Genomic DNA, 41,819 nt, shown 5'->3' with positions numbered 1-41,819 from the left:
GCAGGCGCCGGGCGACAGGCCCGGCGCCGGTGCAACTCAGACGCCTTCGAGCATCGCGTCCGCCGGTGCGTCGAAGCGCTGCTTGGCGGTCAATTGGAAATACAAATAACCGGCAGCCATAAACCCGAGGAACACACAACCGATCAGTGTGTTGAACCAGGCCATCGCCACCAGGCACACCACCGCCAGAAACAGCGCAATCCCTGGCACGATCGGGTAGCCCGGCGCGCGGAAGGTGCGCTCAAGGTTCGGCTCGGTTTTACGCAGTTTGAACAGGCTCAGCATACTGATGATGTACATCACGATGGCACCGAATACCGACATGGTGATCATTGCTGCCGTCAGGGTCATGCCTTGCAGGTTGACCAGGCCGTCGCTATAGATCGCCGCGATGCCGATCACGCCGCCGGCCAGGATCGCCCGGTGCGGAGTCTGGAAGCGCGAGAGCTTGGCCAGGCCGCGAGGCAGGTAACCGGCCCGGGCCAGCGCAAAGAACTGCCGCGAGTAGCCAAGAATGATCCCGTGGAAGCTCGCCACCAGACCGAACAGGCCGATCCACACCAGCATGTGCATCCAGGACGAATTGTTGCCGACCACGGCTTTCATCGCCTGAGGCAACGGATCGTTGATGTTCGACAGTTGGCGCCAGTCGCCGACGCCGCCCGCCATCACCATCACGCCGATGGCCAGGAACACCAGGGTAAGAATGCCGCTGACGTACGCCCTGGGAATCGTGCGTTTCGGGTCCTTGGCTTCTTCCGCCGCCATCGCCGCGCCTTCAATCGCAAGGAAAAACCAGATCGCAAAAGGGATCGCCGCAAAGATGCCAGGGATCGAGCCCATGGTGAACTCGTTGGCGCCCGACCAGCCGTTAAGCGCGAAATTACTGAAGCTGAAGCCCGGCGCAACGACGCCCATGAACACCAACAGTTCGGCGACCGCCAGCACGGTGACTACCAGTTCAAACGTCGCGGCGATGCTGACGCCGAGGATATTCAAGCCCATGAACACGAAATAGGCGCCAACGGCGGCGATCTTGGGGTCAAGTTCCGGGTATTGCACGTTGAGGTAGGCGCCGATGGCCATGGCAATCGCCGGGGGCGCAAAGACGAACTCAATCAGGGTGGCGATGCCGGCGATCAGGCCGCCTTTTTCACCAAAGGCCCGCCGGCTATAGGCAAACGGCCCGCCCGCGTGGGGAATCGCGGTAGTCAATTCGGTGAAGCTGAAGATGAAACAGGTGTACATCGTCGCCACCATCAACGCGGTGACGAGGAAACCCAGGGTCCCTGCGGTGCCCCAGCCGTAACTCCAGCCGAAATACTCGCCGGAAATCACCAGGCCGACGGCAATGCCCCATAAATGCAGGGTGCCGAGTGTGGGTTTGAGCTGTGTAGTAGAAGTCATAAGTCCTCGCTGTCTTTTTTATTTTTTGATTTGTTGGACTTTCGGGTACGACGTTTTCGTGTAGAGCGGGCACGCAAAGCCCGTGCCAGAGCGGCAGGGCGATGTTTGGTGTGTCATTTAGGGCGCCATCGCGAGCAAGCTCGCTCCCACAGGGGGAACGCATGTCAAACTGTGGGAGCGAGCCTGCTCGCGAAAGCGGTGGAAAGGGCGACACAGGAATACCTGCATCGCCCCCGGTTTTTAGAAGAAGCCCAGTGGATTGATGTCGTAGCTCACCAGCAGGTTTTTGGTCTGCTGATAGTGATCGAGCATCATTTTGTGGGTTTCACGACCGACGCCGGATTTTTTGTAACCGCCGAACGCGGCGTGCGCCGGGTACAGGTGGTAGCAGTTGGTCCACACACGACCGGCCTTGATGGCGCGGCCCATGCGATAGGCGCGGTTGATGTCGCGGGTCCAGAGGCCGGCACCCAGGCCGAACTCGGTATCGTTGGCAATGGCCAGGGCTTCGGCTTCGTCCTTGAAGGTGGTGATGCTCACCACCGGGCCAAAGATTTCTTCCTGGAACACACGCATTTTGTTGGTGCCCTTGAGCAGGGTCGGCTGGATGTAATACCCGGTCGCCAGGTTGCCCTCGAGTTTTTCCACCTTGCCGCCGGTCAGCAGCTCGGCGCCTTCGCCCTTGGCGATTTCCAGGTACGAAAGGATTTTGTCGAATTGCTGCTCGGACGCCTGGGCGCCGACCATGGTGTCGGTGTCCAGCGGGTCGCCACGTTTGATCGACAGCACTTTTTTCATCACGACTTTCATGAAGTCGTCGTAGATCGACTCTTGCACCAATGCGCGAGAAGGGCAGGTGCAGACTTCGCCTTGGTTGAAGAACGCCAGCACCAGGCCTTCGGCGGCTTTTTCGATGAAGGTTTCTTCGGCTTGCATGATGTCGGCGAAGAAGATGTTCGGCGACTTGCCACCCAGCTCCACGGTGGACGGAATGATGTTTTCGGCGGCGCATTTCATGATGTGAGAGCCGACCGGGGTCGAACCGGTGAAGGCGATCTTGGCAATGCGTTTGCTGGTGGCCAGTGCTTCGCCGGCTTCTTTGCCGAAGCCTTGCACGACGTTCAGCACGCCCGGCGGCAACAGGTCGCCGATCAGCTCCATCAGCACGGTGATGCCCAGCGGAGTTTGTTCGGCCGGCTTGAGCACCACGCAGTTACCGGCCGCCAGGGCCGGGGCGAGCTTCCAGGCGGCCATCAGGATCGGGAAGTTCCACGGGATGATCTGCCCGACCACGCCCAGTGGTTCATGGATGTGATAGGCCACGGTATTGCCATCGATCTCGGCGGCGCTGCCTTCCTGGGCGCGGATGCAGCCGGCGAAGTAACGGAAATGATCCGCGGCCAGCGGGATGTCGGCGTTGAGGGTTTCACGGACGGCTTTGCCGTTGTCCCAGGATTCGGTGATTGCCAGGACTTCCAGGTTCTGTTCGATGCGGTCGGCGATTTTCAGCAGCACCAGCGAGCGCGCCTGGGCGGACGTGGCGCCCCAGGCATCGGCAGCGGCGTGGGCAGCGTCCAGGGCTTTGTCGATGTCTTCGGCCGTGGAGCGCGGGAATTCGGCAATCGGTTGGCCATTTACTGGCGAGGTATTGGTGAAGTACTGACCTTTGACAGGCGCGACGAACTCGCCGCCGATGTAGTTACCGTATTTACTCTTGAACGAAACGATAGCGCCTTCAGTACCGGGGTGAGCGTAACGCATGATGTTTTCTCCTTGGCTTTTGTACTTATTAGAGAGGCGCATGTGCGCTTGCTATAAGCGTAGAGCAAAGGTCGGGCCACTGCCTTGCAGGTCAGGTAAATCAAGGCCTTACGTTATTTTTGTCGGACAGGCGGACCGCACCTGTGACGCTTTCGGTACAGCCCCCGTGACACTTTGTACCGCTTGCGGCACATCCTGTGACCGTGCGGTCTTGCCAGCATTGCAATGCGGGCTAGGCTGGAGGATGCTCGGTGCCCATATGACTAAGTCATAGCGATCTCTGCACCTTTGATGGCTGCTGCATAACCCCTGTAGGAGCTGCCGAGTGAAACGAGGCTGCGATCTTTTGATTTTGCTTTTAAGGAACAAGATCAAAAGATCGCAGCCTCGTTTCACTCGGCAGCTCCTACAAGGGGCGTGTAAACCGCTCGGGGAGAACAATAAGAAATGCACGACAACCATTTGAGTCGCCATGCCCAGCAGGTCCTGACCGTCACTCAGGGGAAGTCCCACCTGCACGGTCCCGGCAGCGATCCGTCGATTGCCCGTTCCTGGCTGCGCTGTCTTGAGGATTATCACCTCGACCCGGCCCTGACCATGGCGCCGACGGTGCTGGAGCATGGCCGCGTCCTGGAAAGCCGCGAGCGCTTGCAGCAGGTGCTACACATTGCTGGCAGCGAAATGACCAGCCTTCATCAGCAACTCTCCGGCGCCGGCCACGCGGTCCTGCTGACCGACGCCCGCGGGGTGATCCTCAATTGCGTCACCGCGCCTGCCGAGCGCAAGATTTTCGAACGCGCCGGCCTCTGGCTCGGTGCGGACTGGAGCGAAGCCTGCGAAGGCACCAACGGCATCGGCACCTGTCTGGTGGAGCGTCAGTCGCTGACCATCCACCAGGACGAGCATTTTCGTGGCCGTCACACCGGGCTGACCTGCTCGGCGAGTCCGGTGTTCGACCCACACGGCGAACTGCTGGCGGTGCTCGACGTGTCCTCGGCGCGTCATGAGGTCTCTCGTCAAAGCCAATTCCACACCATGGCCCTGGTCAATCTTTCGGCGAAGATGATCGAGAGCTGCTACTTCCTGCGTTATTTCGACAATCAATGGTTGCTGCGTTTTCACCTTCAGGCCGAATCCGTCGGGCTGTTCAGCGAAGGGTTGCTGGCGTTTGACGGGGAAGGGCGGATAAGCGCGGTCAACCAGAGTGCGCTGAACCTGCTGGGGCATATCCGCGGTGGGCTGCTGGGCAAACCGGTGGAAGCGTTTTTCGACTGCTCGCTGGATGAATTGCTCGGCCGCGCCAGCGTCAATGCCAGCGCCAGCTGGCCGTTGCGCACGCGCGACGGGCGGAGTCTGTTTGCGGTGTTGCGCGGGCAGCCACGCAGCATTCCGGTGCCGGTGGTGCAAAGTCCGGTGATCGCCGAACCTTCGCGCTTGTCGGGCATTTGTCTGGGCGACACGGGGTTGCAGGAAGACTTCCGCAAATCCTTGCGCGTGTTCGAGCGGGACGTACCGCTACTGATCAACGGCGAAACCGGATCCGGCAAAGAAGCATTTGCCAAAGCCGTCCACCAGGCGAGCCAGCGAGCAGAAAAAGCCTTCGTCGCCCTCAACTGCGCCGCCATCCCCGAAAGCCTGATCGAGAGCGAACTGTTTGGCTATCGCGGTGGCAGCTTTACCGGCGCTCGCAAGGAAGGCATGCGCGGCAAGTTGCAGCAGGCTGATGGCGGGACTCTGTTCCTCGATGAAATCGGTGACATGCCCCTGGCCTTGCAGACCCGGCTATTAAGGGTGCTGGAAGATCGTCAGGTGGTGCCTATCGGCGGCGAGCCGGAGTCGGTCAACGTACGGATCATCAGCGCTACTCACCGCAATCTGCTGGAACGGGTCCAGGACGGCAGCTTCCGCGAGGATTTGTATTACCGGCTCAATGGGCTGGAAGTTGCACTGCCGGCGTTGCGTGATCGCAGTGATAAATCCCAGTTGCTCGATTTTTTGCTGGCCGAAGAGGCGGGCGGGGAAACCGTATTGATCGACGGTCCGGCACGCCAGGCGTTGCTGGCCTTCGCCTGGCCGGGGAACGTGCGGCAGTTGCGCAATGTGCTGCGCACATTAGCGGCGTTGTGCGACGGCGGGCGGATCGGGCTGGAGGATTTGCCGGTGATGATTCGTCAGGCTCGGCCGGTTTCGGTTGTTGCCGTTGAAGAGCCTTCGGACCATCCGCTGGATGACGCTGAGCGGCTGGCGTTGCTGAATGCGCTGGAGCAGACGCGCTGGCATATGACTCATACAGCGGAACAGTTGGGTGTCAGCCGTAATACGCTTTACAGGAAACTGCGTAAGCATGGGATTGAGCGGTAGGCCGTTAGATCCAGCCCTCACCCTAACCCTCTCCCGGAGGGAGAGGGGACTGACCGATGTGTTCTTGGAGGTACATCGACCTGAAATAACGAGTCGAGCTCAGGTTATGAAAACCATGGAGATCTGCTCCCTTTCCCCCTCTCCCCCTTGGGGCGGTCCGACGTTTCGGGAGGGCTGGGGTGAGGGGTGGATCCAGAGTCAGCCCCACATCCCTAATATCACCCCCCTCAATCCACCCCATCACCTAAAGAGTGCGATTTTCCCCTCCCTAAGCTAACCTGCGGCCATGTTTTACGAGGTCGACTAATGCACATTCACATTCTTGGTATCTGCGGCACTTTCATGGGGTCGATGGCGGTTCTGGCCAAAGAGCTGGGCCATCACGTGACGGGCTCCGATGCCAACGTCTATCCGCCGATGAGCACTCAGCTGGAGGCTCAGGGCATTGAGTTGACCCAAGGCTATGACCCGGCGCAACTCGATCCGGCACCGGATCTGGTGGTGATCGGCAATGCCATGTCTCGCGGCAACCCGGCTGTCGAATACGTGCTGAACAAAGGCCTGCCTTACGTCTCCGGCCCGCAATGGCTGGCGGATCACGTGCTGCAAGGTCGCTGGGTGCTGGCCGTCGCCGGTACTCATGGCAAAACCACCACCAGCAGCATGCTCGCCTGGGTGCTGGAACACGCGGGCATGAGCCCGGGTTTCCTGATCGGCGGCGTGCCGCAAAACTTCTCGGTGTCCGCTCGTCTGGGTGACACCCCATTCTTCGTGATCGAAGCCGACGAGTACGACAGCGCGTTCTTCGACAAGCGCTCCAAGTTCGTTCACTACCGCCCGCGCACGGCGATCCTGAACAATCTGGAATACGATCACGCCGACATCTTCCCCGATCTACCCGCTATTGAGCGCCAGTTCCACCATTTGGTGCGGACCATCCCGAGCGAAGGCCTGGTGATCCATCCGACCACCGAGCCTGCATTGCAGCGTGTGATCGAGATGGGCTGCTGGACCCCGGTGCAAACCACCGGTGCCGGCGGTCAGTGGCAGGTCAAACTGCTCAGCGAAGACGGTTCGAAGTTTGAAGTGATGTTCGAAGGTGTTGCCCAAGGTGTGGTCGAGTGGGACATGACTGGCCAACACAACGTCGCCAACGCGCTGGCCACGTTGGCTGCGGCGCGCCACGTCGGTGTTGTGCCGTCCATGGGCATCGCTGCGCTGAGCGCATTCAAAAGCGTCAAGCGTCGGATGGAGAAAGTCGCGGAGGTCCGTGGCATTACCATCTATGACGACTTCGCTCACCATCCGACGGCGATTGCGACGACCCTCGACGGCCTGCGCAAGCGCATCGGCGATGCACCGTTGATTGCGATCATCGAGCCGCGCTCCAACTCAATGAAGCTCGGTGCTCACCGCGACGGCTTGCCGGAAAGCGTGGTCGATGCCGATCAGGTGATCTGGTACGCGCCGGCCAACCTCGGTTGGGATCTGGGGGCTACTGCTGCGTTGTGCACGGTGCCGTCGATCGTCAGCGATTCGCTGGAAGGCATTATCGAGCGCGTGAAGAGCCAGGCCCAGCCCGGCACTCACGTGGTGATCATGAGCAACGGCGGCTTCGGCGGCCTGCACGGCAAACTTGCCGAGGCGCTGCAATGAACAACGGCCCGGAATGCATCACGCTGGCGATGACCGGCGCTTCCGGCGCCCAGTACGGTTTGCGCCTGCTTGACTGCCTGATTCGTGAAGACCGTGAGGTGCACTTCATGATCTCCAAGGCTGCGCAACTGGTGATGGCCACCGAGACTGACGTTACGTTGCCGCCCAAACCCCAGATGATGCAGGCCTTCCTCACTGAATACACCGGCGCTGCCGTCGGGCAGATTAGGGTGTATGGCAAGGAAGACTGGATGTCGCCGGTGGCCTCGGGCTCCGGTGCGCCGGCGGCGATGGTGGTGGTGCCGTGTTCCACGGGGACCTTGTCGGCCATCGCGACGGGCGCCTGCAACAACCTGATCGAACGTGCCGCGGATGTAACGTTGAAGGAGCGTCGTCAGCTGATTTTGGTGCCACGTGAGTCGCCGTATTCAAGCATCCATCTGGAGAACATGCTCAAGTTGTCGAACATGGGCGTGACGATTTTGCCGGCGTCGCCTGGCTTTTATCATCAGCCGCAAACCATCGACGACCTGATCGATTTTGTCGTGGCGCGAATTCTCAATCTGCTGAACATTCCTCAGGACATGCTGCCGCGTTGGGGCGAACACCATCTGACCAGCGATGAATAAGCTGCTGGCGATTGTGTTGGCGCTGCAATTGGCTGGCTGCGCCACGGCGCGAACACTTGATGCCGCCAAGCCTGGTGCACCGGTGGTGTATTCGGGGACGCGTCTGGATTTGTATGCGATGAATGGCGGCTGCTGCGCCATGGACCGCTTCGGCGCCGAAGCCCCGAGCTACCCCGGCGTTGACTTACCGGCCAGTGCACTGCTCGACACGCTGCTGTTGCCGCTGTCGGTGCTTACGGTGATAGGGGTAAGTTTTCAGGCGACGGGCGGATTGTAGGAGAGCGCCTCGCGCTCTAATCGCGAGCAAGCTCGCTCCCACATTGGAACTGTGTAATTCACAAATCCAATGTGGGAGCGAGCTTGCTCGCGATGGCGTCAGTCCAGACGACGAAGATTACTTGCCGAGTTTGCGCAACTCATCCGACTCAACAATCCGCACTCCATCCTGCTCTTCCAGCGCCAGTCGCCACATGGCGCGGGCCAGTTGGCAGGCTTCGATGCCGCGGTATTTGCCGGGGATCAAACGGGACAAAGGCCCGGCGACTTGCTCGGCCATACGCGGTTCCATACGCTCGCCCAGCAGCAGTGAAGGTCGGCAAATGGTCAGTTGCGGCCAGTCCTGTGCACGCAATGCATATTCCATCTCGCCTTTGACCCGGTTGTAGAGAATAGAGGACCTGCGATCAGCCCCCAGGGCACTGATCACGATCAGGTGCCGTGCGCCCATCTCCCGTGCACGTTTGGCGAACGCCACCACCATGTCCAGGTCTACCGCGCGAAACGCCTGTTCCGAGCCGGCTTTCTTGATTGTGGTGCCCAGGCAGCAGTAGGCGATGTCGACGCGACCATTCAATTGCGGCAGAAACACCGCAGGGTCGCCGACCGGGTTTTCCAGATGGGGATGTTCGGCCAATGGCCGGCGTGAGGGCGCCAATACTCGTGAGATCGTGGGCTCATTGAGCAGGCGATCAAGTAAGTGTTCACCGGTCAACCCGGTAGCTCCGGCAAGCAGTACGTGCTGAGGCGTCAAGTACATAGTGTTTCCCCCTTGATACTATTCAGCTTAGTTGCTCTTTGGGTCCTTGCTGCTGGTGGAAACACTTTGTAGTGCCTTCCGTGCCTGCTGCTTGCGTAACAGCTGCCAGTGAGAGAGAACGGTTTTCGGCGCCCAGATCTGCGGTTCAGAGGCTTCGAAGCTGTCTGCCAGTTCACGTTCGGCGACGGTGGCCTTGGCCAGTTTGAAGGCTTGCTCCAGATCGTCGGTCTGGTTCAGTGCCTGGGCGAACAGCGCGTCGCCGAAGTAGGTGAAGTTGGCTTCTTCCGAGCAGCCGAAGGACACGCGGTCAGCGCGCGAGGCGGTCATGATCAGGGTGCGTTCATCCTTGAGCGCCGGAATGAAGCCGCCGGAGTAACAGGACGAAATCACGATGATCTTGTCGCGGTTTTTCAGCGCAGAGAGCACCGCGGCAAGTTCGTCGGCCGGCAGATCGGACAGTTCCATGCGCGGCTGGTCGAGTACCAGTTCGTGTTCGCTGGTGCCGTGGCTGGTCAGGTAGATGAAGATTAAGTCTTCCGGGCCACTGCGTTCGGCCAGGGTGGTGGCGGCGCGGCGCAGGTTTTCCCGGGTGGCCATCGGCCGGTCGACGAGGTGGTCGCGATGGTTCACCAGGCGGATCTGGCCAAACGCACCAAAGCGGCTGTTGAGCATGTTGCTGACGTAATCGGATTCGCGCAGAAACACGCTTTGTTTACCGTCACCGCCCAGGGTCAAGGTGTACAGCTCGACTGCCGGGGTCGAAGCCGGCACGTTGGACAGTGCATCGTCGAGCAAACGGCCCTGGGCCAGCAAACCGAGTTCCAGACTGTCGGGCAGCAGCTTGCCATTGGCATCGCGAACACGCTGGCCATTAATCCACGTACCGTTTTGCACCGTGCCGTCAGTCAGCACCAGGGTGCCGTGCCCCGAGTAACTGTCACCGTCGAATTGACCAATGTAGAAGCTGCCGTCGGGCAGGTTCAATCGACCTTGGCCGGTGAAGCGCCAGTCACTGAACTGGCCGATGTAATGGCTGCCGTCGGCGCCGATCAACTCGCCCTTGCCGTTCAGCGATCCTTCCTTGAATTGGCCGAGCCAGACATCACCGTCGGCGTTCTCGTAACGGCCCTTGCCGTGCAGTTGGTTGTTCTTGAAGCCGCCGACATAGATATCGCCATCGGCGCTGTTGAACGTCCCGTTGCCTTCGAGCTGACCGTCGACGAAATGCCCGGTGAACTGATTGCCGCTGGCGTCGCCCCGCTGGCCTTCGCCGTTGGGTTTGCCGTGGGCGAACTGGCCCTGATACGCGCTGCCGTCTTCGAGTTCGAGACGACCGAGCCCTGAATATTGATCGGCCTTGAATTCACCGCGGTAGGTCATACCGTTTTCTTTGAGGGTGCCTTCGCCGTCCCGTCGACCGGCTTTGAATCCGCCGGTGAAGCTGCTGCCGCTGGTGGTCAGTGTGCCCTTGCCGTCGAACAGCCCTAGACTGAATCCCCCGCGATAGACTTCGCCGTTGCTGCCGTGCCATTCGCCCTGGCCATGCCATTGGCCCTTGTCGAAATCGCCGGCGTACCAGCTGCCGTTCGGGTAATCGATACGGCCCTGGCCTTGCAGCAATCCGTTGACCAGTTCACCGCGATAGCGTCCGCCGTCCGGCAGGCGGGCATCGGGGGGCAACAGCGATTCGCCGTCGCCGCAAGCGGTGAGCAATAGGGTCAGAGCGAGGAGTGCAAGTGGGCGCATAGCGGGATCCGGGCAATTAGGCGACCGAGTATGCCGCAGCTGTTTGACCTTATATAGCCAGGAAACAGGAGAGGGCGCGAAACAGCATGAGCTGCTTCGCATCCGGGATGGGTTACACGAAGCAGAGGGACAGTGGCTCGGCGATGTAGGCCGGTTTGTCCGAGCCTTCGATCTCAAGCGTGGCGGTGGCCTTGAGCAGCCATTGGCCGGGTTTCTTCTCGGTGACTTCGTTCATGTCGACCTTGAGTCGTACCCTGGAATTGACCTTCACTGGCTGGATGAAACGCACGGTATCCAGGCCGTAGTTGACCACCATCTTCGCCCCTTCAGGGAGGATCAGGATGTCTTCCATCAGTTTGGGGATCAGCGACAGTGACAGGAAACCGTGTGCAATGGTGCTGCCAAATGGCGTTTGCGCGGCTTTGACCGGGTCGACGTGGATGAACTGATAGTCCCCAGTGGCTTCGGCGAACAGGTTGATACGCTCCTGGTCGATGGTGAGCCATTCGGAACGTCCGAGTTCCTTGCCGACATAATCTTTGAGCTCTGCAACTGGAACATAGGGCATTGAGACTCTCCTTGGGTTCATCGGTTTTATAGTTTTTGAGGTGGGGGGATTTGACCTCCCGGATTACCACTTTAGATCAACATGGCAAATGGCTCCGGTCAACTGAACATGATTTTGGCGAATGCCGGTCTATAGCGTTGGCGTGCTTATAATGCTCGGCCCGCTTGTGCGGGATGATATTGGCGGGAGATGACGGATGTTGTTACGTGGCCTGACCTGGCTGGTGCTGTTCCAATTGCTGGGCACAGCCATCAACCACTTGTTTTTACCGGTGCTGCCGGGGCCGATTGTCGGCCTGCTGTTGCTGCTGGTGTTCCTGATCAGCCGTGGCCAGGTCGGCGAACCGCTGAGCCTCGCGGCCAGCAGTCTGTTGCGTTACCTGCCGTTGCTGTTGGTGCCGCCCGCCGTAGGTGTGATGGTTTACGCTAAAGACATTGCCGCAGATTTCTGGGCCATCGTCGGTGCGCTGGTGTTGTCGCTGTTGCTGTCCATGGCCTTCGCTGGCGTGCTGATGCAGCGCATGGTCAAGCGTCACGCTCATCGTGAGGACGGCCAATGATCTTCGACTGGCACGGCGCCTGGACGTCGGTGATTCATCATCCGTTGTTCGGTATCGGTATTACGCTGGGGGCCTATCAGTTGGTGCTGGCGGCGTTCGAGAAAACCCGCTGGATCTTTCTGCAACCGGTACTGGTCTCGATGCTGCTGGTGATCGGCGTATTGCTGGGGTGCGGCCTGACCTATGCCGAGTACCGCAAGAGCACGGAGATCCTCAGTATCCTGCTGGGGCCTGCAACCGTTGCGCTGGCTGTGCCGCTGTACCTCAATCTGCGACGCATTCGGCAGTTGTTCTGGCCGATATTTACTACGCTGGTGATAGGTGGCGTCGTCGCCACTGGCATGGGCGTTTTGCTAGGCTGGTCGTTTGGTGCCGAACACATGATCCTGATGACCATGGCGCCGAAGTCGGTGACCTCGCCGATTGCCATGCTGGTGGCGGAGCAGATCGGTGGTGTTGCGGCGCTGGCGGCAGTGTTCGTGTTGATCACCGGGGTGATCGGGGCGATCTTCGGACCGAGTCTTTTGACCCGGCTGGGTGTGCACAGCCCTGAGGCGCGCGGCATGGCACTGGGCATGACCGCCCACGCGGTAGGCACTGCGGTGGCAATGCAGGAAAATGAAGAATGCGGCGCCTTCGCGGCGCTGGCGATGAGTCTGATGGGCGTGGCCACGGCAGTTTTCCTGCCGTTGGCGGTGTCGATGGTGGTGTAAGGAAATGTCTATGAGCTTGCCGCTTTTTCCGCTGAACACGGTGTTGTTTCCTGGCTGCATCCTCGATTTGCAGATCTTCGAGGCGCGCTACCTGGACATGATCAGTCGCTGCATGAAACAGGGCGGCGGCTTCGGCGTTGTGTGCATCCTCGACGGCGAAGAAGTCGGCATCGCCCCGGCGGGCTATGCGCTGGTCGGATGCGAGGCGCTGATCACTGATTTCAAACAGCAGGACAATGGCTTGCTGGGCATTCGGGTACAGGGCGGCCGGCGTTTCAACGTGTTGCGCACCGAGGTTCAGCGCGATCAGCTGACCATCGCCGAGGTCGAGTGGCTGGAAGACGAACCTGAGCAACCGCTGCAGGACGAGGACGCCGACCTGGTTGCGCTGCTCAAAGCGTTGGCCGAACACCCGATGGTCGAAGCGTTGAACATGGGTACCGAAGCCACTGGGCAGCAGTCGTTGGCCAATCAGTTAGCGTACCTGTTGCCATTTGCCGAAGTGGACAAGATCGACCTGCTGCAACTCGATGATCCACAGCAGCGACTGGATGCGATTCAGGCGCTGCTGGATGAGTTGCAGGGTGAGTTGTTTGCCTGATCAGTAGGCATACCGCAACATCGCATGGGGTAAATGCCGCAGCGCGAAGAACCCGAACAGCGCCACCAGTGCCGGTAACACCAGCCACCAGACCTTCGGTGGCAAGGCGTTGAGCGGCGCCGGGCGCTGACTCAGCCACAAGCTCGCCGCACACACGCACGCTGCCAGCATCGCGCCGGCCAGCACATCCGTCGGCCAGTGGGCGCCCAGGTACACCCGGGACAGGGCAATCGCCAGCGCTGGCAAGCAACCTAACAGCAGCCACGTCAGACGCATCCTCGGTGGTTGTCCGCGTCCAGCCAGCACGGCCAGCGTCAGAAACAGCGCAAACGAACCCGAGGCGTGGCCGCTGGGCATGCTGTAGCTGGTCAGAGGATCGCTCAACACTTCCGGGCGTACGCGGGCGAAAAAGTGTTTGGTCGCGGTGTTGCCCAGCGCGGTGAACAGCAGGGTGCTGCCGGCGAAAATCGCCTGGCGCCATTGCCGGGTGAGCAACAGCAAGCCCGTCAGCAGGGCGCTGAACAACAGCATGTTGCGAAACTCGCCGATCAGCGTGAACGTCACCGCCACTTCATCGAGCAGCGGGCTTCGGTGTTCCTGCACCAGGGTCATCACACCCTGATCGAGGGCGGTCAGGTGCGGATAGCCGATAAACAGTCCCGCCAGAATCAGAAAGCTCATTGCGGTAATCAGCATCGTCGCATTGCGATGACGGCGCAGACTGCTGGTGGCGCTCAAGCCCACCATGACGACGATGCTACCGGCGACGATGCCGGCCTCAGGCCAGAAGCCCTCCGGCAAAGGCAAACGAATCGCCGCGCCTGTGGCCCAGCCGGGCAGCAGATACGCGATGCTCCAACCGGCAGCGGCCAGCAGGCTGATGGCGGCGAAGCGCGGGAAGGGCATGTCGAACATCCCGGCGACCATTGGCAACATCGGCCGCAGCGGGCCGATGAAGCGCCCGACCAACAGGCTGGCGATGCCGTAACGCTGGAAATACGCCTCGGCCCCGGCGATCCATTCCGGATGATGGCGCAACCCTGGCAAGCGCCGGATGTTTTGATGGAAATGTCGTCCGATGAAGTAAGAGACGATATCGCCCAGAACGCCGGCGACGAATCCCAGTAATAGCGTTTCGCTCAATGACAGCGCGCCACTGCCGGCCAGTACCGCCACGGCAAACAGCAACACCGTGCCGGGCACGATAAGTCCGGCAATCGCCAGGCATTCCACAAAGGCCACTATGAACACCGCCGCGGCCAGCCATTGCGGGTTGACCGTCAACCAACCGGTCACGCTATCGAGCCATGGGCCCATAAAAACAACTCCCTCTGATATTCATTAGTCCCATGGGACGAACGCAATCGGTAAAACACAACAGAACCCTTGTGGGAGCGACCTGTGGCGAGGGGGCTTGCCCCCGTTGGGCTGCGAAGCGGCCCCAAAATTTCTGATGTGCCAAAGATTTTGTGAGTGCTACGCACTCAAACGGGGGCAAGCCCCCTCGCCACAGGTCGCTCCCACAGGGGGGGATTTTCATTGTTCAAGGCAGCAAAAAATAATCGCGACCTTCGATCTGCCCCCGTCGCAGCGGGTTTCTCGTGCAATACGGCGCGTAAGCCGCATCGACGAAACGGTACATCAAATGCTCATCGCGGCCGTGGGGAATGCCCAATCGCGTGGTTTGTATGATGTGAACAGGCGCCGGGCCGACATCTTCCACCAGCAGCACTTCGTGGTCGAAGCGCTTGGCGTCCCAGACCTGCACCTTCAGGCCCAGCGCCTTGCAGAGTAAAGTCTGTCCGGCGCAAAGCTTTTGCGAGGGGCGAGGGCGACCTTGGGCGTCGGGATTGTTCAACAGCATCTGCGCCAGGCTCGCCGGCCCGCTCAAGTCATCGACCCACGGATAGGCGGACTTGATCAGCACAGCATTGCCTGGGCCCTGGGCGCTGAAGTTCAGGGAATCGCCGCCCCGGGCGTAGTACATGTAGATGTGGCCGCCATCCAGAAACAAAGCCTTACGTTTTTCTGTGTAGCCGAGGGAGGCGTGGCTGCCTTTTTCTTCGAAGTAATAGGCTTCAGTCTCGATAATCCGGGCGCTGAGCCACAGCTCGCCGACCCGGTGACGAATGACTTTACCGAGTAAATCCCGGGCCAGTGTTTGGGCATCTCTGTCGAAAAATGCATCCGCGAGCCCCTTGGACAGGCCCGTCGCGGACGTGCGAACAGTCAGGTTAGTCATGATGAACGGCGTTTATCAGGGCTGATTGAGTCGCGATGATAACAATTTGCGGCTTAATCACGGCTGAACGTCGGCAAATTGCCCTCCATTTCGACCATCCGCCCGTCACCGCTGTTAGTCCCGGGACGCGACAGCTATAATCTGCCGCTTTACTCTTTACCAAGACCTTAGCAAAGACCACTCCAGACCATGACTGAGTCCGTTCTTGACTACATGACCCGATTGGGTCGCGCTGCCCGCGAAGCTTCTCGCGTCATCGGCCGTGCCAGCACCGCGCAGAAAAACCGCGCCTTGCAGGCTGCTGCCAATGCGTTGGACGCTGCTCGCGCCGAGCTGACGGCTGCCAATGAACTGGATTTGGCCGCTGGCCGTGCCAATGGTCTTGAGCCGGCATTGCTTGAGCGTCTGGCGCTGACCCCGGAACGCATCGACGGCATGATCGTCGGTTTGCGTCAGGTGGCGGCTCTGCCGGACCCGGTCGGCGCGATCCGCGACATGAGCTTTCGCCCGTCGGGTATTCAGGTCGGCAAGATGCGCGTGCCGTTGGGCGTGATCGGGATCATCTACGAATCCCGGCCGAACGTGACCATCGATGCCGCCAGCCTGTGCCTGAAGTCCGGCAACGCGACCATCCTGCGTGGCGGCTCCGAGGCGATTCATTCCAATCGTGCCATTGCCGCCTGCATCCAGCGCGGTCTGGCCGAAGCCGATTTGCCTGCCGCCGTGGTGCAAGTGGTCGAAACCACTGATCGTGCCGCCGTTGGCGCGCTGATCACCATGCCGGAGTATGTCGACGTTATCGTGCCTCGTGGCGGCCGTGGCCTGATCGAGCGCGTTAGCCGTGACGCCCGCGTGCCGGTCATCAAGCATCTGGACGGTATCTGTCACGTTTACGTCAGTGCCCACGCCGATCTGCCGAAAGCCCAGCGCATCGCATTCAATGCCAAGACTTACCGCTATGGCATCTGCGGGGCGATGGAAACGCTGTTGGTGGATCAAACCGTTGCCAAGGACTTCCTGCCATCGATGGCTGCACAGTTCCGCGAAAAAGGCGTCGAGCTGCGCGGTTGCGAACGCACCCGGGCGCTCATAGAGGCTGTTGCCGCTAGCGAAGAAGACTGGAACACCGAATACCTGGCGCCGATTCTTTCGATCCGTGTGGTCGACGGGCTGGACCAGGCCATCGAACACATTAATAAGTACGGCTCCCATCACACCGATTCGATTGTCAGCGAAAACCTTGCTGATACCCGGCGTTTCGTCGCGGAAGTCGATTCGTCGTCGGTAATGATCAACACCCCGACGTGCTTCGCCGATGGCTTCGAATACGGATTGGGTGCCGAGATTGGCATTTCTACTGATAAGCTGCACGCCCGCGGCCCGGTGGGCCTCGAAGGTCTGACCTGCGAGAAGTACATCGTGGTCGGTGATGGCCAGTTGCGCGGCCAGGCGTCGAACTGACTTGGGCGACCTTGACCTGTCAGCCCCGGTAACCGCCAGCGAGCCTGTGCCTCGACGCATTGGCATGCTGGGCGGAACCTTCGACCCGGTGCACATCGGCCATTTGCGCGGTGCGCTGGAAGTCGCCGAATCATTGGCGCTCGACGAGTTGCGTCTGACACCCAGTGCCCGGCCGCCTCATCGCGGTACGCCGCAAGTGTCGGCGAAAGACCGTCTGGCGATGGTCGAGTGCGCGGTGGCCGGTGTGGCGCCGTTGGTGGTGGACGCCCGCGAATTGCAGCGGGACAAACCGTCCTACACCATCGACACCCTGGAACTGATGCGCGCCGAACTGGCCGCTGAAGACCAGGTTTTTCTACTTTTGGGCTGGGACGCATTTTGCGGCCTGCCCACTTGGCACCGCTGGGAAGAGTTGCTCCAGCATTGCCACATCCTGGTGCTGCAACGCCCGGATGCCGACAGCGAACCGCCGGATGCCTTGCGCAATCTGTTGGCGGCACGCTCGGTGAGCGACCCGCTGGCCCTCAAAGGGCCGAGCGGACAGATTGCATTCGTCTGGCAGACACCGCTCGCGGTATCCGCCACCCAGATCCGTCAACTGCTGGCCAGCGGTAAGTCGGTACGTTTCCTGGTGCCCGACGCGGTCCTGGCCTACATCGATGCGCACGGTCTCTACCGTGCGTCGAACTGAAAAAGGGAGCGCTTCAAAACACGTGAACGCGTGTACCGAAGCGCCCGAACATACGAGCAAAACGAGTTTTATATGACTGACAAAGACGTAACTAAAGTAAAGCGCAAAGGCACGTTCAAGAGCGCCCCGCTGCCAGTAGAAGTTCCAACCGGCCCTGAGCTGCGTGGCGAAGAGCTGGTCAAGGTTGCCGTAGCGGCGCTGGAAGACGTGAAAGGCCAGGACATTCAGGTCATCGACGTTCGTGAAAAGCAGAGCATCACTGACTTCATGATCATCGCTACCGGTACCTCCAACCGCCAGATCGGCGCGATGCTGGATAAGGTCCGCGAAGCGGTCAAAGCCCTGGGCGTCAAGCCACTGGGTGAAGAAGGCAAGGGCGACAGCGACTGGGTCCTGCTGGATATGGATGATGTCATCGTGCACATGATGACCGCTTCGGCTCGTCAGTTTTACGACCTGGAGCGTCTGTGGTCCGGTGCAGAACAGAGCCGTGCTCTGAACGCGGCTCACCATAGCCCGGAAAACACCCATGAGCACTTCGTCAAGCTCAACAAAGACCAGCAATAAGGGACCGCTGTGCGACTGCGACTGATCGCCGTCGGTTCTCGCATGCCCAAATGGGTGGAAGAAGGCTGGCATGAATATGCCAAGCGTCTTCCGTCCGAGCTGGCGCTGGAACTGGTGGAAATACCGCTCAACACCCGTGGCAAGAACGCCGACGTGGCGCGCTTCATCCGTCAGGAAGGCGAAGCCATGCTGGCCAAGGTCGGGCCGAACGAGCGCGTTGTGACCCTCGAAGTCCATGGCAAGCCCTGGAGCACCGAGCAGCTGGCGGTCGAGCTCGATCGCTGGCGGCTGGACTCGCGCACGGTGAATTTCATGGTCGGCGGCCCCGAAGGGCTGGCGCCGGAAGTCTGTGCCCGGGCCGATCAGCGCTGGTCGCTCTCGCCGTTGACGTTGCCGCACCCGCTGGTGCGAATCCTGATCGGCGAACAGCTGTATCGTGCCTGGACAGTCCTGTCCGGCCACCCTTACCACAAGTAGTTCTGCCCTCATGCCCCAGCCGATCCGCATCAAGGACCACGAAAAAGACGCCCGTCTGGTGCGTGGCCGCGTCGTGTTCGGGGCAATTGCGGTCGTGACGCTGATCGGTGTGCTGATTGCGCGGCTGTATTTCCTTCAGGTGATTCAGTACGAGTACCACTCGACCCTGTCGGAAAACAACCGTGTCCATGTGCAGCCGATTCCGCCGACACGCGGGTTGATTTTCGACCGCAATGGCGTGGTGGTGGCGGATAACCGGCCCAGCTTCAGCCTGAGCATGACCCGCGAGCGCTCCGGCGACTGGCAGCAAGTGCTCGACGTCATTGTCGAAGTGCTGGAGCTGACGCCCGAGGACCGGGTGATCTTCGAGAAACGCATGCGTCAGGGGCGTCGGCCGTTCGAGCCGGTGCCGATCCTGTTCGAGCTGACCGAAGAACAGATCGCCCGCATCGCGGTGAACCAGTTCCGTCTGCCGGGCGTGGAAGTGGTCGCGCAGCTGGTTCGTCACTATCCGCAGGGCGCGCACTTTGCGCACTCGGTGGGATATATGGGGCGGATCAACGAGAAAGAGCTCAAGTCTCTGGACCCGGTGAGTTACAGCGGCACCCATCAAATTGGCAAAACCGGCATCGAGCGCTTCTACGAGCCCGAATTGCACGGTCAGGTCGGTTACGAAGAAGTCGAGACCAACGCCCGTGGCCGCGTGCTGCGGGTACTCAAACGTACCGAACCGATTTCCGGCAAGGACATTGTCCTGAGCCTGGACATCAAATTGCAGGAGGCTGCCGAAGCTGCACTCGGCGGTCGCCGTGGCGCAGTGGTGGCGCTGGATCCGAAAACCGGTGAAGTCCTGGCGATGGTCAGTCAGCCGAGTTTTGACCCGAACCTGTTCGTCACCGGCATCAGTTTCAAGGCCTATTCCGAGCTGCGCGATTCGATTGATCGGCCGCTGTTCAACCGCGTGCTGCGCGGCCTGTACCCGCCGGGTTCGACCATCAAACCGGCCGTGGCAATTGCCGGCCTGGATGCGGGCGTTGTGAACGCGTCGAGTCGGGTGTATGACCCCGGCTATTACCAGTTGCCCAACTACGATCACAAGTACCGTAACTGGAACCGTACCGGTGACGGCTACGTCGATCTGGACACCGCGATCATGCGGTCCAACGACACCTACTTCTACGACCTGGCCCACAAACTGGGAATCGATCGGTTGTCGGCGTACTTGAGCAAGTTCGGCATCGGTCAGAAGGTTTCGCTGGACATGTTCGAAGAGTCGCCGGGGCTGATGCCTACACGTGAGTGGAAGCGTACAACCCGGCGTCAGGCCTGGTTCCCGGGCGAAACGCTGATTCTCGGGATCGGTCAGGGCTACATGCAATCAACGCCATTGCAACTGGCCCAGGCCACGGCGCTGGTCGCGAACAAGGGTGTCTGGAACCGTCCGCACCTGGCCAAGACCGTCGAAGGCGAGCGTCCGAAGGATGAAAACCCGATGCCGGACATCATCCTGCGTGACCCGTCCGACTGGACCAAGGTCAACCACGGCATGCAACAGGTGATGCACGGTGCCCGGGGTACGGCACGCAAAGCGGCGATCGGCGCTCAATACCGCATCGCGGGCAAAAGTGGTACGGCTCAGGTGGTCGCGATCAAGCAGGGCGAGAAGTACGACCGTTCCAAGGTTCAGGAGCGCCATCGCGACCACGCCTTGTTCGTCGGCTTCGCGCCAGCCGACAACCCGCAAATCGTGGTGTCGGTGATGGTCGAGAACGGCGAGTCCGGTTCCGGCGTCGCAGCGCCCGTGGTGCGTCAAATCATGGACGCCTGGCTTCTGGACCAGGACGGTCGGTTGAAGGCCGAATACGCCAGCCCTATCAGTGCGGAGGCTACGGCCCGTGAAGAGTAATTTCGATCGCATCCTCTCCAGCGAGGATGTGATGCGTCGCCGCGCGACGCTGTTGCAACGCATGCACATCGACGGCCCGTTGCTGATCCTGCTGCTGACCCTCGCTGCCGGCAGCCTGTTCGTGCTGTATTCGGCCAGCGGCAAAAGCTGGGATCTGCTGGCCAAGCAAGCCACCTCGTTCGGCATCGGCCTGGTGTCGATGATCGTCATCGCCCAATTTGAGCCGCGCTTCATGGCCCGTTGGGTGCCGGTCGGTTATGTGCTCGGCGTGCTGTTGCTGGTGGTGGTGGATGTCATGGGCCACAACGCCATGGGCGCCACACGCTGGATCAACATTCCCGGGGTGATCCGCTTCCAGCCCTCGGAATTCATGAAGATTCTGATGCCGGCGACCATCGCCTGGTACCTGTCCAAGCGCACCTTGCCGCCGCAGCTCAAGCATGTGGGCGTCAGTCTGTTTCTGATCGGCTTGCCGTTCATCCTGATCGTGCGTCAGCCCGATCTTGGCACTTCGTTGCTGATTCTCGCCGGTGGTGCTTTCGTGTTGTTCATGGGCGGCCTGCGCTGGCGCTGGATCATCAGCGTAATCGCCGCCGCCGTGCCGGTGGCCGTCGCGATGTGGTTTTTCATCATGCACGACTACCAGAAACAGCGAATCCTGACCTTCCTCGACCCCGAAAGCGATCCGCTGGGCACTGGCTGGAACATCATTCAATCGAAAGCCGCCATCGGTTCCGGCGGTGTGTTCGGCAAGGGCTGGTTGCTCGGCACTCAGTCGCACCTGGACTTCCTGCCGGAAAGCCACACCGACTTCATTATTGCGGTCATGGGCGAAGAATTCGGCCTGGTGGGTATCTGTGCACTGCTGCTGATTTACCTGTTGTTGATCGGCCGCGGATTGGTAATTACCGCCCAGGCCCAGACATTGTTCGGCAAATTGCTCGCGGGCAGCCTGACCATGACGTTTTTTGTTTACGTTTTCGTCAACATCGGTATGGTCAGTGGCCTGTTGCCGGTTGTGGGGGTGCCGTTGCCGTTCATTAGCTACGGAGGAACTTCGCTGGTGACGCTGCTGTCAGCGTTTGGGGTTTTGATGTCGATCCATACCCATCGTAAGTGGATCGCTCAGGTTTGAATAAGGTGAAGATTTCAATGCAAGTAATGCGTGGCTGGGCGACTCGATATGCGCCATGGGTCGGCCTGGTAAGCATCCTTGGCACAGCGCAGGAAGCGTTGGCCGGCGATTACGAAGGCTCACCCCAGGTGGCCGAATTCGTCGGTGAAATGACCCGTGACTACGGTTTCGCCGGTGAACAACTGATGAGCGTGTTCCGCGAAGCCGAGCGCAAGCAGTCGATTCTGGACGCGATCTCGAAACCGGCCGAGCGGGTCAAGCAGTGGAACGAATACCGCCCGATGTTCATCACCGACGCGCGCATCGCCCGTGGTGTGGACTTCTGGCGTCAGCACGAGGCGGTACTGGCCCGTGCCGAGCAGGAATACGGCGTGCCGGCCCAGGTTATTGTTTCGATCATCGGCGTTGAGACCTTTTTTGGCCGCAATACCGGCAATTTTCGGGTAATCGACGCCTTGTCGACCCTGGGTTTCGACTATCCTCCCCGTGCCGAATTTTTTCGCAAGGAATTGCGTGAGTTCCTGTTGCTGGCCCGGGAAGAGCAGGTCGATCCGCTGACGCTCAAAGGCTCTTACGCTGGTGCGATGGGTTTGCCGCAGTTCATGCCCAGCAGTTTTCGTGCTTACGCGGTGGATTTTGACGGTGACGGCCACATCAATATCTGGACCAATCCGGACGATGCCATTGGCAGCGTCGCCAGTTATTTCAATCGTCACGGCTGGGTAGCCGGTGAACCGGTGGTCAGCCGCGCCGATGTACGTGGCGATCAGGTGGACGAAGGTTTGACCGCGGGCATCGAGCCGACTAAAACCGTCGGGGAGTTGCGGGCGCTGGGGTGGTCAAGTCATGATGCGCTGCGCGATGATATGCCGGTCACGGCTTTCCGCCTGGAAGGTGACAATGGCCCAGAATACTGGATGGGCCTGACGAATTTTTACGCAATCACGCGTTATAACCGCAGCGTGATGTACGCCATGGCCGTACATCAACTGTCTGAACAGCTGGTCCAAGCACGGGGCGTCAAGTAATGCGGGCATTGCCTATGAAAAAACCCCTGAAGCTGATGGCATTCGCCGCGTTGGCGGTGCTGGTCGCCAGTTGTTCGACCAGCCGTGCGCCGACCCAGAAATCTTCCACCGCCGTGCGCGCAGCGCCAGGCCTGGACATCAACCGCGCGCACAAAGATGGCGCGCCGTGGTGGGACGTCGATGTATCGCGCATCCCTGATGCCACGCCGACCCTGCATACCGGTCCTTATAAAGCCAACCCGTACACCGTGCTGGGCAAGACTTATTTTCCGTTGCAGGAATCCAAGACCTACGTGGCCTCGGGCACTGCGTCCTGGTATGGCACCAAGTTCCACGGTCAGAACACCGCCAATGGCGAGGTTTACGACCTGTACGGCATGAGTGCCGCGCACAAGACCTTGCCGCTGCCAAGTTACGTTCGGGTGACCAACCTGGACAACAACAAGAGCGTCGTCCTGCGAGTCAACGACCGCGGGCCGTTCTACTCGGACCGAATCATCGACTTGTCCTACGCGGCCGCCAAGAAGCTCGGCTATGCCGAAACCGGTACCGCGCGGGTCAAGGTCGAAGGCATTGACCCGCAGCAATGGTGGGCAGCCAAAGGCCGTCCGGCGCCTTTAATGCTTAACGAGCCGCAAATCTCGCAAAATAGCGCCCCGACGATTACGGCTTCGGCCGGCACCGTCGAACAATGGACACCACCGCCGCAGCAGCACGCCGCGGCCGTTGTGCCCGTACCGATGGATGCAAAAAAAAACGCTTCTGTACCAGCCTCTGGCCAGTATCTGCAGGTGGGCGCGTTCGCCAACCCGGACGCTGCAGAGCTCCTGAGATCGAAGCTCAGCGGGATGGTGAGCGCTCCGGTGTTCATCAGCTCGATCGTGCGCAATCAACAGACGCTGCATCGGGTGCGCCTGGGGCCGATCGGCTCGCCGGGTGAAATCCAGCAGGTGCAGAACAGTGTGCGCCTGGCCAATCTCGGTTCGCCGAGCCTGGTCACCGCTGAGTAATACGTAGTACTTGATTGACGGTTCGCTTGCGGTTTGGGGGGTGGACCTGGTTGTTGGCTCGTTGAAGAACAAAAGCCCGGCAAGGGTTCTGAGTGAACAACTGAACACGCGACAGCTCGTTAGAAAGCTGTCTGATTAGTTTTGCCCCTTAGGGCAGTTTCCATTAGCGATTTCGAGAGACGGATGAACATCACCACCTTTGCCAAACGCCTGTGTCTGCTAGTCCCGCTGCTCCTCTCGCCTGCCGCTTTCGCGGTCGAGATGATGCCGTCGCCACCGCAACTGGCCGCCAAAGCCTATGTACTCATGGACGCCAGCAGCGGCAACGTGCTGGTGGAGAACAACGGTGACCAGCGTCTGCCGCCGGCCAGCCTGACCAAGCTGATGACCGCGTACATCGCGACCTTGGAAATCCGTCGTGGCCAGATCGGCGAAAACGATCCGGTGACCGTCAGCGAGAACGCCTGGCGTACCGGCGGTTCGCGGATGTTCATCAAGGTCGGCTCGCAAGTCACTGTCAGCGACCTGCTGCACGGCATCATCATTCAGTCGGGTAACGACGCCAGCGTTGCGCTCTCCGAGCACATCGCCGGCAGCGAAGATGCCTTCGCTGACATGATGAACAAAACCGTGGCCGATCTGGGCATGACCAACAGCCACTTCATGAACCCGACCGGTCTGCCGAACCCTGAGCACTACTCGTCGGCTCACGACATGGCGGTGCTGGCTCGCGCGATCATCCACGAAGACCCGGCTCACTACGCGATCTACTCGCAGAAAGAGTTCTTCTGGAACGGCATCAAGCAACCAAACCGTAACCTGCTGCTGTGGCGCGACAAGACGGTCGACGGCCTGAAAACCGGTCACACCGACGAAGCCGGCTATTGCATGGTGTCTTCGGCTGTACGTGACGGCATGCGCCTGATCGCCGTGGTGTTCGGCACCAACAGCGAAGTGGCTCGCGCCTCTGAAACCCAGAAGCTGCTGACTTACGGTTTCCGCTTCTTCGAAACCCAGACGTTCTATCAGAAAGGCGCCGAGCTGGCTCAGGCTCCTGTCTGGAAAGGCACCACCAATCAAGTCAAGGCCGGCCTGGCTGAAGACCTGACCATGACCCTGCCAAAAGGCCAGCTGAAAAAGCTCGCCGCCAGCATGACCATGAACCCGCAACTGGTTGCGCCCATCGCCAAGGGCGACGTAATCGGTAAAGTCGAAGTGAAGCTGGACGACAAAGTCGTGCATAGCGCTGACCTGATCGCTCTGGACGCCGTCGACGAGGGTGGTATCTTCCGCCGCATGTGGGATAGCATCCGTCTATTCTTCTACGGCTTGTTCAACTGAATTAGTGTGGACCTGCATGGCCCTGTTCCAATCCGGAACGGGGCCATGTCCGTTGCCACGGCTTACGAGGCCGTTACGCCATGACAGACACCGAAGTAAAGGCGCCAAAAATCGAATTCCCCTGCGCGGATTACCCTATCAAGGTAATCGGCGACACCGGCGTGGGTTTCAAGGACAAGATCATCGCAATCCTTGAGAAACACGCGACCGTTGACCACAAGACCCTGGCCGAGCGCCAGAGTACCAACGGCAAGTACACGACCATCCAGCTGCACATCATCGCCACCGGTCAAGAACAGCTGTACGACATCAACAGCGAGTTGCGGGCGACCGGTTTCGTGCACATGGTGCTGTGATGTCTGGCACGCTGGGCTTTCGCGAGCTCGGCCAGATGGCTTACGAGCCGGTCTGGCATGCCATGCAACGCTTCACCAACGAACGCGGCAGCGATGCCGCGGACGAGATCTGGCTGGTCGAGCACCCACCGGTGTTCACCCAGGGGCAGGCCGGCAAGGCTGAGCACTTGTTGCTCCCGGGAGATATTCCGGTAGTAAAGGTTGATCGCGGTGGTCAGGTGACTTATCACGGTCCCGGCCAATTGGTGGCCTACCTGTTGCTCGATGTACGCAAGCTGGGTTTCGGCGTGCGTGACCTGGTCAGCCGCATGGAACAATGCCTGATCGAGTTGCTGGCCAGCTACGGCGTCACTGCCGTGGCCAAGCCGGATGCGCCGGGTGTCTACGTCAATGGGGCGAAAATCGCTTCTCTGGGTCTGCGGATCCGCCACGGTTGCTCCTTTCATGGCCTGGCCCTGAATGTGGACATGAACCTGGAACCGTTTCGACGGATTAATCCCTGCGGCTACGCCGGGCTGGCGATGACCCAGCTGAGCGATCACGCAGGATCGATTGAATTTGCCGAGGTAAGTGCCCGGCTGCGCGCGCAGCTCGTCAAACACCTCGACTATGCTGAGCAGACGACCCTAACGGGCGGAATCGACTGATATGACTACTGATGCAGTGCAAACCATGATCCCGACGCTGGATGTCACCGAGCGTCCGGCCCCGCGTGCCAAGGTTGAAGCCGGCGTGAAGCTGCGCGGCGCCGAGAAGGTTGCACGTATCCCGGTGAAGATCATTCCGACCACCGAACTGCCGAAGAAGCCTGACTGGATTCGCGTGCGTATCCCGGTTTCCCCGGAAGTCGACCGCATCAAGGCCCTGTTGCGCAAACACAAGCTGCACAGTGTCTGCGAAGAGGCGTCCTGCCCGAACCTGGGCGAATGCTTCTCCGGCGGCACCGCGACCTTCATGATCATGGGGGACATCTGCACCCGTCGCTGCCCGTTCTGCGACGTTGGCCACGGTCGTCCGAAGCCACTGGACGTCAACGAGCCGGAAAGCCTGGCTATTGCCATCGCCGACCTGAAGCTCAAGTACGTGGTGATCACCTCGGTTGACCGCGACGACCTGCGTGACGGCGGTGCCCAGCACTTTGCCGACTGCATCCGCGAGATCCGCAAGCTGTCGCCGAACGTACAGCTCGAAACCCTGGTCCCGGATTACCGTGGCCGCATGGACGTTGCGTTGGAAATCACCGCTGCCGAGCCGCCTGATGTGTTCAACCACAACCTGGAAACCGTGCCGCGCCTGTACAAGGCTGCGCGTCCGGGTTCGGATTACCAGTGGTCGCTGACCCTGCTGCAACGCTTCAAGCAGATGATGCCGCACATTCCGACCAAGTCCGGCCTGATGCTGGGTCTGGGCGAGACCGACGAAGAAGTCATCGAAGTCATGAAGCGCATGCGCGAACACGACATCGACATGCTGACCCTGGGCCAGTACCTGCAACCGTCCCGCAGCCACTTGCCGGTCCAGCGTTTCGTGCACCCGGACACCTTCGCCTGGTTCGCCGAGGAAGGTTACAAGATGGGCTTCAAGAACGTCGCTTCCGGCCCGCTGGTACGTTCCTCGTACCACGCCGACGAGCAGGCGAAACTGGTTAAAGCCGAGCTGATGTCGTCCTGATCGGTTGCAAGACATGAAAACGCCCGCAAGGCATTGCGCCTTGCGGGCGTTTTTTTGCCTTGCCCACGGCAATCAGCGCTTTTTCCTGCAACCTGCGGGGCAACGAACCCTCTTCTGTTTGTCCGCGTTCCTGACTACTGTGTGCTTGACGTTTTCACGCAGGGAGATTCATGGATGACCGTTCGACCGACCCACACCCTTTGTCCTCATGCACCCGTTCCGGCTTTGCCGTCGCAAGGGCTGATCGGCGTCATCGCTCCCGCCGGTCCCGCAGCGCTGGACACCGATAAAGCCATCGCCTGGATGCGCGCTCGCGGATATTCACTGCGGGTGTTCCCCGGCGTGTATGAGAAAGATGATTACCTGGCCGGCAGTGATGATGTACGGCTCAATGACCTGCACGCAGCGTTTGCCGACAGTGAGGTCGACGCCATCATTTGCTTGCGTGGGGGGTACGGTACGCCGCGGCTGCTCGATCGCATCGACTTCGAATTGCTGCGCAACAATGCCAAACCGTTCATCGGCTACAGCGACATCACCGCACTGCACGTGGCCATCAGCCGTTATGCGGGCTTCGTGACCTTTCATGGCCCGATGCTCAATGCCGACCTGCTGGGTGACAAGCAAAAACCTACCGAGTCTTCATTCTTCAACATGCTCAGAGGGCAGGTGAAGGCGGGCAGCGTGCTGGCGCACCCGGTCGCCTACCCGTTGACCACAATCGAGCCTGGTATCGCTCAAGGGCGTTTGTTGGGGGGCAATTTGTCGATGATCGCTGCGGCCATGGGCACGCCGTATGAGTTGGAAGCCGAGGGCGTCATCCTGTTCATCGAGGACATTAACGAGCCGCTGTATCGCATCGACCGGCTGCTGACCCATCTGCGTCTTGCCGGCACGCTGCACAAGCTGCGCGGGGTTTTGGTGGGGGATGTGGCGGGGGTTGATACGGTTGCGTTGGAGCGCTTGCTCAAGCAGACCTTCGAGCCATTGCGGATACCGGTGTTGTCCGGTTGGCGCAGCGGGCATTGTGATCCGAACCTGACGTTGCCGATGGGCGCGCTGGTCAGATTGGATGCGGGGAACAAGGAATTGGTGTTGGAGCAGGATGTGGTGGTCAGGGCTTAGATGTTCATCGCCTGACTGTCCGCCTTCGCGAGCAAGCTCGCTCCCACATTCGACCGGATTTCCATGAAAGAACTCGGTTAAATGTGGGAGCGAGCTTGCTCGCGAAGGCGGCATTGGCCATACGGCTGACTATCGGTTACGCAAACCTTCGAGCAACTTGTGCGTCGGATACCCATCAGCCGGCCAGCCAAACGACTGCTGGGCACTGCGGATCGCTTTGCGGGTGTTGGCGCCGATAATGCCGTCGGCGTTGCCTGCGTCATAGTTCTGCGCGCTCAGCAGGCTTTGCAGTTCGATCCGCTCGGTACGGCTCAGCGGCAAATCATCTTTTGGCCATGTGCCGTTGATCAGGCCGGCGCCGTTGAAACGCTCGGACAACAGGCTAACGGCCAAGGCGTAAGACGACGAGTTGTTGTACTTGAGGATCGCGCGGAAGTTGTCGAGGACCAGGAACGCCGGACCACGGTAACCGGCCGGCAGCAGCAAGGCGGCTGACAGGTGTTCGGAGCCTGCCGGAACCTGGCCGCCATTGGGCAGGATGACGCCCAGTTGCTGCCATTCAGCGACGCTCTTGCGAATCGTGCCATCGGCCAGGACGTAGTTGAAACTGCCCGGTAGCTGCACTTCAAAGCCCCACGGCTGGCCTTTCTGCCAGCCCGAGCTTTGCAGGTAGTGTGCCGTCGAGGCCAGCGCGTCGGCCGGGCTACCCCAGATGTCGCGGCGACCGTCGCCATCGAAGTCCACGGCGTGGGTGTTGTAGGTGGTCGGGATGAACTGGGTCTGGCCCATGGCGCCAGCCCAGGAGCCAAGCATTTTCTCAGGCTCGATATCACCCTGTTGCAGGATCTGCAGGGCGGCGATCAGTTGCGCGTGGGCAAACCCGGGACGCCGACCTTCATAGGCCAGGGTCGCCAGGGAATTAATCACCGACTTGTTGCCCTGGAACTGCCCGAAGTTACTTTCCATGCCCCACACCGAGACCAGTGCCTGGCGATCGACGCCGTAGCGCTGTTCGATACTTTGCAGGATGTCGGCGTACTGGCTGACCAACGCCTGGCCTTTGTTTACCCGCAGCGGCGAAAGGGCGCCGTCGAGGTATTCCCACACCGGGCGGGAGAATTCCGGCTGACTGCGGTCGGCGCGGATAACGCTGGTGTCCAGGCTGACATTGGCGAAGGCACGGTCGAACAGATCGGCGCGGATACCGGCGGCCAGAGCGTCCTTGCGGAAACCTGCCTGCCATTCGGCGAAGGTCTGGGTGGGCTGGATGTCGAGATTTTCACCCGTCGGAACCACGGGCGGAATGACCGCTGGGGCTGTCGCGATGGGGAGGGTCTGAAGCGGCTTGGCGTCGGCAGCGGTCGGTTTTTCCGCGCAGGCGACTAGCAAAACGAGGCTGGAGGCAGCTATCAGTTGGCGCAGGGGCCAACGACGGGAAATACAAAGGGGCATGCACGGGTCCAGGGAGTACGAATCAGGTGCAGACCTTAACATGTTGAGCGAGCGCTTGCCTTTCAGGCCGCCAGAAAGTAAGAAGCCTCCCAGCTATTAGACTGGAAGGCTTCGCGGCGGTAGCTGCCTTTGCCCTTGCCGGCTGGTTCCTGACGGCTGCGGAACAGTGGCTGGGCGATGATGGATTTGGCCTTGTTGGGGCCATTTTTGGATGGCTTTTTGCTCATGATGATTTCTCGCAAGTGAGTGGGTTTTGCGGGGCAAATCATCGGCCGAAGTCGGGGTTCTGTCTATAGGACAAATGCAGGTTGTTTTTGTAGGAAGCAGGATCAAAAGATCGCAGCCTTCGGCAGCTCCTACAGGGGGACGCATTCCAATGTAGGAGCTGTCGAGTGAAACGAGGCTGCGATCTTTTGATCTTATTCGGCGGGCAAGGTCAGGCGTTGGCCGGCCATTAACAACGACAATCGACTGAGGCTCATCCACGGCGAACCGGCCGCCTGGCCTTTGATCTGTGCGTCGATGCGCTGAGCTTCCAGCAATAGCTGCGCCCAGCGTTGCGCCGAATAGCGTTGCAAGGCTTTGCTCATCAATGGTTTGCGTTTGTCCCAGACCGGCGGTCGGGCAGAGCTGAAGGCTTTGTCCAGTGGCACGCCCTGGCTGTACTGCAGCGACAGGTTGGCCAACAGACGCAGTTCCCGGGCCAGCGCCCAGAGAATCACTGGCGGTTCGACACCTTCACCGCGCAGGCCTTCGAGCATGCGCAGGGCATGAGCCGCTTCGCCGTTGAGAATCGCATCGGTCAGGCCAAAGACATCGAAGCGTGCACTGTCGGCCACCGCCGCTTGCACGGTTTCAACGGTGATCTGACCACCTTCGGCCATCAGCTTGAGCTTTTCGATTTCCTGGGCTGCCGCCAGCAGGTTGCCCTCGACCCGTGCGGCGATCAGTTCGACGGCGTCCTGACTGGCGGAAAGCCCGGCCTGGGACAACCGTTGACGGATCCAGCTCGGCAACTGGTTGGCCTCTATCGGCCAGATTTGCACGAACTGGGTCTGCTGACCTTCGACCAGCGCCTTGCCCCACTTGGTTTTCTGCGCACTGCCATCAAGTTTCGGCAGGCTGATCAGCAACACCGTGTCTTCGGCGGGCCGTGAGCAGTACTCGATAAACGCGGCAGCGCCTTTGTCACCGGGTTTGCCGGACGGCAGGCGCAGTTCCAGCAGGCGCTTTTCGGCGAACAGCGACATGCTCGCGCCGGCTTGCAGCAACGTTCCCCAGTCGAAACTGGCGTCGGCGGCGAAGACCTGGCGCTCGTCGAATCCCTGTTGACGGGCGGCGGCACGAATGGCGTCGGCGGCTTCCTGGCACAGCAATGGGTCATCGCCACTGATGATGTAGACCGGCGCGAGGGCACCTTGCAGGTGTTTGGCGAGTTGGGCGGGGGCGAGTTTCATAGGAGAGGTCGAACGGGGCGCTTGAGCGCCCCGTAAGTCTTATTGCTGCGGGATTTCGATGGGCGACTGGCGCGGGGTTTCCGCTTCAGCCTTCTGCGCAGCTTCCAGTGCCTGGGCTTCGGCCTTGGCCTTGGCGTCGGCAGTCTGTTGCAGTTGCTCCAACTGAGTCGGTGTGAGCTGTGACAGACGCAGCATCATGCGTTGAACCAGCTCGCGACGGGTTTCAGCGCGAGCAGTCGCGGCTTCTTGATCAGAACCCACCAGGTTGTTGCCGTCGTGGATAAAGATCTTCTGCACTTCGAGCTTGTCGCTCATCAGCGGCAGGTCGCGTGCACCACGGATGTCGTAGTTCAGCACTGTGCTCACCTGATACTCGCCAGTACGACCGGCACCTGCGTAGCTGAGGATGCGCTGGCTTTCCTGCTCATTGGTCAACACCAGCTTGTAAGGTGCGCCCTTGTAGACCTTGACACCGCTGCTTTCCAGCACCTGACGCAGTTGAGTCACGGTTTCGCCGTAGGCGTTACGGGCACTCAGGTCGAGTTCCTTGACCGCCAGTTCATTGGTGCCGGTGCCGCGCAGCTGGAAACCGCAGGCGCTCAGCAGGACCGCAAGGCCCATCACCAGCAAATTGCGTTTGATCATCTTGTTGCTCCCCTTGAAACCATGTGGGCCGATCTTGCGGCCCGAAAGGTTTTACTCGGCGCCAGGCATGACCTGGCGCCTGATCCAATTAGCTGGCGACGATATTGACCAGTTTCCCGGGCACTACGATCACTTTACGAATGGTCAGACCGTCGACAAAGCGCAGCACGTTCTCGTTGGCCCGTGCGGCGGCTTCGACTTCTTCGCGGCTGGCGCTGGCGGGCATTTCGATGTGGCCGCGCAGCTTGCCGTTGACCTGAATCACCAGTTGCAGGCTGTCTTGCACCAGAGCGCTGTCGTCCAGAACTGGCCAACCGGCGTCGATCACCGGATCGGCGTGACCCAGGCGATGCCACAGTTCGTGGCTGATGTGCGGAGTGATTGGCGCCAGCAGCAGGACCACGGTTTCCAGGCCTTCGTGAACCAGCGCGCGATCCTGTTCGGTGACTTGCGGGGCTTTTTCCAGCACGTTCATCAGCGTCATCACCTGAGCGATGGCGGTGTTGAATTTGTGGTTCTGGCCGACGTCGTGGCTGGCCTGCTTGATGGCCTGGTGGATCGAACGGCGAATGACTTTCTGTTCGTCATTCAGGCTGGCGACGTCCAGTTTGCCCGGCAGGCCCTGAGTGACGTGCGCTTGAGCCAGGCGCCAGACGCGCTTGAGGAAGCGGTGCGAACCTTCTACGCCAGAGTCGGACCATTCCGCGCTCATGTCGGGTGGCGAGGCGAACATCATGAACAGGCGGCAGGTGTCTGCGCCGAACTGGTCAATCATCGACTGTGGGTCAACGCCGTTGTTCTTCGACTTGGCCATCTTCTCGGTGCCACCGATTTCCACCGGCAGGCCGTCTGCGATCAGCTTGGCGCTGATGACTTTGGCTTTGCTGTCGCGTTCGAGTTCGACGTCCGCCGGGTTGAACCACGTATAGGCACCGTTGGCTTCGCGACGATAGTAAGTCTCGGCGATCACCATGCCTTGGGTCAGCAGGTTCTTGAACGGCTCATTGGAGCTCACCAGGCCTTCGTCGCGCATCAGCTTGTGGAAGAAGCGCGCATAGAGCAGGTGAAGAATGGCGTGTTCGATACCGCCGATGTACTGGTCCACCGGCAACCAATGGTCGGCCGCCGATTTTTCCACCAGACCGCCTTCATAGTGCGGCGAGGCGTAACGGGCGTAGTACCACGAGGACTCGACGAAGGTGTCCATGGTGTCGGTTTCACGCTTGGCCGGTGCGCCGCATTTCGGGCAGCTGCATTCGTAGAACTCGGGCATGCGCGCCAGTGGCGAACCCGCGCCGTCCGGTACGACGTCTTCCGGCAATACGACGGGCAACTGATCTTCCGGGACCGGCACATCACCGCAGGTGTTGCAGTGGATGATCGGGATCGGGCAGCCCCAGTAGCGCTGACGGCTGATGCCCCAGTCGCGCAGGCGGAACTGGGTACGCGAGGCGCCGAGGTTCTTCTTGATCAGCGCGACTTCGATGGCGTCGAAAGCACCCGCGAAGTCGAGGCCGTCGAACTCGCCGGAATTGATCAGCGTGCCGTATTCGTTGTAAGCGTCCTGCCACGGCGTCGGTGTTTCGTCGCCGGCGCTGGTGCGCACGACAGGTTTGACCGGCAGGTTGTACTTGGTGGCGAACTCGAAATCACGTTCGTCGTGCGCCGGAACGGCCATTACCGCGCCATCGCCGTAGTGCATCAGCACGTAGTTGGCGACCCACACCGGGAGTTTCTCACCGGTCAGCGGATGCTCGACGAACAGCGAAGTACGCAGGCCTTTTTTCTCTTGAGTGGCGACGTCGGCTTCGGCAACGCTGCCGCCCTTGCATTCAGCGATGAACGCTTGCAGCTCAGGGTTGTTCTGCGCGGCCAGGGTCGCCAGAGGGTGTTCGGCGGCTACGGCAACGTAGGTCGCGCCCATCAGGGTGTCCGGACGGGTGGTGAACACTTTCAGAACACCGGCTTCGCCGATGGAAGCGACGTCGTACGGGAACTGCACTTCCATGCCGCGGGATTTGCCGATCCAGTTGCGCTGCATGGTCTTGACCTGTTCAGGCCAGCCAGTCAGTTCGTCGAGGCTCTCCAGCAGCTCATCCGCGTAGGCGGTGATCTTGAAGTAGTACATCGGGATTTCGCGCTTTTCGATCAGCGCGCCGGAACGCCAGCCGCGACCGTCGATCACCTGTTCGTTGGCCAGGACGGTCTGGTCGACCGGGTCCCAGTTCACGGTGCCGCTTTTTTTGTAGATCACGCCTTTTTCGAACAGGCGAGTGAACAGCCATTGTTCCCAGCGGTAGTAATCAGGTTTGCAGGTAGTGACTTCGCGGGACCAGTCCACCGCGAGGCCCAGGCTGCGCAGCTGGTTTTTCATGTAGGCGATGTTTTCGTAGGTCCACTTGGCGGGCGCTACGTTGTTCTTCATCGCGGCGTTTTCCGCCGGCATGCCGAAGGCGTCCCAACCCATGGGTTGCAGGACGTTCTTGCCTTGCATGCGCTGGTAGCGGGAGATCACGTCGCCGATGGTGTAGTTGCGCACGTGCCCCATGTGTAGCTTGCCGCTGGGGTAAGGGAACATCGACAGGCAGTAGAAAGTCTCCTTGCCTGGCTGTTCACTGACTTCAAAGGACTTTTGCTCGTCCCAGAACGACTGGGCGGCGGCTTCGATTTCACGGGGCTGATATTGTTCGTGCATGGCTACTTTTGAACTGAATAGGGGTGGCCTAATCCTCTTCAATGCAACGCTGGACGGTGATCACGCCAAATCGGCGTTTCGGTGTCCAGACGAGCTGGAAGTGGAGTTACAGGAAGCGCCGTAGCATACATGACCGCACTCTACCGAGGGAAACCCTGATTACTGCTGCGGGTCGCCCAAAAACCGCTGCGAGGGCCGTTGGTCGCAGCACTCAGCCGGTTTGTTCATGGAAGCTAAGCTCTAAATGGGGAGTGAGTCTTATCTTCAATGAGGTGATGGATGGTTGAGTCACGGCAAAAAGTAACAAAACCGGAGCTGTACGAAAGACTGATCGATCGTCTGGGAATGGCCCTGGACGCGGCAAAAACCGCTGGCCGGTTACGCGATGAGCGTCCGCTGGAACTGGAATTGCGTGGCTTGAGCCCCGCAGAGTTTGCACTGGTCAAGGCGTATCTCGATCGCAGTGAACGTGAGACACACGGATGCTTGTCAGAAGCAGTGAAGCAACTCGACGCACCACGTTCGGCCAAGATCATCTGGCTCAAGGACAAGGTTCCCGGCAGGGACGCGGTAAAGGTCCGGTCTTTGCAATTCAAGTAAGGACACTGGAAGTAATGTCTGATGTATTTGTGAAGCATAGTCCTTTCGTATTTGTTGTCGCATTGCGTCAACCCACTTAGGCTTCGGGCATCTTTTTGGAGATGCTCGATGCCTTTTCGCTATTTCGTTAAACAACTCCTGTTGCCGCCCGGCATTCTTTTGCTGCTGTTGGTGCTTGCCTGGTGGTTGCGCCGCTCAAGACCGCGACTGGCCGGATTCTGCTTTGCGCTTGGCGTGGGCGGCTTCTGGCTGATGAGTCTGCCGGTGGTGGTGCAGTGGGGTGCCAAGGCGCTGGAACGTGAAGCGCCGCTGGCTCGCGATGAATGGGCAACGCTGAGTCAGCGTGCCGATGCGATTGTGGTGCTCGGTTCGGGGCGTGAGCGGGGTGATCTGGCATGGGGCGCTGACCAGCCAACGGGCGTGGGCCTGGAACGCGAGCGCTATGCGGCGCGGCTGGCCAAGGCCTCCGGTTTGCCGATTCTGACCAGCGGTGGCCTGCATTACGGCACGCCGCCGACTGAAGCGAAGTTGATGGCGGACTCGTTGCGCGATGATTTTGGCATGGCAGTGCGCTGGCAAGAAGGGCGCAGCCGCACGACCTGGGAGAACGCGCAGTTCAGCGCCGAGGTATTGTTGCCGGAAGGGATCAAGCGCGTGGTCGTCGTGACTCAGGCCTGGCACATGCCACGAGCGGTCTGGAGTTTTAAAAATGCAGGATTTGACGTGGTGCCAGCACCGGTGGGGTTTTTAGGCGTGGACAACGCCCGGCCACTGGGCGGCTGGATGCCGGAATTCAAGTCGATCTGGCAGAGCGGGCAGTTGTTGAATGAGGCGGTAGGGCAGATCGGATATTCGATGTTTTACCGCTGAAGTCAAAAGATCGCAGCCTCGTTTCACTCGACAGCTCCTACAGAGTACGCAATCCCCTGTAGGAGCTGTCGAGTGAAACGAGGCTGCGATCTATTTACAGGTGCCGCAATACTTAAACGGTTTTTGCCATCCGGCTAGCCACCAGTGCCCAGCCAAACAGCAACACGCAAACAATGATCAACGGCCACGAACGCCATTCCAGATAAGGCGTCAGGTTGTGCATGGGCACCACTTCACCGTACAAAATACCGCGCTCGAACTGCGGGATCTGCACAGTGATCTGGCCAAACGGGTTGATCAGACCGGTAACGCCGTTGTTGGTGGCGCGGATCATCCAGCGACCGGCTTCCAGTGCGCGCATCTGCGCCATTTGCAAGTGTTGCAGTGGGCCGATGGACGTGCCGAACCAGGTGTCATTGCTGATGGTCAGCAGCAGATCGCTACGCGCCGCAAGGCTGGCGGCGAATTCCGGGTAAACCACTTCGTAGCAGATAAACGGCGCAATTTGATAACCCTTGGCCTGCAGCATCGGCTGATCAGCCGGGCCACGGGCAAAGTCCGACATCGGCAGATCGAAGAAGGCGATCAGCCCGCGCAGCACGTCCTGCAACGGAACGTATTCGCCAAACGGCACCAGCTTCTGTTTGAGGTAAGTGCCATCGCCTTCGCCCACGACGGTAATGCCGTTGTAGAAATGCTTCTGGTGATGGACTTCCTCGCGAATCGGTACGCCGGTAATCAGCGCGGACTTACGCTCCGCAGCGAAGCTTCCCATCATGTTCAGGTAGCCCTCGGCGGACGCCTTGAGCACCGGAATGGCCGTTTCGGGCCAGATCAGCAAGTCGACCCGTTTCGAGCTGAAGCTCATGTCGCGGTACAGCGCCAACTGCGCGTTGAGCTGCGCCGGGTCCCACTTCATGCTTTGTTCGATGTTGCCCTGAATCGCCGCGACACTCAGCGGAGCACCCGCCGGGCTTGTCCAGGCGTGTTCCTTGAGCGCCATGCCGGCCACCCAAGGGCCGACCAGCAGCAACACACCCGCGGCAATGAAACCTTTGCGCCCGGTGCGCACCAGGCGCAAAGCGTTATAGATCAGCGCGGCCGTCAGGGCCAGGGTGAAGGAGATCAGCCACATCCCGCCGAGTGGCGCGAGCCCGGCCAGCGGGCCGTCGAGCTGGCTGTAACCGGAATAAAGCCAGGGGAAACCGGTCAGGAACCAGCCGCGAAAGGCTTCCTGGCCGACCCACAACGCCGCAAACGCCAGTGCATCGGCCAGCGGCGCTTCGTTACGGCGCAGCCAGCGCGCCCATATCCAGGCGGGCAGGGCGAAGAACCAGGCAATCGCCGCCGTGAAGATCAGCATCAGGAAACCGGCCAGCAGCACCGAAGCGCCGCCGAAGTGGTGAATGCTGTAGTAGATCCAACTGGTGCCAGCGCCAAACAGACCGAAACCGAAACACCAGCCACGGCCCAGGGCCTGACGTGGGCTCAGCTCGCGTAAGCCGGCATAGAAGAAACCGACCGCCAGCAACGCCAACGGCCAGATATCGAACGGCGCCAGGGCCAGGGTGGTGAGAGCACCGGCCGCCACGGCCAGCAGGTTACCGGGCCAGCCGGGGCGGGTTACGCGGAGCATGTCAATCCTTAACGGGCAATGGGCGTCAGGCGAAGCAAGTGAATCCGACGACTGTCGGCGTTCAGGATGCGGAAGCGATAAGGGCCGATTTCAGTGATTTCGTTGCGTTTTGGCAGGTGCCCGAACGCGGTCATCACCAGACCGCCGACAGTGTCGAATTCGTCATCGGAGAATTGGCTGTCGAAGAACTCGTTGAAGTTCTCGATCGGCGTCAGGGCCTTGATCAGGAAGTCACCGCTGGGCAGCGGCTTGATGTAGCTGTCTTCTTCGACGTCATGTTCATCTTCGATGTCGCCGACGATTTGTTCCAGCACGTCTTCGATGGTCACCAGGCCCGCCACACCGCCGTATTCGTCAATGACGATGGCCATGTGGTTGTGGTTGGCGCGGAACTCGCGCAGCAGCACATTCAGACGCTTGGACTCAGGCACGAAAGTGGCCGGGCGCAGCAGGTCCTTGATGTTGAAGCTGTCGCCGTTCTCCTTGAGGATCAACGGCAGCAAGTCCTTGGCCAGCAACACGCCCATCACGTCATCGTGGCTTTCGCCAATCACCGGGTAGCGGGAGTGGGCCGAGTCGACCACGGCAGGCAGGAACTCGCGGGGTGTCTGGGTCGCCTTGATGCTGATCATCTGCGAGCGCGGGACCATGATGTCCCGAACTTGCAGGTCAGCGACCTGGATGGCGCCTTCGACAATGGCCAGCGCTTCGCTGTCCAGCAACTTGTTTTGGTGTGCATCGCGCAGCAGCTCCAGCAGCTCCTGGCGGTTCTTCGGCTCGTGGGCAAAAGCCTGGGTGAGCTTACCCAGCCATGACTTTTGCCCGTTGCTCGATCGATCTTCGCTCATAGCGATTACTCTGAATCCTTTGTTGTAACGATAGGGGATGTGTCTGTTTCGTCGTCCGCATACGGGTCGGGATAGCCCAACTCTGCAAGCAACGTTCGTTCCAGTGCTTCCATTTCTTCGGCTTCATCGTCATCTATATGGTCGTAACCCAACAGATGCAAGCAGCCGTGAATGACCAGATGAGCCCAATGGGCCTTGAGTGCCTTGCCTTGTTCGGCGGCTTCTCGCTGAACCACCGCCACGCAGATCACCAGATCGCCGAGTAGCGGAATATCCAGAAATTCGTCCGGGACGTCGGCGGGGAACGAAAGAACATTAGTGGCGTAATCCTTTTGCCGCCAGGTGTGGTTCAGCTCGCGACCTTCCTCTTCATCGACCAAGCGGATGGTCATTTCGGAGTCGGCTGTGCGCTGGCGCAGCGCCAGTTCGCACCATTGGCGGAACTCGGCTTCGCTTGGGGCGGGCGCGTCGGTAGCCAGTTGCAGATCAAGCTCAAGCATCGTGGCGATTGTCCTTGGACGAGAACTTCGCCGGTTCGTCGGCCACGCGATTCTCGAAGCGCTCGTAAGCTTCGACGATGCGCTGCACCAGCGGATGGCGCACGACGTCTTTGGGCATGAAATGGGTGAAGCTGATGCCCGGTACGTCTTTGAGCACTTCGATCACATGGTGCAGGCCGGACTTGGTGCCTTTCGGCAGGTCGACCTGGGTGATGTCACCGGTGATGACTGCAGTAGAGCCGAAGCCGATGCGGGTCAGGAACATCTTCATTTGCTCGACGGTGGTGTTCTGGCTTTCGTCGAGGATGATGAAACTGTTGTTCAAGGTGCGACCGCGCATGTAGGCCAGCGGTGCAACTTCGATCACCTGACGCTCGATCAGCTTGGCGACGTATTCGAAGCCGAGCATTTCGTAGAGCGCGTCGTAGAGCGGGCGCAGGTACGGGTCGATCTTCTGCGACAGATCACCAGGCAGGAAGCCGAGTTTTTCGCCCGCTTCAACCGCCGGGCGCACCAGCAGGATGCGGCGAATCTGCTCGCGTTCCAGCGCGTCTACCGCACAGGCAACGGCCAGATAAGTCTTGCCGGTACCGGCCGGGCCGATGCCGAAGTTGATGTCGTTACCGAGGATTTCCTTCACATAGCGCAACTGATTCAAGCCGCGAGGGCGAATCATGCCTTTTTTGGTGCGCAGGGCGACGGAAGGTTCGGAGGGGGAGACGTTGTCCAGCTCTTCGACGGCCGATTCCTGCAGGAACAGGTGAACCATGTCCGGCGACAGCTCGGTACCCTTGGTTTCCCGGTACAGGCGGCGCAGGAGGTTTTCCGCGGAGGTGGTGTGTTTGGGCTCGCCGATCAGTTCGAACTGGTTTCCGCGGTTGCGGATCTCGATGGTCAGGCGCTGTTCGATCAAGCGCAGATGCTCGTCGAATTGCCCGCACAGATTGGCGAAGCGACGAGCTTCAAAAGGCTCGAGGATAAAACGATGTGGTTCTATGGGTGCGTTCAAGGTCGTATTTAGCCGCCCTGGGGCAATTAAGATGAAATCAAGGATAACGCCAGTGGCCTGGGTGCGAAAGCTCTTATACAGACCAATGTTGAACACCTTCCCCTGTGGGAGCGAGCTTGCTCGCGATGACGGTCTGACATTCAACATTTAAGTTGTCTGAGCTGGCGCCATCGCGAGCAAGCTCGCTCCCACAGGGTAATGCGGTGTTACTGGATCAGCGAGCCCCGCAGCGAATGCGGTTGTGCGGCGTCGATGTGCACGTCGGCGAACTGCCCAATCAGGGTTGGATTGTCGCAGCGGAAGTTGACGATGCGGTTATTCTCGGTCCGGCCTTGCAGTTCGCCGGGGTCTTTTTTCGAATAATCGGTCACCAGGATCCGCTGGATCGAACCGACCATTTGTCGGCTGATCTCGAAGCCTTGCTGGTTCAGGCGATGTTGCAGGGCGTTCAGGCGTTCTTTTTTCAGCGCTTCCGGCGTTTCGTCGGCCAGATCGGCAGCCGGAGTGCCCGGGCGCTGGCTATAGACGAACGAGTAGGAGAAGTCGAAGCCGACGTCTTCGATCAGCTTCATGGTCTGTTCGAAGTCTTTTTCGGTCTCGCCCGGGAAGCCGACGATAAAGTCCGAGCTGATGCAAATCCCCGGCACGGCAGCACGCAGTTTGCGCAGTTTGGATTTGTATTCCAGCGCGGTGTGGTTGCGCTTCATCGCCGCCAGGATCCGGTCCGAGCCCGATTGCACCGGCAAGTGCAGGTGTTTGACCAGTTCCGGCACGTCGGCGTGAGCCTGGATCAGGCTGTCGGAGAACTCCAGCGGGTGTGAGGTGGTGTAGCGGATGCGGTCGATGCCATCGACGGCGGCGACGACGCGGATCAGTTCGGCCAGGTCCGCCAAGCGACCATCATGAGTAGTCCCGCGATAGCCGTTGACGTTCTGCCCCAGCAGGGTCACTTCGCGCACGCCGTTTTCAGCCAGGTGGATGATCTCGGCGATCACGTCATCGAAAGGTCGGCTGACTTCTTCGCCGCGGGTGTAAGGCACTACGCAGAACGTGCAGTACTTGCTGCAGCCTTCCATGACCGACACGTAGGCGCTTGGGCCATCGATGCGCGGCTCGGGCAAGTGGTCGAACTTTTCGATTTCCGGAAACGAGACGTCGACTTGCGGCAGCTTTGTAGCGCGGGCGGCGTCGATCATTTCCGGCAGGCGGTGCAGGGTCTGCGGACCGAAGACCACGTCCACGTACGGTGCGCGATCGCGAATAGCCGCGCCTTCCTGGCTGGCCACGCAACCGCCGACGGCGATGACCATGTCCGGGTTGGCCAGTTTCAGTTCGCGCCAGCGGCCGAGCTGGGAATACACCCGGTCCTGGGCGCGTTCGCGGATCGAGCAGGTATTGAGCAGGATCACGTCGGCATCTTCGGCGCGAGCGGTGACTTCCAGGGCCTGATGTTCGCCCAGCAGATCGACCATGCGCGAGCTGTCGTACTCGTTCATCTGGCAACCGTGGGTTTCGATGTAAAGCTTCTTGGCCATGGAAAGAGTCATCACGTGATTCAAAGAACCGCGCATTATAGGGAACATGACCCAAGGTTCCTACCGCTGTGCGTCCGGTGGCTATGCTATAGTTCGCGCCCTCATTTTTATCCCCGATGTGTTGCTCGCCCACCATGACCAAACGTGAAGCTCCAATCTACAAGGTGATTTTTCTCAACCAGGGCCAGGTGTACGAAATGTATGCCAAGCAGATCTATCAAAGTGATCTGTGGGGCTTCCTGGAAGTGGAAGAGTTCGTCTTTGGCGAGCGCACGCAAGTGGTCGTCGATCCGAGCGAAGAGAAGCTCAAGGCTCAGTTCGAAGGCGTTGTGCGCAGTTTTGTGCCGATGCATTCGATCGTGCGGATCGACGAAGTCGAGCGCCTCGGTACGCCGAAAATCAGCGAAGCCCGCGGCGCGGTCGGCAATGTCATGCCGTTTCCGATGCCGATGCCTGAGAAGTAAGCAGCAGTCTTGAAGCGGAAGTTATTGTCGCAAGGGGATTTGTTGTGGCGAGGGGATTTAT

The 41,819-nt window shown here is 60.1% G+C and carries 40 protein-coding genes; 23 read left to right on the top strand and 17 right to left on the bottom strand.

Going from position 1 to position 41,819, the window contains the following annotated elements:
• Positions 1–36 precede the first annotated feature (36 nt).
• Both eat and exaC read right to left on the bottom strand, forming a co-directional pair.
• Positions 37–1,407, bottom strand: a complete 1,371-nt coding sequence (gene eat / locus VD17_RS21570; RefSeq protein WP_046055565.1) for an ethanolamine permease — start codon at positions 1,405–1,407, stop codon at positions 37–39.
• A 240-nt stretch (positions 1,408–1,647) separates the two neighbouring features.
• A complete protein-coding gene (gene exaC, locus VD17_RS21565; protein WP_046055564.1) occupies positions 1,648–3,168 on the bottom strand; it encodes an acetaldehyde dehydrogenase ExaC in 1,521 nt (506 codons plus the stop codon).
• A 447-nt stretch (positions 3,169–3,615) separates the two neighbouring features.
• Between exaC and VD17_RS21560 the strand changes: the two genes are divergently transcribed.
• The 4 genes from VD17_RS21560 to VD17_RS21545 all read left to right on the top strand — a co-directional run bounded on the left by VD17_RS21560 (position 3,616) and on the right by VD17_RS21545 (position 8,091).
• Positions 3,616–5,529 carry a sigma-54-dependent Fis family transcriptional regulator gene (locus VD17_RS21560; protein ID WP_046055563.1) on the top strand — a complete coding sequence of 638 codons (1,914 nt, stop codon included), beginning with the start codon at positions 3,616–3,618 and terminating at the stop codon, positions 5,527–5,529.
• A 306-nt stretch (positions 5,530–5,835) separates the two neighbouring features.
• Entirely contained in the window at positions 5,836–7,185 is a 1,350-nt protein-coding gene (gene mpl, locus VD17_RS21555; protein WP_046055562.1) for a UDP-N-acetylmuramate:L-alanyl-gamma-D-glutamyl-meso-diaminopimelate ligase, read from the top strand.
• A complete protein-coding gene (ubiX, locus tag VD17_RS21550; RefSeq protein WP_046055561.1) occupies positions 7,182–7,814 on the top strand; it encodes a flavin prenyltransferase UbiX in 633 nt (210 codons plus the stop codon). The genes mpl and ubiX overlap by 4 nt, the downstream gene beginning before the upstream one ends.
• Complete coding sequence (locus tag VD17_RS21545; protein WP_046055560.1) at positions 7,807–8,091, top strand: YceK/YidQ family lipoprotein; 285 nt, start codon at positions 7,807–7,809, stop codon at positions 8,089–8,091. Before ubiX ends, VD17_RS21545 begins: the two co-directional genes overlap by 8 nt.
• 117 nt (positions 8,092–8,208) lie before the next feature.
• Here VD17_RS21545 and VD17_RS21540 read toward each other — a convergent pair whose 3' ends face one another.
• The 3 genes from VD17_RS21540 to VD17_RS21530 all read right to left on the bottom strand — a co-directional run bounded on the left by VD17_RS21540 (position 8,209) and on the right by VD17_RS21530 (position 11,164).
• On the bottom strand, positions 8,209–8,850 hold the full coding sequence (locus VD17_RS21540) for an oxidoreductase (protein ID WP_046055559.1): 642 nt from the start codon (positions 8,848–8,850) through the stop codon (positions 8,209–8,211).
• Between the two features lie 27 nt (positions 8,851–8,877).
• Complete coding sequence (locus VD17_RS21535) at positions 8,878–10,596, bottom strand: C13 family peptidase (protein ID WP_046055558.1); 1,719 nt, start codon at positions 10,594–10,596, stop codon at positions 8,878–8,880.
• 112 nt (positions 10,597–10,708) lie between these two features.
• Positions 10,709–11,164: a MaoC family dehydratase gene (locus VD17_RS21530; RefSeq protein ID WP_008152797.1), complete on the bottom strand. Its 456-nt coding sequence runs from the start codon at positions 11,162–11,164 to the stop codon at positions 10,709–10,711.
• 196 nt (positions 11,165–11,360) lie between these two features.
• Between VD17_RS21530 and VD17_RS21525 the strand changes: the two genes are divergently transcribed.
• From VD17_RS21525 to VD17_RS21515, 3 genes are read left to right on the top strand one after another with little or no spacing between them, the layout of a single operon-like run.
• Entirely contained in the window at positions 11,361–11,723 is a 363-nt protein-coding gene (locus VD17_RS21525) for a CidA/LrgA family protein (protein WP_046055557.1), read from the top strand.
• Positions 11,720–12,436 carry an LrgB family protein gene (locus VD17_RS21520; RefSeq protein ID WP_046055556.1) on the top strand — a complete coding sequence of 239 codons (717 nt, stop codon included), beginning with the start codon at positions 11,720–11,722 and terminating at the stop codon, positions 12,434–12,436. The genes VD17_RS21525 and VD17_RS21520 overlap by 4 nt, the downstream gene beginning before the upstream one ends.
• A 10-nt stretch (positions 12,437–12,446) precedes the next feature.
• Positions 12,447–13,037, top strand: a complete 591-nt coding sequence (locus tag VD17_RS21515) for an LON peptidase substrate-binding domain-containing protein (protein WP_046055555.1) — start codon at positions 12,447–12,449, stop codon at positions 13,035–13,037.
• Here VD17_RS21515 and VD17_RS21510 read toward each other — a convergent pair whose 3' ends face one another.
• Together VD17_RS21510 and VD17_RS21505 are read right to left on the bottom strand one after the other, a co-directional pair.
• Complete coding sequence (locus VD17_RS21510) at positions 13,038–14,354, bottom strand: bifunctional DedA family/phosphatase PAP2 family protein (protein WP_046055554.1); 1,317 nt, start codon at positions 14,352–14,354, stop codon at positions 13,038–13,040.
• A gap of 226 nt (positions 14,355–14,580) precedes the next feature.
• Positions 14,581–15,279: a DNA-3-methyladenine glycosylase gene (locus tag VD17_RS21505; RefSeq protein WP_046055553.1), complete on the bottom strand. Its 699-nt coding sequence runs from the start codon at positions 15,277–15,279 to the stop codon at positions 14,581–14,583.
• A 189-nt stretch (positions 15,280–15,468) separates the two neighbouring features.
• Between VD17_RS21505 and VD17_RS21500 the strand changes: the two genes are divergently transcribed.
• The 13 genes from VD17_RS21500 (at position 15,469) to VD17_RS21440 (ending at position 28,047) form a co-directional block, all read left to right on the top strand.
• Positions 15,469–16,740, top strand: a complete 1,272-nt coding sequence (locus VD17_RS21500; protein WP_046055552.1) for a glutamate-5-semialdehyde dehydrogenase — start codon at positions 15,469–15,471, stop codon at positions 16,738–16,740.
• Positions 16,741–16,786: 46 nt separating this feature from the next.
• The gene (gene nadD, locus VD17_RS21495) at positions 16,787–17,431 is read left to right on the top strand and encodes a nicotinate-nucleotide adenylyltransferase (protein ID WP_185753195.1); all 645 of its coding nucleotides are present in this window, start codon (positions 16,787–16,789) and stop codon (positions 17,429–17,431) included.
• 72 nt (positions 17,432–17,503) lie between these two features.
• Entirely contained in the window at positions 17,504–17,998 is a 495-nt protein-coding gene (rsfS, locus tag VD17_RS21490) for a ribosome silencing factor (RefSeq protein WP_046055550.1), read from the top strand.
• A gap of 9 nt (positions 17,999–18,007) precedes the next feature.
• On the top strand, positions 18,008–18,475 hold the full coding sequence (gene rlmH, locus VD17_RS21485; protein WP_007937439.1) for a 23S rRNA (pseudouridine(1915)-N(3))-methyltransferase RlmH: 468 nt from the start codon (positions 18,008–18,010) through the stop codon (positions 18,473–18,475).
• Between the two features lie 10 nt (positions 18,476–18,485).
• Positions 18,486–20,381, top strand: coding sequence for a penicillin-binding protein 2 (mrdA, locus tag VD17_RS21480; protein WP_046055549.1), 1,896 nt, complete (start codon positions 18,486–18,488; stop codon positions 20,379–20,381).
• 31 nt (positions 20,382–20,412) lie between these two features.
• Positions 20,413–21,516 (top strand): rod shape-determining protein RodA, encoded by a 1,104-nt coding sequence (gene rodA, locus VD17_RS21475; protein WP_046055582.1) that lies wholly within the window; start codon positions 20,413–20,415, stop codon positions 21,514–21,516.
• 17 nt (positions 21,517–21,533) lie between these two features.
• A complete protein-coding gene (gene mltB / locus VD17_RS21470) occupies positions 21,534–22,544 on the top strand; it encodes a lytic murein transglycosylase B (protein ID WP_046055548.1) in 1,011 nt (336 codons plus the stop codon).
• Complete coding sequence (locus tag VD17_RS21465; RefSeq protein ID WP_046055547.1) at positions 22,544–23,554, top strand: septal ring lytic transglycosylase RlpA family protein; 1,011 nt, start codon at positions 22,544–22,546, stop codon at positions 23,552–23,554. The genes mltB and VD17_RS21465 overlap by 1 nt, the downstream gene beginning before the upstream one ends.
• Positions 23,555–23,737: 183 nt before the next feature.
• Positions 23,738–24,895 (top strand): D-alanyl-D-alanine carboxypeptidase family protein, encoded by a 1,158-nt coding sequence (locus VD17_RS21460; RefSeq protein WP_033054153.1) that lies wholly within the window; start codon positions 23,738–23,740, stop codon positions 24,893–24,895.
• An 80-nt stretch (positions 24,896–24,975) separates the two neighbouring features.
• On the top strand, positions 24,976–25,251 hold the full coding sequence (locus VD17_RS21455) for a DUF493 domain-containing protein (RefSeq protein ID WP_008152827.1): 276 nt from the start codon (positions 24,976–24,978) through the stop codon (positions 25,249–25,251).
• Positions 25,251–25,898, top strand: a complete 648-nt coding sequence (gene lipB, locus VD17_RS21450; protein ID WP_008152829.1) for a lipoyl(octanoyl) transferase LipB — start codon at positions 25,251–25,253, stop codon at positions 25,896–25,898. The genes VD17_RS21455 and lipB overlap by 1 nt, the downstream gene beginning before the upstream one ends.
• Position 25,899: 1 nt before the next feature.
• Positions 25,900–26,922, top strand: coding sequence for a lipoyl synthase (gene lipA, locus VD17_RS21445; protein ID WP_007946663.1), 1,023 nt, complete (start codon positions 25,900–25,902; stop codon positions 26,920–26,922).
• 174 nt (positions 26,923–27,096) lie between these two features.
• The gene (locus tag VD17_RS21440; protein WP_046055546.1) at positions 27,097–28,047 is read left to right on the top strand and encodes a S66 peptidase family protein; all 951 of its coding nucleotides are present in this window, start codon (positions 27,097–27,099) and stop codon (positions 28,045–28,047) included.
• Positions 28,048–28,176: 129 nt separating this feature from the next.
• Here VD17_RS21440 and VD17_RS21435 read toward each other — a convergent pair whose 3' ends face one another.
• The 5 genes from VD17_RS21435 to leuS form a co-directional block, all read right to left on the bottom strand.
• Positions 28,177–29,499, bottom strand: a complete 1,323-nt coding sequence (locus tag VD17_RS21435) for a lytic murein transglycosylase (RefSeq protein WP_046055545.1) — start codon at positions 29,497–29,499, stop codon at positions 28,177–28,179.
• A 62-nt stretch (positions 29,500–29,561) separates the two neighbouring features.
• Positions 29,562–29,726 (bottom strand): alternative ribosome rescue factor ArfA, encoded by a 165-nt coding sequence (gene arfA, locus VD17_RS21430; protein WP_008152840.1) that lies wholly within the window; start codon positions 29,724–29,726, stop codon positions 29,562–29,564.
• A 192-nt stretch (positions 29,727–29,918) separates the two neighbouring features.
• Positions 29,919–30,956 carry a DNA polymerase III subunit delta gene (holA, locus tag VD17_RS21425; protein WP_046055544.1) on the bottom strand — a complete coding sequence of 346 codons (1,038 nt, stop codon included), beginning with the start codon at positions 30,954–30,956 and terminating at the stop codon, positions 29,919–29,921.
• Between the two features lie 39 nt (positions 30,957–30,995).
• On the bottom strand, positions 30,996–31,601 hold the full coding sequence (locus tag VD17_RS21420) for an LPS-assembly lipoprotein LptE (protein ID WP_033054161.1): 606 nt from the start codon (positions 31,599–31,601) through the stop codon (positions 30,996–30,998).
• Positions 31,602–31,689: 88 nt separating this feature from the next.
• The gene (gene leuS / locus VD17_RS21415) at positions 31,690–34,296 is read right to left on the bottom strand and encodes a leucine--tRNA ligase (RefSeq protein WP_046055543.1); all 2,607 of its coding nucleotides are present in this window, start codon (positions 34,294–34,296) and stop codon (positions 31,690–31,692) included.
• A 279-nt stretch (positions 34,297–34,575) separates the two neighbouring features.
• On the opposite strand from leuS, the gene VD17_RS21410 reads away from it, so the two are divergent.
• Together VD17_RS21410 and VD17_RS21405 are read left to right on the top strand one after the other, a co-directional pair.
• Complete coding sequence (locus VD17_RS21410; RefSeq protein ID WP_046055542.1) at positions 34,576–34,896, top strand: hypothetical protein; 321 nt, start codon at positions 34,576–34,578, stop codon at positions 34,894–34,896.
• Between the two features lie 108 nt (positions 34,897–35,004).
• A complete protein-coding gene (locus tag VD17_RS21405; RefSeq protein WP_046055541.1) occupies positions 35,005–35,766 on the top strand; it encodes a YdcF family protein in 762 nt (253 codons plus the stop codon).
• Positions 35,767–35,878: 112 nt separating this feature from the next.
• On the opposite strand, the gene lnt is transcribed toward VD17_RS21405, so the two are convergent.
• The 5 genes from lnt to miaB form a co-directional block, all read right to left on the bottom strand.
• Positions 35,879–37,402, bottom strand: coding sequence for an apolipoprotein N-acyltransferase (lnt, locus tag VD17_RS21400; protein WP_046055540.1), 1,524 nt, complete (start codon positions 37,400–37,402; stop codon positions 35,879–35,881).
• Positions 37,403–37,410: 8 nt separating this feature from the next.
• Entirely contained in the window at positions 37,411–38,250 is an 840-nt protein-coding gene (locus VD17_RS21395) for an HlyC/CorC family transporter (RefSeq protein WP_046055539.1), read from the bottom strand.
• A 5-nt stretch (positions 38,251–38,255) separates the two neighbouring features.
• A complete protein-coding gene (ybeY, locus tag VD17_RS21390; protein ID WP_046055538.1) occupies positions 38,256–38,750 on the bottom strand; it encodes an rRNA maturation RNase YbeY in 495 nt (164 codons plus the stop codon).
• Positions 38,743–39,759, bottom strand: a complete 1,017-nt coding sequence (locus tag VD17_RS21385) for a PhoH family protein (protein WP_046055581.1) — start codon at positions 39,757–39,759, stop codon at positions 38,743–38,745. The genes ybeY and VD17_RS21385 overlap by 8 nt, the downstream gene beginning before the upstream one ends.
• A 206-nt stretch (positions 39,760–39,965) precedes the next feature.
• Positions 39,966–41,294, bottom strand: a complete 1,329-nt coding sequence (gene miaB / locus VD17_RS21380) for a tRNA (N6-isopentenyl adenosine(37)-C2)-methylthiotransferase MiaB (RefSeq protein ID WP_033053447.1) — start codon at positions 41,292–41,294, stop codon at positions 39,966–39,968.
• A 134-nt stretch (positions 41,295–41,428) separates the two neighbouring features.
• Between miaB and VD17_RS21375 the strand changes: the two genes are divergently transcribed.
• Positions 41,429–41,758 (top strand): DUF1820 family protein, encoded by a 330-nt coding sequence (locus VD17_RS21375; protein WP_007894425.1) that lies wholly within the window; start codon positions 41,429–41,431, stop codon positions 41,756–41,758.
• Positions 41,759–41,819: the final 61 nt, after the last annotated feature.

The sequence above is a fragment of the Pseudomonas fluorescens genome (assembly GCF_000968015.1).
In the GTDB taxonomy this organism is placed as follows: domain Bacteria; phylum Pseudomonadota; class Gammaproteobacteria; order Pseudomonadales; family Pseudomonadaceae; genus Aquipseudomonas; species Aquipseudomonas fluorescens_W.
The sequence above is the reverse complement of the archived record's forward strand: the minus strand, read 5'-3'. Positions and strand labels throughout refer to the sequence as shown.

Coding starts and splice junctions, on each gene's coding strand:
- eat (WP_046055565.1), bottom strand. CDS start 1,407: ATGACTTCTACTACACAGCTCAAACCCACACTCGGCACCCTGCATTTA.
- exaC (WP_046055564.1), bottom strand. CDS start 3,168: ATGCGTTACGCTCACCCCGGTACTGAAGGCGCTATCGTTTCGTTCAAG.
- VD17_RS21560 (WP_046055563.1), top strand. CDS start 3,616: ATGCACGACAACCATTTGAGTCGCCATGCCCAGCAGGTCCTGACCGTC.
- mpl (WP_046055562.1), top strand. CDS start 5,836: ATGCACATTCACATTCTTGGTATCTGCGGCACTTTCATGGGGTCGATG.
- ubiX (WP_046055561.1), top strand. CDS start 7,182: ATGAACAACGGCCCGGAATGCATCACGCTGGCGATGACCGGCGCTTCC.
- VD17_RS21545 (WP_046055560.1), top strand. CDS start 7,807: ATGAATAAGCTGCTGGCGATTGTGTTGGCGCTGCAATTGGCTGGCTGC.
- VD17_RS21540 (WP_046055559.1), bottom strand. CDS start 8,850: ATGTACTTGACGCCTCAGCACGTACTGCTTGCCGGAGCTACCGGGTTG.
- VD17_RS21535 (WP_046055558.1), bottom strand. CDS start 10,596: ATGCGCCCACTTGCACTCCTCGCTCTGACCCTATTGCTCACCGCTTGC.
- VD17_RS21530 (WP_008152797.1), bottom strand. CDS start 11,164: ATGCCCTATGTTCCAGTTGCAGAGCTCAAAGATTATGTCGGCAAGGAA.
- VD17_RS21525 (WP_046055557.1), top strand. CDS start 11,361: ATGTTGTTACGTGGCCTGACCTGGCTGGTGCTGTTCCAATTGCTGGGC.
- VD17_RS21520 (WP_046055556.1), top strand. CDS start 11,720: ATGATCTTCGACTGGCACGGCGCCTGGACGTCGGTGATTCATCATCCG.
- VD17_RS21515 (WP_046055555.1), top strand. CDS start 12,447: ATGAGCTTGCCGCTTTTTCCGCTGAACACGGTGTTGTTTCCTGGCTGC.
- VD17_RS21510 (WP_046055554.1), bottom strand. CDS start 14,354: ATGGGCCCATGGCTCGATAGCGTGACCGGTTGGTTGACGGTCAACCCG.
- VD17_RS21505 (WP_046055553.1), bottom strand. CDS start 15,279: ATGACTAACCTGACTGTTCGCACGTCCGCGACGGGCCTGTCCAAGGGG.
- VD17_RS21500 (WP_046055552.1), top strand. CDS start 15,469: ATGACTGAGTCCGTTCTTGACTACATGACCCGATTGGGTCGCGCTGCC.
- rsfS (WP_046055550.1), top strand. CDS start 17,504: ATGACTGACAAAGACGTAACTAAAGTAAAGCGCAAAGGCACGTTCAAG.
- mrdA (WP_046055549.1), top strand. CDS start 18,486: ATGCCCCAGCCGATCCGCATCAAGGACCACGAAAAAGACGCCCGTCTG.
- rodA (WP_046055582.1), top strand. CDS start 20,413: ATGCGTCGCCGCGCGACGCTGTTGCAACGCATGCACATCGACGGCCCG.
- mltB (WP_046055548.1), top strand. CDS start 21,534: ATGCAAGTAATGCGTGGCTGGGCGACTCGATATGCGCCATGGGTCGGC.
- VD17_RS21465 (WP_046055547.1), top strand. CDS start 22,544: ATGCGGGCATTGCCTATGAAAAAACCCCTGAAGCTGATGGCATTCGCC.
- VD17_RS21460 (WP_033054153.1), top strand. CDS start 23,738: ATGAACATCACCACCTTTGCCAAACGCCTGTGTCTGCTAGTCCCGCTG.
- VD17_RS21455 (WP_008152827.1), top strand. CDS start 24,976: ATGACAGACACCGAAGTAAAGGCGCCAAAAATCGAATTCCCCTGCGCG.
- lipB (WP_008152829.1), top strand. CDS start 25,251: ATGTCTGGCACGCTGGGCTTTCGCGAGCTCGGCCAGATGGCTTACGAG.
- lipA (WP_007946663.1), top strand. CDS start 25,900: ATGACTACTGATGCAGTGCAAACCATGATCCCGACGCTGGATGTCACC.
- VD17_RS21440 (WP_046055546.1), top strand. CDS start 27,097: ATGACCGTTCGACCGACCCACACCCTTTGTCCTCATGCACCCGTTCCG.
- VD17_RS21435 (WP_046055545.1), bottom strand. CDS start 29,499: ATGCCCCTTTGTATTTCCCGTCGTTGGCCCCTGCGCCAACTGATAGCT.
- arfA (WP_008152840.1), bottom strand. CDS start 29,726: ATGAGCAAAAAGCCATCCAAAAATGGCCCCAACAAGGCCAAATCCATC.
- holA (WP_046055544.1), bottom strand. CDS start 30,956: ATGAAACTCGCCCCCGCCCAACTCGCCAAACACCTGCAAGGTGCCCTC.
- VD17_RS21420 (WP_033054161.1), bottom strand. CDS start 31,601: ATGATCAAACGCAATTTGCTGGTGATGGGCCTTGCGGTCCTGCTGAGC.
- leuS (WP_046055543.1), bottom strand. CDS start 34,296: ATGCACGAACAATATCAGCCCCGTGAAATCGAAGCCGCCGCCCAGTCG.
- VD17_RS21410 (WP_046055542.1), top strand. CDS start 34,576: ATGGTTGAGTCACGGCAAAAAGTAACAAAACCGGAGCTGTACGAAAGA.
- VD17_RS21405 (WP_046055541.1), top strand. CDS start 35,005: ATGCCTTTTCGCTATTTCGTTAAACAACTCCTGTTGCCGCCCGGCATT.
- lnt (WP_046055540.1), bottom strand. CDS start 37,402: ATGCTCCGCGTAACCCGCCCCGGCTGGCCCGGTAACCTGCTGGCCGTG.
- VD17_RS21395 (WP_046055539.1), bottom strand. CDS start 38,250: ATGAGCGAAGATCGATCGAGCAACGGGCAAAAGTCATGGCTGGGTAAG.
- ybeY (WP_046055538.1), bottom strand. CDS start 38,750: ATGCTTGAGCTTGATCTGCAACTGGCTACCGACGCGCCCGCCCCAAGC.
- miaB (WP_033053447.1), bottom strand. CDS start 41,294: ATGGCCAAGAAGCTTTACATCGAAACCCACGGTTGCCAGATGAACGAG.
- VD17_RS21375 (WP_007894425.1), top strand. CDS start 41,429: ATGACCAAACGTGAAGCTCCAATCTACAAGGTGATTTTTCTCAACCAG.